General features: G+C 40.0%; 31 protein-coding genes. 9 read left to right on the forward strand and 22 right to left on the reverse strand.

The window, feature by feature from the left end; all coding sequences use genetic code 11:
• Window positions 1–238: 238 nt before the first annotated feature.
• The 8 genes from ATS71_RS01135 to ATS71_RS01170 form a co-directional block, all read right to left on the reverse strand.
• On the reverse strand, window positions 239–1,030 hold the full coding sequence (locus ATS71_RS01135; RefSeq protein ID WP_058403158.1) for a sterol desaturase family protein: 792 nt from the start codon (window positions 1,028–1,030) through the stop codon (window positions 239–241).
• Complete coding sequence (locus tag ATS71_RS01140) at window positions 1,023–1,667, reverse strand: CDP-alcohol phosphatidyltransferase family protein (RefSeq protein ID WP_058403159.1); 645 nt, start codon at window positions 1,665–1,667, stop codon at window positions 1,023–1,025. The genes ATS71_RS01135 and ATS71_RS01140 overlap by 8 nt, the downstream gene beginning before the upstream one ends.
• 27 nt (window positions 1,668–1,694) lie before the next feature.
• Window positions 1,695–2,333, reverse strand: a complete 639-nt coding sequence (locus tag ATS71_RS01145; RefSeq protein WP_058403160.1) for an ATP-binding cassette domain-containing protein — start codon at window positions 2,331–2,333, stop codon at window positions 1,695–1,697.
• Window positions 2,334–2,355: 22 nt separating this feature from the next.
• Complete coding sequence (locus ATS71_RS01150; RefSeq protein ID WP_058403161.1) at window positions 2,356–4,110, reverse strand: ABC transporter permease; 1,755 nt, start codon at window positions 4,108–4,110, stop codon at window positions 2,356–2,358.
• Window positions 4,107–5,384, reverse strand: a complete 1,278-nt coding sequence (locus ATS71_RS01155; protein WP_058403162.1) for an ABC transporter substrate-binding protein — start codon at window positions 5,382–5,384, stop codon at window positions 4,107–4,109. The genes ATS71_RS01150 and ATS71_RS01155 overlap by 4 nt, the downstream gene beginning before the upstream one ends.
• Window positions 5,374–6,177, reverse strand: a complete 804-nt coding sequence (locus ATS71_RS01160; protein WP_058403163.1) for a DUF547 domain-containing protein — start codon at window positions 6,175–6,177, stop codon at window positions 5,374–5,376. The genes ATS71_RS01155 and ATS71_RS01160 overlap by 11 nt, the downstream gene beginning before the upstream one ends.
• Before the next feature lies 1 nt (window position 6,178).
• Window positions 6,179–8,332, reverse strand: a complete 2,154-nt coding sequence (locus tag ATS71_RS01165) for an FAD-dependent oxidoreductase (RefSeq protein WP_058403164.1) — start codon at window positions 8,330–8,332, stop codon at window positions 6,179–6,181.
• Between the two features lie 190 nt (window positions 8,333–8,522).
• Complete coding sequence (locus ATS71_RS01170) at window positions 8,523–10,877, reverse strand: TonB-dependent receptor (RefSeq protein WP_058403165.1); 2,355 nt, start codon at window positions 10,875–10,877, stop codon at window positions 8,523–8,525.
• A 247-nt stretch (window positions 10,878–11,124) separates the two neighbouring features.
• Between ATS71_RS01170 and ATS71_RS01175 the strand changes: the two genes are divergently transcribed.
• Window positions 11,125–11,538: a hypothetical protein gene (locus tag ATS71_RS01175; RefSeq protein WP_058403166.1), complete on the forward strand. Its 414-nt coding sequence runs from the start codon at window positions 11,125–11,127 to the stop codon at window positions 11,536–11,538.
• An 87-nt stretch (window positions 11,539–11,625) separates the two neighbouring features.
• Here ATS71_RS01175 and ATS71_RS01180 read toward each other — a convergent pair whose 3' ends face one another.
• The 7 genes from ATS71_RS01180 to ATS71_RS01210 form a co-directional block, all read right to left on the reverse strand.
• Window positions 11,626–12,051: a hemerythrin domain-containing protein gene (locus tag ATS71_RS01180; protein ID WP_058403167.1), complete on the reverse strand. Its 426-nt coding sequence runs from the start codon at window positions 12,049–12,051 to the stop codon at window positions 11,626–11,628.
• Between the two features lie 194 nt (window positions 12,052–12,245).
• Window positions 12,246–14,165: a tetratricopeptide repeat-containing diguanylate cyclase gene (locus ATS71_RS01185; protein ID WP_058403168.1), complete on the reverse strand. Its 1,920-nt coding sequence runs from the start codon at window positions 14,163–14,165 to the stop codon at window positions 12,246–12,248.
• A gap of 230 nt (window positions 14,166–14,395) precedes the next feature.
• On the reverse strand, window positions 14,396–16,048 hold the full coding sequence (locus ATS71_RS01190) for an RluA family pseudouridine synthase (protein ID WP_058403169.1): 1,653 nt from the start codon (window positions 16,046–16,048) through the stop codon (window positions 14,396–14,398).
• A 139-nt stretch (window positions 16,049–16,187) separates the two neighbouring features.
• Window positions 16,188–18,236 (reverse strand): S9 family peptidase, encoded by a 2,049-nt coding sequence (locus ATS71_RS01195; protein ID WP_058403170.1) that lies wholly within the window; start codon window positions 18,234–18,236, stop codon window positions 16,188–16,190.
• 146 nt (window positions 18,237–18,382) lie between these two features.
• Window positions 18,383–19,609 carry a threonine/serine ThrE exporter family protein gene (locus tag ATS71_RS01200; RefSeq protein ID WP_082653575.1) on the reverse strand — a complete coding sequence of 409 codons (1,227 nt, stop codon included), beginning with the start codon at window positions 19,607–19,609 and terminating at the stop codon, window positions 18,383–18,385.
• A gap of 268 nt (window positions 19,610–19,877) precedes the next feature.
• Window positions 19,878–21,107, reverse strand: a complete 1,230-nt coding sequence (locus tag ATS71_RS01205; RefSeq protein WP_058403171.1) for a glycosyltransferase — start codon at window positions 21,105–21,107, stop codon at window positions 19,878–19,880.
• Complete coding sequence (locus ATS71_RS01210; protein WP_058403172.1) at window positions 21,104–22,108, reverse strand: LacI family DNA-binding transcriptional regulator; 1,005 nt, start codon at window positions 22,106–22,108, stop codon at window positions 21,104–21,106. Before ATS71_RS01210 ends, ATS71_RS01205 begins: the two co-directional genes overlap by 4 nt.
• Window positions 22,109–22,272: 164 nt before the next feature.
• On the opposite strand from ATS71_RS01210, the gene ATS71_RS01215 reads away from it, so the two are divergent.
• Complete coding sequence (locus ATS71_RS01215) at window positions 22,273–24,735, forward strand: alpha/beta hydrolase family protein (protein WP_058403173.1); 2,463 nt, start codon at window positions 22,273–22,275, stop codon at window positions 24,733–24,735.
• Window positions 24,736–24,806: 71 nt separating this feature from the next.
• Window positions 24,807–25,424: a LysE family translocator gene (locus tag ATS71_RS01220; RefSeq protein WP_058403174.1), complete on the forward strand. Its 618-nt coding sequence runs from the start codon at window positions 24,807–24,809 to the stop codon at window positions 25,422–25,424.
• Between the two features lie 52 nt (window positions 25,425–25,476).
• Here the strand turns inward: ATS71_RS01220 and uvrA are convergent, their stop codons facing one another.
• A complete protein-coding gene (gene uvrA / locus ATS71_RS01225; RefSeq protein WP_058403175.1) occupies window positions 25,477–28,059 on the reverse strand; it encodes an excinuclease ABC subunit UvrA in 2,583 nt (860 codons plus the stop codon).
• A gap of 197 nt (window positions 28,060–28,256) precedes the next feature.
• Here uvrA and ATS71_RS01230 point away from each other — a divergent pair, with 197 nt between their 5' ends.
• Window positions 28,257–28,661 carry a hypothetical protein gene (locus tag ATS71_RS01230; protein ID WP_058403176.1) on the forward strand — a complete coding sequence of 135 codons (405 nt, stop codon included), beginning with the start codon at window positions 28,257–28,259 and terminating at the stop codon, window positions 28,659–28,661.
• 16 nt (window positions 28,662–28,677) lie between these two features.
• Here the strand turns inward: ATS71_RS01230 and ATS71_RS01235 are convergent, their stop codons facing one another.
• The 3 genes from ATS71_RS01235 to ATS71_RS01245 are packed head-to-tail and all read right to left on the reverse strand — an operon-like array spanning window position 28,678 to window position 32,384.
• A complete protein-coding gene (locus tag ATS71_RS01235; protein WP_058403177.1) occupies window positions 28,678–29,466 on the reverse strand; it encodes a LytR/AlgR family response regulator transcription factor in 789 nt (262 codons plus the stop codon).
• A complete protein-coding gene (locus ATS71_RS01240) occupies window positions 29,463–30,503 on the reverse strand; it encodes a sensor histidine kinase (protein WP_058403178.1) in 1,041 nt (346 codons plus the stop codon). Before ATS71_RS01240 ends, ATS71_RS01235 begins: the two co-directional genes overlap by 4 nt.
• 27 nt (window positions 30,504–30,530) lie before the next feature.
• Window positions 30,531–32,384, reverse strand: coding sequence for a CIA30 family protein (locus tag ATS71_RS01245; RefSeq protein WP_058403179.1), 1,854 nt, complete (start codon window positions 32,382–32,384; stop codon window positions 30,531–30,533).
• 701 nt (window positions 32,385–33,085) lie between these two features.
• Here ATS71_RS01245 and ATS71_RS01250 point away from each other — a divergent pair.
• The 3 genes from ATS71_RS01250 (at window position 33,086) to ATS71_RS01260 (ending at window position 35,067) form a co-directional block, all read left to right on the forward strand.
• Window positions 33,086–33,487: a hypothetical protein gene (locus ATS71_RS01250; RefSeq protein WP_058403180.1), complete on the forward strand. Its 402-nt coding sequence runs from the start codon at window positions 33,086–33,088 to the stop codon at window positions 33,485–33,487.
• Between the two features lie 236 nt (window positions 33,488–33,723).
• The gene (locus ATS71_RS01255; RefSeq protein ID WP_058403181.1) at window positions 33,724–34,392 is read left to right on the forward strand and encodes a hypothetical protein; all 669 of its coding nucleotides are present in this window, start codon (window positions 33,724–33,726) and stop codon (window positions 34,390–34,392) included.
• A gap of 234 nt (window positions 34,393–34,626) precedes the next feature.
• Window positions 34,627–35,067: a hypothetical protein gene (locus ATS71_RS01260; RefSeq protein ID WP_058403182.1), complete on the forward strand. Its 441-nt coding sequence runs from the start codon at window positions 34,627–34,629 to the stop codon at window positions 35,065–35,067.
• Window positions 35,068–35,498: 431 nt separating this feature from the next.
• Here ATS71_RS01260 and ATS71_RS01265 read toward each other — a convergent pair whose 3' ends face one another.
• A complete protein-coding gene (locus ATS71_RS01265; protein WP_058403183.1) occupies window positions 35,499–36,536 on the reverse strand; it encodes an IS110 family transposase in 1,038 nt (345 codons plus the stop codon).
• A 540-nt stretch (window positions 36,537–37,076) separates the two neighbouring features.
• Here ATS71_RS01265 and ATS71_RS01270 point away from each other — a divergent pair.
• A complete protein-coding gene (locus ATS71_RS01270) occupies window positions 37,077–37,511 on the forward strand; it encodes a potassium channel family protein (protein ID WP_058403184.1) in 435 nt (144 codons plus the stop codon).
• Complete coding sequence (gene gltS, locus ATS71_RS01275; protein WP_058403185.1) at window positions 37,508–38,707, forward strand: sodium/glutamate symporter; 1,200 nt, start codon at window positions 37,508–37,510, stop codon at window positions 38,705–38,707. Before ATS71_RS01270 ends, gltS begins: the two co-directional genes overlap by 4 nt.
• 17 nt (window positions 38,708–38,724) lie before the next feature.
• On the opposite strand, the gene ATS71_RS01280 is transcribed toward gltS, so the two are convergent.
• The gene (locus tag ATS71_RS01280; RefSeq protein WP_058403186.1) at window positions 38,725–39,375 is read right to left on the reverse strand and encodes a DUF3313 family protein; all 651 of its coding nucleotides are present in this window, start codon (window positions 39,373–39,375) and stop codon (window positions 38,725–38,727) included.
• 44 nt (window positions 39,376–39,419) lie between these two features.
• A partial coding sequence (locus ATS71_RS01285; RefSeq protein WP_160327098.1) for an efflux RND transporter permease subunit occupies window positions 39,420–40,414 on the reverse strand: 995 nt, incomplete at its 5' end.

Genomic DNA, 40,414 nt, shown 5'->3' on the forward strand with positions numbered 1-40,414 from the left:
TTGTCAGAATATGTGTTTAAGTTTAGTTGATTTTATAGCTTTTATACTTTCTGTAAGCGCTTACATTTGTGTGTGCAATTGTAAGCGCTTACAAATAATATTGTGCAGTTGTGGTTTGGTCAACATATTTGTCTAAATTATTTACAATTAATTTACTGATTAACGTATTAACTGTAGTTCTAAAATAATCAAACTGCGTAATATTGTTTTAATATTTTATTTTTTAAGAGAATAGGTGTTACTTATTTTTAAATGGCATGATTAACAATGCCCAAAGTGACGCATTTTGTTTTTGGCTTGGGTATTCTTTTAAGCCTATATCTATCTCGTTATCGGCTTTTTGGGCTTCATTTTTGTAACTACCAAACAGTTTGTCCCACCATATAACGCTAAATCCGTAGTTCGAATTGGTTTCGCTCACACGTTGACTATGGTGAATACGATGCAGTATTTGAGTCATTAATATGAGCCGAAGGGGTTTCTCTATTGCTTGTGGCAAGCGAATATTCGCATGGTTAAACAGCGCTAAACCATTAAGTGCTATTTCAAAAATTAATACAGCAATAGCGGGTACCCCTAAAGCGGTAACGGCAATGAGCTTTATAAGTATGCTGAGTACAATTTCGATAGGGTGAAAACGCAAACCTGTACTGGTATCTACATGGGCATCGGCGTGGTGTACACGGTGCAAGCGCCACAAAATAGGCACCTGATGAAAAAGCCGGTGCTGCCAATAAATAAGTATATCAAGCAGTAACATGCTTAAAATAATAGCAACAATACTTGGTGTGGCTATTTGATTAAATAAACCAATACCGTGCTCTTGGTTATAAAGCGCTACTGCGGTTAAGCCTATGGGCACACTTAAACGAGCAATTAGTGATGAAGCAAACACCAGTCCAAAATTAGCAAACCATCGGGTGTTACTTTTTATAGGCGATTTACGTGCAGGCATACGCGATTCTAGCAGCATCATAATAACCAAAATGCTAAAAAAGAACCCTAAACGCCACCAAATTTCATTACTCATTGGCTTGTGTAACCTCATCAACTTCCTGGAGTTTAAGCGTGTTATAACCACCATGTATACGTGTAAAAATAGTAATAGCGCACGCAGTGGCAAAAATACTCGCCATTATGGCAAAGTGCTGCGGCCAAATACAAAAGGCAATAAATAGCGCTATGGTTTCTGTGCCTTCGGTTAAGCCATTTAAATAGTAAAAACTTTTGTATTTAAACTGGGGTTTTTCGAGCTTAAATTTTTCGGCGGCTATGGCAAAGGCTAAAAAGCTTGAGCCTGTGCCTATAAAGGTGGCCAGTAATATGCTACCTGCAATGGCGTTTTGCTCGGGGTTTGCCAAAATAAAGCCAAGCGGAATTGCCGCGTAAAATAAAAAGTCGAGGGTAATATCTAAAAAACCGCCAGCGCTTGAACTTAAATTTGCATGGCGTGCCAATGCGCCATCTAGCCCATCTAAAATACGATTTAAAGCAATAGCTGTTAACGCTGCGTACCACATTTCATACGCAATTAATGGCACAGCTAATAGCCCTATTAAAAAACCAACCACAGTGAGTTGGTCGGGCGTTATACCGCGCTTGTGCATTAACGCTACAACCGGAATTAACAGTGGCTTTATTACCGGGGTGATGTATTTGTCTAACATACTTAGTGCCTTGTGCTTTTTGTGCGTTTATTTGGCTAAATTTAAGGTGATCAGTTTGCCGTTTGCAGCCTCTGCATCGCTATGATCGTGGGTTACCATAATAGCGGGCAATTTATGCTCACGTATTTGGCTAAATACCAGTTCGCGGGTATCTACTCTTAATTGGGTATCGAGCTTGCTAAATGGCTCATCAAGCAAAATAGCTTTTGGCTCGCTTAATAGCATACGCAGTAAAGCAACGCGGGCTTGTTGCCCCCCAGAGAGATTGTCGGGGTGGCGATTAGCCATGCCTTTTAATCCTACTTGTTCAAGGGCGTGCTCTATTTTTTCAAGGCGCTGTTTTTTATTGCCTTTAGGCATAGCAAAGGCAATGTTACCGCTTACCGACAAATGCGAGAATAATAACGCATCTTGATAAAGCACACCTATGTGGCGTAAATGAGCAGGCAAGTTATTAATATTTTTACCGTTAAGCCACACTTCGCCACTTGCGTTAAAGCCGTTGGGTAATGTGCCGGTAAGCCAATTTAATAAACTTGATTTACCACTGCCTGATGGCCCCATAATAGTAAGTATTTCGCCGCCTTTTACCTGCTCGTTTAAGCTTAGTAATTGCTCATGTTGACGATAAAGCTCACAATTTTTAATCTCTAAAGATGACTGCATTAAAAACCTTTTAATTTATGGGTTAGCGATGTGCGCTTTTAAAAAAGTACTTAGGTAAAACCCACGCCAGGATAAAGCCAATGAGTGGCAATGCCATTTGCATAATGGCATACACAGCACTGGTACGCCTACTTGCGCCATTAGCAAGGGTAACCGCTTCGGTTGTTATGGTTGCTATGCGCCCGCCACCGGCTAAAAGTGTAGGTAAGTATTGGCCAAAGCTAATGGCTAAACCAAGTGCAGCCGCAATCAAAATAGGGGCAAACAACTGGGGTAGTTTTACCTGTAAAAACACTTTGCAGGGCGTGGCGCCAAGGCTTGCTGCTACATGAGCAAAGCGAGGGTCTAATCGCCTATAGCTGCTCGCAAGCGATAAAAACACATACGGTAGTACAAACAATAAATGGGTAAATACCACATTAAAAAACGCGGCTTGGTTATTTGCTAGTTGCTGCAGCCACACTAGGCCAAATAAAAACGCAATACTTGGTACAAGCAGCGGTAAATAAATAATTAAGCTGGTAAAGCGCGATAGGGGTTTTGCATTTAACTGCTCAGACTCTAAGCACAAAAGCGTAATAATAATGGCAAATAACGTAGTAACTAGCCCTATCGCAAGGGTATTACAAAGCGGGCCTTGCATTTGCATTAGTGCACTTTTAAAGTGAAATAGCGTGAGCTGCTCGGGCAGTGCCGCCGGAAAACGCCAAAATCCGGCAACCGACCACATAATTAAGCCAATTAATGAAAGCAAAATAAAGCCAATTACAAATACTGTTAATACGGTCGTTATTTTTTGCCAATAAACACCGCCATATTCTCGCTCTCCATTGGTGAGTAAATCGCTAAATAATACTTTTATGGTTTTTTCGCCGCCAAGCCAAAGAGCTAGTAAACCACCAGTAAGTACAAGCTGCAATAATGCCCCCGCAGAGGCTTTAATACGCAGGTTTAAATCTACATCGTTAAACCAGTGCATAATAGCGACAGCCAAGGTGGGTGGTGTATTTGGCCCCAAAATAAGTGGCATTTCTACACTTGCACTGGCATAAGCCAATACGGCTAAAATGGGTAGGCGCAGTAATGGATAAAGGCTTGGCAGAATCACTTTAAAAAAAGCAGTCATAGGGCAGTAGCCTAAATTAAGCGCTACTTTATGTTGGTGGCGCAGTTTTTTGCCAAGCTCAGGTTGGGCAAGCACACCTAGCGCCATTAACAGTAAAAAAGGCAGCTCTTTAAGGGTTAAGCCTAAAATTATACTAATGCCAAACGAATCATGCGGAAACATGCCGTTAGGCGCAAGTTCCCACCCACTAAACCAAGGCGATACTAAACGCGAGATCATACCCGAAGGAGCAATTAAAAAACCAACCGCTATAGCCGCTGCTGCGTGGGGTATTACCAGTATTGGGCTCAGTAAACGCTGAATACGGTTAAGCCAAGGACTATTAAAAAATGCCGCTAAAATCATTAACGTAATGATAAAGGCAAGTAAGGTACTTATTAATCCTGTGCCAACACTTAGCATAACCATGTGTGTAAGGCCGGGTGTTTGCATAAGCATAGTAAAGCCATGTAGGCCAAGTGTTGTATGTTCAAGTACCGGCGCATAGCCAAAAGCGGGTAATAGTACGCTAATTAATCCGCCTATTACGGGCAAAATAAGCAATGCCAGTAAAAAGCTTGGGCTTAATTTAACTAATTTACTGAACATATCGGCGCTTTTATGTGATTTAAGCGTTGGGCTTGCTGCTAACTTATTTGAAACAACACTCATTGGCTAACCCCAAAGCGCGCTTGCCAACCTTGCATAATAGCGTTTACCCAGCTTGGGTGTGGCTCACTTAGCGTGCGTTTAATGCTATTTAAGGGTAATGCGCTTGGATGCGGTTCCACCGTTTTAAACAAGGCTTGCTGCTCTTGGCTCAATGTAGATTGAATCAATACACTTTTATCCCCCCAAACTGAAGGTTTTTGCTTATGTGCTTGCGCCTCCGGGCTTAATAAAAAATTAGCCACCAATTGCGCACTTTGTGCATGGCTTGCATTATAAGGAATAGCGACGAAGTGAGTGTTACTTAAACTGCCATCTTGCATTGCATAACTGCGAATACTTTTTGGTAAATCATAACGTTTAACGGCGGCGGGTACTTCGGGCGCTGAAAACGTAAATGCTATGCTTAGCTCTGTGTCGCCTACTAAGCGGCGCATTTGTGCACCACTTTGCATAAAATGGCTGCCATCGCGCCAAAGTGTTGGGTGCAGTTTATTTAAAAAGTTCCATAATGGGTTTAATACTTGGGCTGTGTTTTGTGCAGTAGCTGGCTGATTTAACTGCGCTTTAAGTGTGTCATCACTTTGTTGATGTAGCATGACAAGCGCGTATTTTAAAAAGCTCATTCCTAAAAAATCAGGTGGCTTTGGGTAACTAAAGCGACCCGGGTTTTGTGCGCTCCAGCTAAGTAATTGGGTTAGGGTTGTTGGTAGTGTGTTATTTGCAGTGTCGTCAATTGCTAAACTGTCGTAATAAAAGGTGAGCGATGCTTGACCCCAAGGTGCTTCCATTCCATTGGTGGGTATTCCAAAATCAAAATTAACAGCGGGGTTATTGCTAGGGTCGGTGTAACTAAAATTAGGCAGCTTATTAGCCCATTGTTTTAATAATAAAGAGTGCTCGCTCATGGTGGCAAAGTTAGCACCGTTTATCCAAATTAAATCTACGCTGCCTTTATCGTTATTGTTTGCTGATTTTTCAGCAAGTACCCGGCTTACTGCTTCGCTGGTATCACTTAGCTTTACATGTACTAAGTTTATGTTGTGTTTGGTTTTTACTTGCTGTGCAGCCCATTGAATATACGCATTTATTTGCGCATCGCCACCCCACGCATAAAAATATACGCTTTGGTCTTTGCCTAAGCTTTCAACTTGCTGCCAGCGGCTTTGTAATTGTGTACTTGCTAGGCTTTTAAAACTAATAACAAGGCAAATGCAAAAAGCGACACAGCATAAGCTGTATCGCGATAATGTTTGCCAAAATTTATTAGCGAGCATTTAAATCCCAGTTGTAATCTAAAAACTTAATTTTCATGTCGTCATTTTCAAGCGCTTTTTGCTGAGCGGGTATCAGTTTTAGCTCGTCTGCGTATTGTGAGAAAAACTGTTGTAACGAATTAGCGCCTCTAAAACCGTGTTCAAAATCATCACCGTACCATTTAAATATTGAAGACACACTTAGCGTGTTATCTTGCGCCATATTACGTGTCATATCAGATAAAAAACGGTCAGTTTGATGGTGTAATTGTGATTCGAGTTTAGATTCTGTGTAGGCTTCTTCACGTAGTGCTGGGCAGCCAATACTGGCACAATTTACAGCAAAGTGAATACGAGGGTCGTTGTATTTACCACTGCCGCGTATTAAACCATGCTCAATATCATCAAGGCTACGAGTTTTACCAAGTAATGGCACAAACTCTTTGCTCCACGGCGAGCTAAAAAAGCTGCCTAAATCTTTAATCGATTTAAGACTTGGGTATTTAGTTAATATAAGCTCAAGAGTAAAGGCGTTATACGCATTGATTAAAAAAGCCAGCTGCTTATGTTTGCTCCATTCATCAAACTCATTTTGCGTAACCGCCGATAGTGAATCTAAATAGGTTTTAAGTTCACTGTACTTGGCTTTAATTGCTGAATAATCGACCTCTGTGCTGTGGCCATGATTAATAGCTACAACATGATTGTTTAATAATACGTTCCAGCTGTCGTGCATGTTTTGAGCATTGCTTGCAAACGATGTTGCAAGCAAAGCAGACCCTAACAATAGCGCTTTAAAAGGTGTTTTAAACATTTTAGCCTCTGCGCCATGTGTGGTATTTTTCAAGCATGTTAAGTACTTTCTCAGGTGCGTGAGCGCGTTTCCACTCGCCGGCTGCGTACTTGTTACCTTCAGCCCACGTAGGGTAGCTGTGAATAGTGCCTAGTATTTTGTTAAGGCCTAAACCGTGTTTCATTGCCAGTACAAACTCAGCTATTAAATCGCCAGCGTGCTCAGATACCACAGTAACACCAAGGATTTTGTCTTTGCCTTTTGGTGTAATTACTTTAATAAAGCCTTTGGTGGCGCTGTCGGTAATGGCACGGTCTAGCTCTTCAAATTCAAAGCGAGTGATTTCATAGTCTATGCCTTTTTCAATCGCTTCTTGCTCATTTATGCCCACTCTTGCTACTTCAGGGTCAATAAATGTGGTCCAAGGAATAACACGGTAATCTACTTTAAACTTTTTAAGATTACCAAATAAGCCATTTACTGCTGCGTACCACCCCTGATGAGCGGCTACGTGCGTAAACTGATACGGTCCTACTATATCGCCAGCGGCAAAAATATTAGGGTAAAGCGTTTCAAGGTATTCGTTAGTTACTACAGTACGATTAGTTTCTATACCAAGTTCTTCAAGGCCGTAACCTTTAAGACGAGCGCTTCGGCCCACAGCACATAGTAGCTCATCGTATTCAATATCGATTTCGGTATCGTTATGTTTTACCACAATGAACTTTTTGCCATCGCGCGCTTCACAGCGTAGTGCCTGATGCGAGGTTAAAATGTTTACGCCGCTTTGCGTTAGCGCTTCGTGAGCAAAGGTAGACACTTCTAGGTCTTCTTTGATCATAATACGTTCAGCCATTTCAATTTGCGTAACGCTTGAACCTAAGCGGGCAAAGCTTTGTGCAAGTTCGCACCCAATTGGACCACCGCCAAGTACAACAAGCTTTTTAGGGGCTTCTTCAAGCTCAGCAAATTTAGTCCATAAGGTGTCACTTGTTACATAGCCTGTTTCTTCAATACCCGGTAATGGCGGTACAAATGGGCGTGCGCCAGTGGCAATAACAATAGTACGGGCAGTGAGTGTTTGTGTGCCGCCATCGTTAAGCTTAATTTCTACCGTCCATGGGTCTAATAATTTACCGTAGCCTTTTACAACATCTACGCCTAGGTTTGTGTAGCGCTCAACGCTGTCGTGAGGTGCGATGTCGGCAATTACTTGGTGTACACGTGCCATTACTTTTTTAAACGAAAACTGCGGTGTGGTGTTTTCAAGCCCGTAATGCTCGCCATGACGAATTTGTTCTGCCACTTTTGCACTTTTAATTATGGCCTTACTTGGCACGCAGCCATAGTTTAAACAGTCTCCACCCATTTCGCCGGCTTCAATTAGGGTTACTTTGGCTTTAACTGCCGCTGCAATGTAGCTTGTCACTAAGCCGCCAGCTCCCGCGCCAATAACAATCATGTTTCGATCGAACTTTTTAGGCTTAGTGTAATTTTTGTATACACGACGTTTTTTAAATACGTTTAGAATACTCTTCGCTATTAATGGGAATACACCTAACAGGGCAAATGAAAGGATAAGATCGAGGGATAAAATACCAGACAAGCTCTCAATTTGCGCAAGCTGAGTACCGGCATTTACAAATACAAACGTACCCGCCAACATACCTACCTGGCTTACCCAGTAGAAGGTCCACGATTTAATAGCAGTAACACCCATTAGTAAATTAATTAAAAAGAACGGGAATACTGGCACCAAACGAAGTGTAAATAGGTAAAAGCCACCTTCTTTTTCAACGCCCGCATCAATAGCCGCTAAACGCTCAGGAAAACGTTGTTTTATAGAGTCGCGTAATAAATAACGCGACACTAAAAAGGCAAGTGTTGCCCCAATTGTAGATGCAAATGACGCAACCAATAAACCCTCAACTAATCCAAATAGCGCACCTGCTGCCAACGTTAAAATAGCCGCACCCGGTAAAGAGAGAGCTGTCACTACCACATAAAGTAAAAAGAAGCCGCCAATAACAAGTAGCGGCGACTGCGCCTTGTACTGGTCAAATTGGTCCATTGACCCTTTTAAGCCATCAAGTGTTAGTAACTGGTGTAAATTAAAATGAAAGAACGCGCCAATAGCAGCGGCTGCAATCACTATCAAAAATAATTTTTTTATCATGTTCTCTCTCTTAATTAGGGCCTATTGACCTTTCGTATTGCCCTAGGTAAACCCTTTGGGCTGCGCCTGTTTAGCACTCATTTTACTTTAAAGCCTATGTGAGATAATAACATCACATAGGCTTTGCCCTGCTAGGTATTTAAGCAGGTTGATGCAAATTTAACCTAGAAAAGCTAAGTATTCATAAATCTTAAAATTTATGGGTCAGCGTTAGCTTGGCATTTATTGGCAATTCAGGGAATGCCAAGGTTGCGCCAAAGTAACCGCCTTCAAATACAGGGCGCCAGTTTTTTTGGTTTGTGATGTTATTCACATCTAAACGCAACTTGGTGCTAGGCGTAAATGCATAGCTAGTATTAATGTTTAGCGTGTATTGATCACGAATTTTAACTGTTTGTAAAAGATCTAATGGGTAACTCTTTGTATATAGACCCGAAAAGCCAGTTTGCCATTTCGAATTAATTGAATAATTTCCATTAAAACTGAATGACTGCTCAGGAATACCTTGTACTTGGCTGTTCGACGGTGCAAATGGTGTAAAGCTAGGTGCGCCAACACCGGTACCTGCAATAATGTCTGGGCGTGAGTTGTCAAAGGCATCGGCCACTTGTGCTGAATCTTGACTACTTGCAGAATTATCGTATTGCGCATCAATATAGCTGTAACCTGCGCTTAACCAGTAAGGGTAAGCATCATAAAATACTTGGCTTTCAAAGCCGGTGGTACGAATACCTGTATTACTGCCATCACGGTTACGTAGGCTGCGTCGTTGGCTAAATAGCGCGCCATCAGCATACCAATCGCTGTTGGTTGGTGCATATTTTAAACCAAACTCTACAAGCGTGTTTTCGGTTGCAAAGTTTTGTGCGCTAATAACGTTGCCGCCACCCAGTACATTACCCCCAGCCATACTATTTGATGTGGCTTCGTTATAACTGGCAGCACCGTAGCCGGTGAAATCAACATTTAGTTTGTAATTAAAACTCACTTGGCCTGATTGTAGCGTGTCGTGAATGCTATCGCTGGCTGCAGTTTGGCCTTGTGGTGCAATTGGGTCGCGCGCTTCTACATCGTAATAATCAACACGGTAACCTACACTGGTATGAAATTTATCAGTCCAATCTGAGTCTTGTTGAATTGCAAATCCTGTTTGCCATGAACGTGAGTCAGTAGTGTCTGATAGGTTAAAGTCGCCGCTGCCATCGTTATTTATATCGTACTGCGCACCAGGTGATACGAACACACCAGGGCGAAGCTCAACTAAACGTGCTTTTTGTGCATCGGTTAAGGGAATGCGGCGGTTTGAAAGTGGACCAGTTAAATCAATTGGTAAATCGGCCTCGGTGGTAAATTGGCTGTAGCCAAGTACTTTGTTGTAGCGAACGTCGAAAGCAAAAATTGTTTGCTGGTCGCTATTCCATTGGTAGGTAAGCTCAGTGCGATTTTGCGCAGTGTCGGCACCGTCAATAATTTCAACAAAGCTATTTTGTGCTATTTCTTCACGTTGTAAATGTTGAAAGTAACTAATGTTTTTAATAGAAGCATTTGCGCTTAGCTCGCGTTTGTAAATACTGTGAATTAAATAGGTTGTAGCTTCGTTTTGGTTATCAGGGTCGGTAAGTACGGTGCTGCGATCAATGTTTACTAGCCCAGTAGGCGACACAATTGAACCCGCAGCTGGTACTGTACTGCCATTTGCTTGTACGCCTTGGCCGGTAATATAAAGGCCATGATCGATAAGTGCTTGAGTAGGGCGGTTAATACCGGCGTTGTCGGTAAATTCAACTTGGTATAGTTCAAAGTTAATATCCCAGCTACTTTTGTCATCTGGTAATATTCGTAATGCAGCAAATAAGCTGTCGCTTTTAGTGCCCGAATAATCATAGTAGCTACCATGATCAAGGTGCTCATAGCTTACTCTAAAGCCTACTTTGTCTTTGATTATTGGGGCTGTAAAGTCAATTTGCGCACTGTATTGATCCCAACGGCCTGCTGATAAGCTCGCTTTACCCTTACTTTCGTCAGTCGACGCTTGTTTAGAGTGTAAATTAACAAACCCACCATTACGCTGACTCGAACCGAATAAAACAGGTGGAGCGCCTTTAACAACATCTATCTGTTCTATAGAGTTGAACGATAAAGGAACACCAAAACCGTTGTTTCCTGCTTGACGACGTGTTCCATCTTGAAAAAGCTCACCTAATTGGCCGCGAATTGTAGGCAAACTTGGCGCACCAAATCCACTTGCAGAATAGGTGTTTGGGCTTACTGCTAATACGTCTTGTAAAGTAGTAATGTTTAGTTGCTCTATTAACTCGCTTGAAATAGGTGTTACTGAGCGTGCTATGTCTTGCAATGCTAAATTATCGCCAAAAGGGCCGTCAATTGTTTCATTTTTAACAGAAAGTCCTTGAGACTTTATAACTTGGCCTGCCACTTCAATATGCTCAATCGAATCTTGTGCTTGCGTTTTGTCAGCTGCAAAGGCTACAAGGGGAGTGTTTAATATAGTGGCTAAGGATAGTGCTAAGTATGCGTGTTTCAAGCGTTGTCTCTCTAGTGTAATTAGTTACTGGCGATAAAGACCGAAAGGAATAAAAATATCTTTCAATCAAAGTTTAACTTTTTTAATTTTTAGAATGGATGTCTGCAAATTATGCTTATTATAGTCTTTAAACGTTAACTATTGTTGATTACCAATTCGTATTAAATCTTAATAGTCTGAAATTAATCATAGCTTATACGGTCTTGTTCAATTCTTGGTTTATTTATATATTTTTAAAGGAAATTTTATGACAGGTTCTTTAAGTAGCGATGTTCAAAGCCGTTTACAGTGGTCACTTTTGTCGCTTCGTTTAGGTGTTTTTATAGTAATGATAATGTGGACTCTCGATAAGTTTGTGAATCCGGGTCACAGTGCACGTATATTCGAACACTTTTATGGGATTAATGGCTCTACTGACGTTGTTGCTTATGTATTGGGCGCGCTTCAGCTTATTTTAATGTTGGCATTTTTAGCAGGGATCAAAAAACGAATTACTTACGGTGTGGTTTTTATAATGCATGGTTTGTCTACGTTGTCATCGTATAACCAATACATAGATGGATTTAATAACTTATTATTTTTTGCAGCGTGGCCAATGTGGGCAGCGTGTTTTGCGCTGTATTTATTACGAGATCAAGACTCTAAATTCACAGTAAAGTAGAGCGCTTATACAAAAAAATGGTTATAAGCCAATTAGCTTATAACCAAAATTACACAGGGAGGTGTATGAATTTGTTACCTGCAATGGTTAGTGCATTGCGTCGTTGTATTTATCGCCTAGGCGCTCTTTTTGGCCTTCAGACAGCGCTTTACCCGCTAGCTGAAATACCTCATGTTCTTCTTCATCTAAATGATGATGCACTAAATGGTGTAATTTTTTAGCCTCGACCAACCATGCCGACGAGCTCATTTCGGTGTCTTCAAGTTGTTCAATTAATTCGTCTATTTCGTGGTGTTCGGCAACGCTATGACGGGCTTTTTCTTGTGTTAAGTCTTCACAAATTAATGGATTATAAAAGTAACGTTCTTCAAATTTGGCATGTTCTTCTAGCTGCGTTTTTAGCTCATCCATTAAGCTGTGGCGTTTTTGTGTATCGCCTTTTGTTTGAATAAGCGCATCAACTAATTCGCGTTGTTTATCATGGTCATTACGTAGTGCTTCAAAAATATTCATAAATCTTCCTAATTAATTACGTTGCTTGTAACGATTGAAGCAAACGTAGTGCCATAGTGTAACTTTATGAAATTACTTGGTTTTATATTTGGTGTGTTTGTTAGGCTGTTTTATCTATGTATTTTTTACAGACAAGAGGGTGAAATAATTTCTCACTTACCAAACGTGCTAAAATTTGCTAAACCCTAATGCGTCTAGGGCTGCTCTACATTAACTTGATTGCGGCCATTTTGTTTGGCTTTATAAAGAAGCTCATCGGCATGGATGATGAGTTTTTCAAGTGAGCGATTAGAAGAGGCACTAATTGCTGCGCCTGCGCTAAAAGTAATGGTTTCTGTGTTTTTTAAGCCTTCTATTTCACTACAATAATTAGTTAGCGCATTAGCAATAGAATCGAATGTTGCTTCAACACTTTTTTTATCTACTGTGTTTAAAACAAATAACCATTCTTCACCACCATAGCGGCCAAATTGGTCATCATCGTCGAGTACACTTTGTGCTGCACGCGCAAAGGTAACAAGTACTGCATCCCCTACATCATGGCCATAGGTATCGTTGATATGTTTAAATAAATCTAAATCAACAATAGCAATAGTTGCGTTGCTTTGTTTAAGTGTATTAGCGGCTTTTTTCATTATACCGCGTCGATTAAAACTTTTAGTTAAATAGTCTGTTAGCGCCATACTGTAGTATTTTTTACGCTGAAGTACCTGTTTATAAATGAGTAATAACGACACAAGAACTAAAATAAATGCAATTGTTGCGCTTAAACGCCAAATAATTTTTTGTTGATATTCTTCTTTAGCAAGTAGCTCATTTATGTTTTTGTCGTATTCTAATTGAAGTATTTTTTCTTCTTTTTCTTTCACTTCAAATTTTATTTGCAGTGTTTTAATGTTTGTTTCGCTGGTGGCTTCGTAATGCTTTTTCATAAATGTAAGCATTTGCTCCATAGCATCAAATGCATCGTCTGTTTTGTTTAGGTTTCGTTTTAATTGATATCGCTTTTGAAGAAATTCAGCTTTGTAAATGCTGCGACTAAAGTCGTCTAACATCGAAAATACTTGATCATTCATTTTATCGGCTTTTTCAGGTAAGCCTTGTTTTGAATAGATATCTAACATTAAGATCATTGTTGCTAGTTTCATATCGCCTATTTCAGCTGCACGGGCAACTTTAAGGTTTTTATTTGCTAGGGTTAAAGCGTCTTCGTAGTTTTCTTGTTTATACAAAATGTTAGCAATTGAATACTGTGCAAAAGAAAGTCCTTTTTGCATATCAACAGATTCAAAATAGGCGAGTGCTTTATCAAAATAAATAAGTGCTTCTTGTAGCTTGTTTATTTCAAGCAATACGTTACCTAAACTCCAATAGGCTTTTGCTGTATATAAGCCATCTTGTGTTTGCTGGTAAGCAACGAGTGCTTTTTTAGCGTAAATAATGCCTTTTTCTTTTTCGTCTAAGTAATTATAAGCGTCGGCTATTTTTCTATAGAAGTAACCTTGCGATGCAATATCATTTTTTTGAATTGCTAGCTCTAATCCGTCAAGTGCAACACTTAAGGTTTTTTTTAGGTCATCTGTTTCTGTATAATAAAACGCGAAGGCTTTTAATATGATAATTTTTTCGGCGGGTGTAGATTGCGCATAACGCGTTTCTAATTTTTTAATAACATCGCTTGCTTGTTTGAGCTTTTTTTTCAAGCTCAGTAATTTTAGTTGTGACTCTAAAAATAGCAGTAAAATGTCGGGCTGTTTAGGCAGTTGTTGATTTGCTAAATACTCATTAAGGTGGGCATTTAGCTCATCATACTTTTCTTGTCTAAAAAGAAGCTCGGCATAAATGGCAGCGGATTCTAAATGTAGTGAGTTACTATACTTTAATTTACTCAGTTCATACGCTTGAGTAATTTGTTTTTTGTTTTGCAGGTAATCAAGCTTATCGGTTCTTACATTTTTAATAAGTACGCTTACGGCTTTTTGGCTTAACTCAATGGAGGACGTATTTGCAGAGTTAGCAGTACTTTGAAAAGTGGCAAGTAAAAAAAAGATAACGACAACCGGCTTAATCACTGCCCTGAGGTAGCTCATTTGCGTTTGTATATTTATCATCATGTTAGTCCCTTACCAATTTAGTATACGTTACTTAATACTACGACAACGCTCAGTTATTTAACCTGTGTGCGTAAAATTACACCCAAAATGTGTAGCTAATAAAATACAAATAGATGTTTTCAAGGCGTTACTCATGTAATCACATTATCATAAAAGTTATTTTAAAAAATATCTACGTCCATAATCTTAGTATTAGCACGGTATGAAACGCGTAATTTAATGCTTAATTATTAAAAATCAGCGGCAACTTTAAACTCTAATCGTTCATGAGTAATCGGGTGTGTGAACGCCAAGTACTCAGCGTGCAGATGTAATCGGTCTGCTTTTTTACCATAGTGTGTATCACCAACAATAGGGGTATTTAAACCCAAAACATGTGCACAGTGCACTCGCAATTGGTGTGTGCGGCCTGTTTTAGGATATAGCTGCAAGCGTGTTGTGTTGTTTTTTCGCTCAAGCACTTGCCATGTTGTTAGTGAAGGCTTACCTTTTTGGTAACACACTTTTTGGCGCGGTTTATCATCAAAGTCTGGTGTAAGGGGTAACTCTATAGTCCCGCTTTCTTGCTCTATGTTGCCGTCGACTAAAGCAACGTAGCGTTTTTCTATTGTGCGCTCAATAAATTGTTTTTGAATGGCTTTATGTGCCCGTTTATTTAGGGCAATAATTAATAGCCCGGAAGTAGACATATCCAATCGGTGCACAATAAGTGGGCCTGTAGCCTCTGGAAATTGTGTTTTCATACGCAAAAATACAGAATCGTCTATGGTAATGCCGGGTACCGATAAAAACTCTGCCGGTTTATTCACTATGACCAAATCATCATCTTGATAAACAACAGCAAGCTCTTTATCTTGTGCCGGGTTATTGAGAAGCGGGCTCGGTTCTACGTTTAAACCTTTTAACATGTGGCCCAAAATAGGTTGGCATTTACTAAAGCAAGAAGGGTAGTAGTTTTTATGTTGCCTAACCGATGATTTTGGCGGCGCTCCCCACCAAAATTCACCCATAGCAATAGGCGTTAATTTATGTTTAAACGCATGCTGAAGTAACTTAGGCGCTGCGCAGTCACCAGCTCCCGATGCTGGCGTGTGCTCAGGTAATTTAGCAAAGATAGCATTAAGGTCTTCTGTTTCGCCCTCAATATTAAGAAATTGATACTGGGCAAATAGCATTTTTTGTAAGCTTTTAGAGAGTGTTTTACGGCGTTTTTTTAAATGCTCAAGCTCATCGTCTATTTTGCTATGCGCTTGTTCAAGCGTGACTAGCTGTGTTTGCCATTTTTGCTTTAATGCCTGAAGCTGTTTTTTTTCTTCAATACTTTGAGTTGCCAGCTTTTTTTTGAGTTGCTGAATTTTAGTCTTACTCGATTTTTTTTCAGCGTCGCTGCGTTGTTTTTTCCGCTTTTTTCTACTTTTTTGCATTAAAGCATGCTGCGCTTGCAGTTCTTTTTCAAAGCCTTCGTTGGCTGTTGCTAATAACTGGCTTATGCTTTTTAGCTGCTCACTGTGTTCAAGCTCGTTTATTTGCGCGTTTATGTCATTTATTATTTTACTTTTGGCTAAGTAGTTTTCATCGTTCAATTGCATACTTGAAATAGGGGGAACAAAGTCAATGCTGGCTTTGTCTGCATCAACTTGCCCTGAGTAGGCTGCTAAAAAACCAAGTTCGTTTTGCTCATTTTTAACCACTAATACGCCAAACATTTTACCCGCGTTTTCAGCTTTTAAATGTGGCAGTGTTTCGAGCTGCTGTTGCAATTGTTCGCTTGCTGCAATAGTCAGTGGGTGTGGCTCGTAAAAAAATGGGTAAGTAAACTGTTCCGGTAACGAAATAGTAGAAACAGGTTGAGCAAATGGAGTAAAACAAGGGCTGTTTGGCATAGCAGTCGAATTATGAGATTGAGACGAAGAATTGATTTAGATTTTACCACAGCATGAGCTTGGTGGGTGATATTGGTTATACAAATAATAAAAAAAGGCCAACAATAATGCTGGCCTCACTATTTTAACTTACCACAAATTATTTATTGGCATCTTTTACAGCTTTAAGCTTTGCTGCATGGTCTATTTCGTAATCAGGCATGTCTTTTTTACCTTCTATTAAATAGTTATCCATCCAACGCATTAAACGTAGACTGTAGTCATATTGTGCTGCCACTTTACGGTTACCATGGCCTTCACCTGGGTAATAAACAAGGCGAACATCTTTACCTTGTACTTTCATGTAGCGGTATAGCTCCATTGACTGTGCTGGATGAACACGCGGGTCGTCTTTACCGTGCATAATAAGTAATGGTGTTTCAGATTGGCCAGCCCAAAAAATAGGGCTGCGCTCTAAGTACCATTGCCATTTATCCCATGGGTATGAACGGGCATGTACCAAGTGCATTTCGTTAGAGATGTCAGTAGTACCAAACTTAGATAGCTGATTAGTTACACCCACAAACATAACGCTTGCTGCAAAATGCTCAGTTAGTTTTGTTGCACCCCAAGCAGAGGCGTAACCGCCGTATGAGCCACCCGTAATACCAACGCGTTTACTGTCAACTAAACCCATTTCTACTAAATGGTTTTTAAAGTCCACCAAGTCGTCAAACTCTTTACCCGCATAGTCGTTTTGCCCTAGTTTTGAGTAATCAACGCCTTTACCTGTAGAGCCGCGATAGTTCGGATAAAACACCGCGTAACCGCGTGCTGCACCCATTTGACCTGGGCGAGAGTAATTGGTGATCCACCCATCTTTGTCGTGACTTTCTGGGCCGCCATGTACTGACATAATAAGTGGGTAGCGTGTGCCTTTTTTGTAATCGAGCGGATAGACAAGTACGCCGTCTAACTCAACACCATCACGCGCTTTAAGCTTGATGGTTTCTTGTTTTGCAAAACGCTTATCGTTTAACCAGTTGTTAGAATCGGTTAAACGCTTTGCTTTTTTACTACGCACAATAAACACTTCGTTAGGATGTTTAGCGCTGTTACCACGAAGAGCTAATGTTTTATCTGAATGAGAAACACTAAGCTGCGTTGCAATGAATTGGCCTTCATCAACTAGCTTTTTGTACTTATTAGAGCCTGCTTTAATACTGGCAACAAAGCTTTGTGTACCTACATTGGCAATAAAGTTGAGTGTGCTGCGCTTATGCGACCATTCAAAATCAACTACGTGGCCCATAAAGTTAGGCAACCACTCAGTGATTTTTGCGGTTTCAGTGTCGGCAATAAATAAGCGTCCAGTAGCAGGATCATGCTGATCCTCTGCGCCCAAAATAGCCACATACTTACCATCATGCGATAACTCTGCGTCGCCTAGTTTACCTTGTGTTTTAAACGATAAAGTTACTTTTTCGTTAGCAATATCATAAAGGTGCCACATTGATTTGGTATAGCGATCGTCAATAAGTGCAGTAGGTTGGGTTTTAACGAGTAGTTTTTCACTGTCTGCAGACCAATTTACATCACTTACGTAGCTATCTATGTTTATGGCTGTTGGCGACAATGGTTTGTCAGCTTTAGCTAAATCAACAATAAAGAGTTGTTTGTTTTTTAAACCTAGTTCATATACTTCTGCTTTAAAACCAAGTTTTTTTAATTCTTTATCTGATTTGTCAGCAGCTGGCATGGCTAATAACGCAAGCTGTTTGTTATCAGGGCTTAGTTGATAGCTTGAAATAGAAGTCCCTTTTAACGACATAACAGCTTGTGCTTGTCCGCCATCAACTGGGATCTGGTATAGAGAAGTAAATTTGTCGTCTTTTAATTTCGCTAAAAAGTATATTGTTTTACTGTCGTTTGACCATTGAATGCTTTTTATATTAACCGAGCCGGTAATAAATGGGCGTTCAATACCTTCATCGTCTACAACATAAAGTTCGCTGTAATTACTGCCATTTTCGTCAACGTAAAGCGTGCGTGGTAACGAACGTGTAAATGCAACGCTTTCGCCATCAGGGCTTACACTTGTTTGTATTACCGATTTTACTTTTGGTATATCTTCAACTGTTATTGCTGATTGCGCAAATGCAAGTGAGCTTGAAAGCCCGATTGCCAGCGCTAAGCTAGTTTTTAGCATTGTTATATCCTTTATTTTTAAAATCCAGATTAGTATAACAAGCTAAGGTCAATAAACTAAAAAATGCGATTAATGCTCAAAAGAGGGCGTTAAATGAAGGTGATAAAATAAATGATGAGTAGCGCGGAATGACCCCGCGCTGTCTTTTATAAACTTTTTTTAGGTGGCAGAGCAACGTTTGCAAATATAAGCCCTGCTACAAGCGACATAAATATTAAAAACGTTTGCTGGCCTATGTGCTCTGCATATACAAAGTCTTGGCCTTCAATAAGCGAGTTTAAGCCAATGTAGGTTTTGCTACCTGGTACTAATACAATTAAGCCTTGCATCGCTACAATTGAAGCCGGCGCATTAGCAACACGGTTAAATAAGTTACTAAAAATACCAACCGATAACGCGCCTACAAAGGTACCCAACGTGTAGTCAAGGTACATGGCAGAACCAATACTGGTACCATAGGCTATAAAACCTGATGCAATAGACCAACCCGCATGTTTTAGCTTGGTTCTAAATATGACTATTAAGCTGCTACACAATAAAAATATAGCAAGCCAAGGCGTCCAGCTTGGTAAAGGCTCTGGTTGAACAAAGTCTGCTTGGCCAAATAGTGCAAAGCCAATGCCTATACCTATAAAACCACCAAAATACAGCTTAAACAGCAGCATAAATGAGTCCATAACGCGTGCTGTGCCCGACACTAAATGTCGCGCTGCAAGCTCAGCCAGTCCAAGTGCAAGCGCAAGGCCCGGTATAAATACAATAATGGCCGAAAGTACCACCAAGCGTATGTTTACTTCAGGGGTAATATAAACACTTACAGCGCATGCCAATATTGCTGAAACAATAGCAACAAGAGGCTCAAGCATGTGCGCTACACGTTTAGAGCGCATAGACCACAAAACAAATAAATACACTACAAGGGTGAGCAACGCCGACCAAATTACATCGGTCCAACTGGTTCCCATAAGCATTGCAAAAGCACCACCCGAGGTTGCAAACGCAATGCCTGTGGTCAGTTTATTATATGGGTTTGGTGCATCAAAAATGATGTCGAGCTGTTGGTCTACTTCTTGAAGTGTAAGATCACCGTTGAGCATTTTATTTACTAGGTCGTCGGTGTCGGCGAGTGAGCCTAAGTCATGATCGCCAGGATCTACTCGTGCCACATGTGTGTATTCATCTTCATGGCCGTCGGTCCAAATAACAAAAGTAACTGAAGTAGGCGACATAACAAATGACGATTTAAGGTCTAGGTATGTGGCTACTTCCATTAGGTGAGCTTCTAGGCGGTAAGCAGGCGTACCGTACTTGTGAAGCATTTTACCTAATTTAACGATAAATTTGCGTTTTTCTGTAAAGGTTGCAGTTTTCAAATCTTATTTAGGCCAGTGTGTAGAACCAATCCGCAATAATACTTAATCATTTTGCGGGGCTAAACGTGTCGCTACTTGCGTTAAAAAATTCTCATTTAGAACAACTAAACGACAAATTTTTTGCCTTGCTATCAACATGTTTTTCCACCCTCAAAATAGATCACTTAATTAAGCGAGTTGGTATAAAAATTAGCTAAGAGTATAGGCTAAAACGCCCATGTGTAATGGGCGCGATTTTAAAGACTAATTGGTGTGTGTCTAGTCATTTTTAATCTAATTTTTTATTTTTTTCTGCTATCCATTGCGCCATGTATTGTGTGCTGCGCATTGTATGATGTTTGAGCATTTGTCCGGTGAAGTTCTTTTCGCGATGCGCGCTTAAATCATTGCTTATTAAATCTATTTTATTAATGAGCGCCGCGCTTAATTTTACTTTGTCGTAAACACTATTTAGTAGCGCATTACCAGCTTGTTGAGCGTGTTTAAAATCGGTTTGACTGTTGTAAAGCTCAACGGCTGCATTTGCAAAGTCTTCGGTATTATTAGCAACTTTACCTGGCCAAGGTAAATCGTTATGCATGCCCTCTATGCCAATGCGGGTGGTAACGCTGGGTGTTTGCATAATCATGGCTTCAAGTAATTTACCTTTTATGCCCGCACCAAAACGAAGGGGCGCTAAACACACTCGCGCGCTTTGCATAACGTCATAGGCGTTATCGGCCCAGCCTTTAATTAAAAATCCCGTTTTAGGGTTATTAAGTGCGGTGGCTTTAGGTGGCGGGTATGAGCCGTAAATGTGTAGTTCGGCTTTTGGAAGTTGCTTACGAATTAATGGCCATATTTTTTGTAAGTAAAGGACAGCATCCCAGTTTGGGGCGTGTCTAAAGTTACCTATAGTCATAAAGTGCTGACGTTCATCAAAGCTTTTTGTGGTTTTGGGCAATGCGCTTAAATCAACCATAAACGGTAAATGATGCAATAAACTTGGCTCTACCTTAAATACGCTATTGAGTAATTCCATTTCGTAGCTTGAAATAATTAAGCTTAGGTCACAACGTAAAATGGCTGCAATTTCACGCTTTGCGATATCAGAATGTAAGTCACTGGTTGTAAATTCGCGCTCGCCTTTGTGGGCTTCATGGCGTGCGTTTCGTAAGCATTGTAAATCTTCGGTATCGAGAATTTTAATAGCATTAGGGCAATGCTTATCTACGCGCCAACCAAATTGTTCTTCCATCATAAAGCGGTCAAACATGACTATGTCTGGGCTGAACGCTTTAACGTATTCGTCAAAGCTTTCGCAGTTAAGGGCAATGCTTTGGCTCGTTATGCCAAAGTCATCAAGGTTTACCATATGATCTGTGCGTTGAGCAGGGGTGGCAAACTCTACTTGCCAGTTTTGTGCTTTAAATGCATTTAATAACGACATCATGTGCGTGCCCGCAGCAGACGAATTGGGTTCTGGCCATACGTAGCCAATTACCAGCACTTTTTTCATTGGCTAGACTCTTTAATTTGTAAGTTCACATTTACCAGTGTTTTAACCGGTGGGGCTGTATTTTGTAATAGTTCTTGAAGTACTAAAAGGCAACGCTTTGCAATTTCATGCGTGCTGATTGCAACACTCGTTAATGTATCGTCAAGTAAAGTGTTATTTTTTATTTGTTGGCAGCTCACCACTTTAATGCGTTGTTCAGCTCTTAAGGGCAATGTTTTAATGGCTGCTAGCACACCGTGGGCAATAATGTCATTTGCACATACAATGGCGTTAATAGCTGGGTTGTTTTTATAGGCCTGTGTAAACGCGTTTTTGGCACTATGTGCGGTGTTTTCATCACATTCGATTGCGTTTAGTGGCAAAATACTGTGTTGTGCACATGCGGTATTAAAGCCGTTTTGAAGTGTTAAGCAGCTACTTAATTGTAAATTGCTGCCTATAAACGCAATGTTTGTAACCCCTTGAGAAAGCAAGTGCATGCTAACTATATGGCTTGCTTTTTTGTAGTCGGGTAACACACAAGGGGCGTTACTAAATGCAAGCTCCTGCATTAACGTAACAACGCTATGCTGAGTATGTAATGTGTCTAACCATTGGGTGCATGTGTTAGGCACGGGGCAAATTATAAACCCGGCGGCGTTGTATTCTTTTAGTTTATTAATTGCCCGTGTTTGTTGCTCAACATTGTTATTACTGCTAACAATAACGGCCTGAAAACCCTCGCCATTTAATATTTTTTCAAGCTCGGTGGCCAATTGTGCCATAACAGGATTAGTTAAATCGTTTATCACTATAGCTATTAAATTAGAGCGCTTTGAGCGCATAGCGGCTGCATCGCGGTTATAAACATAGCCTAGCTCATCAATTGCTTTCAATACCTGCTGTTTGCTTTTATCACTTACTTTTTTACTTTGGGTAAGCACCAAGGACACGGTTGACTTGGAAACACCAGCAAGGTCGGCAACATCAAAAATTGTGACAGATTTAGCTTTATTACGCATAGTTGTGTTTGCCGCAGTGATAAATTAAAAACGCGTTAGTGTAGCTTAAACAGGGCTGTTAAGTCATCTTTTGCATTGGTTTAAGCCACCTTAATGCTTTATGAACAAAGCAAAACGTGTTTATATACACATAATTGTGTAAAAAATAACAAAAGGATAAAAACATGAACGCTTTTAGGCTGTTAGTTGCCTTTATTTGTTGTGTTGTATTACTGCCATTTAGTCATGCAGAGCAGGGCTACCAAACTCCATCACCTGATTTGGCGGCAGTGGTAGATGCTAAATTGGCGCCCACAAGTTACTTATCAAGTGATGGTCAGTGGCTTGCGTTATTTGAACGCAGGCGTGTTGTATCGCTTGATGAGCTTGCAATTGAAGAGTTAAAACTTGCGGGTATTAAACTAAACCCGGCTAACTTTTCACGCACACGCGTTCGCGCAAATTTTAGTGCAGTAGAACTTAAGCATGTGCAAAGTGGTACCGTTATTAATATTAATAACTTACCTAATGGTATTATTCGTTCGCCTAAGTGGTCTTCAAATAGCAAATACCTAGCGTTTATTGTTGAACAAACAAACGAAGCAAATTTGTGGCTTTATAGTGTTGAAAGCAAACAAGCAAAAATGCTTTCAAGTGCAGCGTTAAACTCGGTTTTAACGGCATCGCCATATCAATGGTTACCAGACAGCACGGCCATTATTGCAAACCTAGCTGTAAATGTGGGTAAACCACGGCTTGAAAACAATAGTCAAAATGTAGTGCCAGTTATTCAGCAAAGCACTGGCGAAAAAGCCCCGGCACGCACGTATCAAAATTTATTAACGAGCCCGTTTGACGAAGCACAATTTAAGTTTTTTGGCCAAGGCCAGTTGGCTTACATTACCCTTGATGGCAAAGCCCAAGCTATTGGTAGCCCAGCGTTATTTAAATCGTTTTCGGTATCGCCTGACTCAACCAATATTTTAGTGGCGGGAATAAATGAACCGTTTTCGTATCAAGTCCCTTACAGCCGTTTTGCAACAACATGGCAAATATGGGGTATGCGCGGTTTTGCATTAGCAGAGCTTGCTAAGCAATCACTTGCCGATAACATTCCACAAGGCTACGACAGCGTTCGTACAGGAAGACGTAATTTTGAATGGCGAGCAGATCAGGGTGCTGAAGTTATTTGGGCTGAAGCGCAAGATGGCGGCGACATGAAAACTGATGTACCGCACCACGATTACATTTACAGCTTACGTGCGCCATTTAAACGCGAGCCAAAGTTACTTGCAAAAGTAGAGCGTCGTTATGCGGGTATGGAGTGGGCTAACAACGACATTGCTATGCTAAGCGATTGGCGCTTTAGCGACCGTCAATTACGTACGTATGTTATTCAACCACGTAATGCCGATAGTAACCGTGTGCTGTTTTCAGAGCGTAGTTATAACGATGCTTATAAAGATCCCGGTAATGCTATTTACGAGCGTAACGATTTAGGCGCTAATGTAATTAAAGTCGTTGGTGGGCGTTATATTTATCTGCGCGGCAATGGCGCGTCAGAGCAAGGTAATATTCCTTTTTTAGACAGGTACGATGTAAAAACAAATAGCAGCAAGCGTTTATGGCAATCAGAAGCGCCTTATTACGAGCGCGTACGAGCTCTACTTGATGACGAAGGCGAGCGCTTTATTACTATCCGTGAGTCTAAAACTGAGCAGCCTAACTTTTTTATTCGTGATTTAGATAACGATTCGCTCACCCAACTAACGCAATTTGAACACCCATACCCTGCATTTAAAGGCGTAACTAAAGAGCAAGTGCGTTATAAGCGCGACGACGGTGTTGAGCTTTCGGGCACGTTATATTTACCACCAGGGTATGACAAAACACAAGGTACTTTACCTGTGCTTATGTGGGCTTACCCGCTTGAATACAAAGACAAAGCTGTAGCATCTCAGGTTCGCGAGTCGCCTTACGAGTTTACTTACATTGGCTACTGGGGCCCAATGCCGTACCTTGCCAAAGGTATTGCCGTGTTTGACGACCCTAAAATGCCCATTGTTGGTATTGATGGCAGCGAGCCAAACGATAACTTTAGAACACAACTTGTAGCAAGCGCGCAAGCTGCGGTAGATGTGTTAGTTAATAAAGGGATTGCTGATAAAAATAAAATAGCCATAGCAGGGCATTCATACGGTGCATTTATGGTTGCTAACTTATTAGCGCATAGTGATTTATTTAAAACCGGTATTGCCCGCAGTGGTGCTTACAACCGTACGTTAACGCCGTTTGGTTTTCAGGGCGAAGAACGTGATTTTTGGCAAGCGCAAAGTGTATACGCTAATATGTCGCCTTTTTTTCACGCTGAAAAAATCAATGAGCCAATGCTCATGATACACGGTAAAGAGGATCCTAATTCAGGCACTTTTCCAATGCAAAGTGAGCGCATGTACGCAGCGCTTAAAGGCTTAGGTAAAGACGCTCGTTTAGTTATGCTTCCTTACGAAGCGCATGGTTACCGCGCACGTAAAAGCTTATTACACGTACTGTGGGAGCAAGAGCAGTGGCTAGATAAATATTTGTTAAATGATACAGCAGAGCCAGTAGAAGTAATTACTGAACCAGTGGCAAGTACTGGGCAATAGTAATAAACATAAGTAAGCAACAACGCGGCTACTTATAGCCGCGTTTTTGTTTTTAATACGAGAGTAAATTAATGATTGATGTAGCAGCGCTTGCGGTTTTTATTCCAACGTTCTTTTTTGTGTCTATTACGCCTGGTATGTGTATGACGCTTGCCATGACACTCGGCATGAGCATAGGTGTGCGCCGAACCTTATGGATGATGATAGGTGAGCTATTAGGGGTGGCGAGTGTTGCCGTTGCTGCGGTACTCGGTGTTGCAAGTGTAATGCTAAATTACCCAGAGGCCTTTGCTATTTTAAAATGGGTAGGCGGCGGGTATTTAATTTATATTGGCGTAAATATGTGGCGCGCCAAAGGAAAAATGTCGGTTGATACTTCAAAACCAAGTGACGTAAGTCGCCAGTCGCTTTTTACGCAAGGGTTTATTACCGCTGTTGCTAACCCAAAAGGCTGGGCGTTTATGATCTCGTTACTCCCGCCGTTTATTAATGTTGACCAGGCCGTTGCGCCACAATTATTGATTTTACTTAGCGTAATTATGATAACCGAATTTGTTAGTATGTTAGCTTACGCAACAGGCGGTAAAAGCCTGCGCTTGTTTTTAGCACGAGGTGATAATATTAAATGGATGAACCGAATTGCAGGCAGTTTAATGATGCTTGTAGGTGTTTGGTTAGCCTTAGATTAATAATAAAGAGCACTTGGCTCTTTATTATTTTGCGCATAACGACTATTAGTTTTTAATTAGAACCTGCGTGATTTAACTGCGCTTTTAAAAATGGCGCCGTTTTACTTTTTTGTGACTCAGCGACCTTTTCAGGTTTACCTTGTGCAACTATTACCCCGCCTTCGTCCCCGGCTCCTGGGCCAATATCAATAACCCAATCACTGTTACTGGCTACTTGCATATCGTGCTCAACCATAATGACGGTGTTGCCCGCATCAACTAAGCCATTTAACTGCGCCATTAGCATGGCTACATCTTTGGGGTGCAGGCCTGTGGTTGGTTCATCTAAAATATAAAGCGTATCGCCGCGCTGAGTACGCTGTAGTTCAGTGGCAAGTTTAATGCGCTGGGCTTCACCGCCCGAAAGCTCAGTAGCAGGTTGGCCTAAACGTAAATAGCCAAGGCCCACTTGTAGCAGCGCATTTAGCGCACGTAAGATAGCGGGTTCATCGGCAAAAAATGTATGCGCAGACTCCACCGTTAAATTAAGTACGTCGGCAATGGTTTTATCTTTATAGGTAATGTCGAGTGTTTTTTGGTTATAGCGCTTGGCGTTACACACAGGGCAAGGCGAATACACGCTAGGTAAAAATAACAGCTCCACGCTTACAAAGCCTACGCCTTCGCAATTTTCACAGCGACCTTTTTTGACATTAAACGAAAAACGACCGGCATCGTACTTACGTGCTTTTGCCTCTTTGGTATTGGCAAACAGTTTACGTACGTGATCGAACAAACCAGTGTAAGTTGCAAGGTTTGAGCGAGGTGTGCGGCCAATGGCTTTTTGATCAACCGTTATTAGGCGTTTTATGTGCTCAATGCCCCCAGTTATTTGCCCGCCGGTGGTTATATCGAGCTCTTGCTCGAGTAGCTCGGCTTCATCTGTAGGTATTTGTGGCTGCAATTTTTGCCCTAGTGCATCATAAACCAAGTCAACAAGCGCTTGGCTTACTAAGCTTGATTTACCTGAGCCAGATACCCCTGTAACACTTGTAATAACCCCAAGCGGAAATTCTACATTAAGTTTTTGTAAGTTATTACGCTCAACATTTTTAATTGTAAGCCATGCTTTTGCAGGGCGTTGTTTACTTTGTATGTGAGCTTGCAAAGATTCGTTATTTTTAAATAAGTACTGGCTAGTGTGTGAGTTGCTAATTTGCTTTAAGCCCTCAACAGGGCCGCTGTAAACAATATTACCGCCACGGGAGCCCGCATTAGGCCCTACATCAACTACCCAATCGGCATGGCGAATAACACTTGTATCGTGCTCAACCACAAACACTGAGTTACCAGCGGCTATTAGCTCATTTAGTGCGGCTAATAAAGCTTGAGTATCGGCAGGGTGTAAACCTGCCGAAGGCTCATCTAACACATACACTACGCCAAATAATTTTGAACGAATTTGCGTTGCTAGTCGCAAACGTTGTAACTCCCCTGGCGATAACGATGGGGTGGTGCGTTCAAGCGATAAATACCCTAAACCAAGTTTGGTGAGTGCTTCAACGCGTTTAAGGATGTCGACTGCTATACGCTTTGCGACTATGGCTTTTTCGGGATTTGCAGCGTTACTTTTAGCGGAGTTATTAGCGGCAAACCTTAATTTATTTGCCAGCTCATTGAGTGTTAATTGCGAAATTTCGCCTATATCAAGGCCCGCTACTTTAACCGATAAAGACTCTTTTTTAAGCTTTTTACCTTCGCACTGCGGGCACTGTGATATTTGCATATACTGCGATACGCGCTTTTTAGTACGTGGGCTTTGAGTGCTCGCAAACGATTGTAAAACAAAGCGTTTAGCACTTATAAATGTACCCATGTAGCTAGGGCTTTCTTCATTCTTAATTGCCGCTTGTGTTTGCTCAAGTGTGTACTCAGGAAACACGGGCACTGTGGGTGTTTCGTCGGTAAATAAAATCCAATCACGGGCTTTTTTAGGCAGAGTACTCCAAGGTTTATCAATATCGTAACCTAACGAGGTCAGTATTCGGCTTAAGTTTTTACCTTGCCAAGCCGGCGGCCATGCTGCAATAGCGCGCTCTTTAATTGATTTAGTGGGATCGGGTACTAGCAGCTCTTCGGTTACGTTAAATACACGGCCAATACCGTGGCACTCTGGGCAGGCGCCTTGTGGCGTATTGGGCGAAAACGCATCGGCGTACAGTATACCTTGTCCTTTGGGGTATTCGCCTGCGCGTGAGTAAAGCATTCGCAGCGCGTTAGAAATAGTGGTTACACTGCCCACCGATGAGCGTACAGAGGGTGCACCACGCTGTTGTTGCATTGCTATTGCTGGTGGCAGTCCTTCAATAGAATCTACATCAGGTTCGTCTACCTGAACGATTAATCTGCGTGCATAAGGGGATACCGAATCAAGATAACGATGCTGCGATTCGGCAAATAATGTTCCAAAGGCGAGCGATGATTTACCCGAGCCCGATATACCGGTAAAAACAACAAGTGAATTACGGGGCAAGTTTACATCCACATTTTTTAAGTTATGAACCCGTGCGCCTTTTACCTGAATGCTGTGCTCTGGGTTTAATAAAGCCGATTGCGAATTTTCAATCGTGTCTGAACTGTTAAATGTGGTTGCCATGTAATTTACTCCGTTTAATTGCCATATTTGCTACGTGAAATTAAAACTTAGCTTACACAAGCTTCACTGAATGAGTGCTTAGTGATTTATTACTGCATTTTGCTATCTATGTTTACATAATAGGTAAATGCTGAGAGTATGTTTAACCATGTAGATTATACAAACGTCAATGAGAGCTCTCAAAGGAGGTTATAAATATGTTTAAAGTATGGATTTTAATGTTGGTTATGCTTTCGTTTTCGGCATTGGCAAATAGTGAAAAAGTAATAAACGTAGACAGAGCAATACCCAATAGCTTGCATTTAGCATTTCCAAACGATGCTAATATCACACCAAAAAAAGGCGACTTTGAGGTGTTAAATTACATATTAATGAGCAATAACGAAGGCGAACGTTGGGCTGTTATAACATTAACTAATGTATCATCGGGAAATAAAGAGCTTAACGAAGATCACTTACTCGCTTTATTTGCAGATGGTACGCGATTAGCTCCATTGGCGTTTACACTCAGTTTTAAAGGTAACGAAACGCAGTCAGTTACCGTTTCGTTTGCGGAACATAAGTTTCCTATTTTAAGTGTGTATTCAAGCAATGATCAGTAACACATTTTTAGATAAGTTAAATGTGTAGTAATTGTTTTAGTTTATCGGCACCGGCTCTGCTGGTGCTAAGCTCTGATTTTATATCGTCGTTTACAATCACCATCAATTTGCCGTTAAACCAGCGCTGTATTTCTTTTATGTGGTCAACGTTAACCAAATAACTTCGATGAATTCGTACAAAGTTTTTTGTTACTAAGGCATGTTCAAGCTGATCGAGTGTATCGCTTAAATGATGAAATGTGTCGCCATTCCACGCCAAACTATTACCTTGCTCTGATTTAATAAATTTAATGTCACCTGGGGAGAGTAAAAATATACGCTCACCGTTTTTACTAATTAGCTTATTTAATGTGTTTTCGGTTAATGCAAAGGTTTGCTCGTGTTCTGGGCTGTTAACTTGGCAGTGGGCACGCTGTTGCTCAAGTAGCTGCTGCGCTTTAGCGAGTGCTTTTTTTAATCGAGCAATAGGAAAAGGTTTAAGTAAGTAATCTGTTGAGGCGTTCTCGAATGCTTCAATCGCAAATTGGTCATACGCGGTTGTGTAAATAATAATGGGCTGGTAGTTAAGTAAATCAATAAGCTCTAAACCATTAATTTCAGGCATTTGTATATCAAGTAATACCACATCAGGAGTTAGCTCATTTATTAAGGTAATGGCCTCTTTGCCATTTGTGGCCATACCCACTACATCAACATGCTCCATTAAACTTAATTGATGGCTTAATTTTTCGCGAGCGGGAAGCTCATCATCGGCAAATAATACGCGCATTTTAGATACTGTATTTGGCTGGTTTTTACTGTTCATAGTGTAAGCTCCAACGTAACCACTGCACCATTATTGTTGCTGAGTAATACCTTACTTTTGCCAAGTTGTTTAACGCGTTTTAGTATGTTTTTCATCCCTATACCACTGCCATGCCCGTGTTTTATAATATCGCTCGAAAACCCTTTACCATTATCGCTAATTTGTATTTTAACGCCTTTAGGCAGCTCACTGAGTGTTATATTAAGTATTAACGACGTTTGTTTGGCGTTATGTTTAATGGCATTTTCAATTATGGGCTGAATAAGTAGCGGTGGTAGCGATATATTTTTAAGCGTATTAGGAATGTGGTAATTAACCTGAAGTTTATCGCCAAAGCGTGCTTTTTCAATATTTAGGTACTTTTCTATTATTGTAAGCTCTTGCTGTAAAGGTATTTGCTGTTGCTCGGCAGTATCAAGCGAGTACCTTAAAATATCAGCAAGTTCATGCAGTACTTCATCGGCTAAATCGGGGTTTGTATGAATATATGCCGAAATTGTGTTTAAGCTATTAAACATAAAATGTGGGTTTAACTGGTAGCGCAATGTAGCAAGTTGGGCTTGTTTAAGAGCGTGTTTTTCGGCTGTTGCGCGTTTTTTGTTTTCAATAAAAATACTGGTAAAGTAAATACACGAGCCCCAAAGTAAGCCGTTAAATACAACAAATACCCCCATGGATTTATGCCCATCAAAAAGCAGTGTGAGGACTATATCGGTAAGCACATTACCAAGTGCCATAAACACAACGGCAATTAACCATTCAAATGCTATTTTATGAATGTGTTTATTGCGCAGGTAAAAAATAACCGCGGCCGCACTCCATACCGGCACCCAGTAAAAAGTAACAAACCACACGGTGGCAGCAAGTGCACTTCCCGTAGTAAAGGGCGCAGAGTTAGCAATTATTAGCCCAAGGGCATAAGCAATATCTACAATAAGTAAAATAAAAAAGCTGTATTTATAAAAAGGATGTTTGAGCATAATAAGTGCTTCTTTTTGTAAGTGATTAAACCATAACAAAAAACAGTCAAAACCCAAATACTTTGTGTTTTGACTGTAACTTATTTAAAAGTAAGTTAGCTCCTTGATTTGTAGTGTATTTTTTAATGACTCATTGCTTGCGCCTGGCATTTTACGCCACATTAAATTAACCCCAGTTAATTCAGTGGCCGACCAGGTAACCGGGCTACCAAAGCCAAATTGTTTAAGTGTAGTGAAAGGAATATCAAGCGTTGTCCACTCATCGCGCGGCTTTAAAAGTACACTAAAGTGATCCCAATCTTTTACATCACTATGATAAACAGACATAGCAAAAGGCGTGCTTGAACCTTTATAGGTTAATCGAATACCTTTAAATGCTGAGGCATCAACCGGCGATGTAAATTTTATTTCAGCGCCTGCCCACGCGCCAAAGCTGGTAGGCTTTGTAATGGTTGTATCAATAGTTACGCTGTTTTTATTTGTGGTAAGCACTGCAACAGACTGCCCACCCATTACCGAGTCGCTTAAGGCTTGCCATGGTGTTTCACCGGTAAAATCATCAATAACATGCTGCGCTTGGCTACTTGTTATTATTTCATTACAAGCGGGGCCTTGTGGCTTTATGGCTTTGTTTTGAGCAATAAGCGCTGGGCGGTCTACTTTCGTACCTGATTTGTAAACATCTGAGATAGTGTGAATATGGCTTATATCATCAAGCGGGTTTTGCTTAAGCAGTACAAAGCTTGCCTCAAAGCCTTTAGTAAGCTTGCCAACGCTATTAGCTTTATTAATAGCCTTTGCACCGTTAACCGTTGCCGCATTAATTATTTCACCATTAGTAAGACCCGCTTTTTTAAGTGCATCTAACTCGTTGTGTAACCCAGTGCCGTGCAGCGTGTATGGGTTTCCGGCATCAGAGCCTGTGCCAATAGTGACATTAGCTTTATTTAGTTTTTGTATATTTGCATAAGCGGTTTTACGCTCATCCCACGCGTGCTCTTTCCATTTTGAAGGTGCAGGCACGTTTTCAAACAAACACCCTTGAAGCTTTTCGGGAATGGTTTTTAGCAACTCGCTTTGTGAGCTAATAGTATGGTTATGCTTTTCATCGCTATGGTTGTGGTACACCGCAAGAGTAGGAATGTAGGTTACGTTATGCTTTTTCATAAGCGTAATAAACTCATCGTCAACTGCTTCGCTATTAATACCGTGCGCTAAAGCAGTTGCACCGGCCTTAATAGCGCGCTTCCCGTCATTTAGTGTAGAAACATGCACAAAATACGGTAAATTAGCGGCTTTAGAGCGCTTACCTAACTCGCTTAATTGGCTATTAGTTAACGATTTACCCGCACCGCCAAACGTTTCTATAACCGCTTTAGTTACATGTGGATTAGTGCTTATATGTTTTTGCCATAGCGCTTCTATGTCTTCATCTTTTGCAATTTCATAAGCTTGGCCACCAAACTGCGTGCCATGTCCGCCAGGATTAGTAAACAATGTACCTGCATAGAAAAGGTTAGGGGTTAGTTGGACTGCTTTTAATTGCGCGGCCTCGTTTAGAGTTTGTTCAAACGAAAACAAATCAACAATGTTAGTTACACCTAAATACAAATTAGAATTAAAGTGCGATTTAACCGGCAAATACTGAAACTCAGAAAAGTTACTGCCCGATGAGCCCAAATGTACATGTAAATCAATTAAACCGGGTATTGCATATTGGTTGTTGGCATTAATAGTATTGTCGGCGTTTTGTAGTGGGTCGGTCGCTTTAGTAATGTTTACAATTTTACCGTCATCAATATAAAGCGAACTCGGCGCAGAAAAGCTTTGCGAATTACTTTGGTATAAACGAATGTTATCGACTCTCAAGTCAATGGCATGCGCGCTAAAGTGGCCTGCTAAACTTAGTGCTAAAACTGTCTTTGTAATAATGTTCATGACTGTATTCCTTATCAAAATAGGTATTTGGCGTTTTGTTGGTAAGAAATTTAGCGAGTTTTATAACCTGCATCATTAATAGCTATCTGAATCGACATTATTAGCAGTTGAACCGACATAAAAGTAAATAAGCGTTGTGGTGGGGCGGTTCAGGTTCACTAAATTAAGTGCTTTGAATAAGCGATAGGTTCCATCGACAGGGGGGCCTATTTTAAGGCAAAGCTTTAAAATTTGATCATGTTAGAATGGTTATCAAGGGCTGCTATGAGAGAAATAGTTAGTCAAAATTCTTAATGTCTGAAGTCAAGGTTTGACCCTCATTGGCTTTGTGATGAGCGAGAAATAGTTAGTCAAAAGTCTAAGTGTCTGAAGTCAAGACTTGACCCTCGACTTATTTAAAGTATTGAGCTGCAAATTACATGTAGCTATTAGTCAGCTTAGAGCGAGAAACTGCCGTTGAGATTGGCTAAATATCGTAGATAATTGATTGGTCAAACTGCGCTTTGCGCATCCATTCATGAAAATGAGCGACGCGCGCATATTGGTTAATTTAACTTTACCTAAAATAGTTAGAAAACTTAGTGATAGTAATACCTTAGGTAATTTGTTAAAACTATATAATGTAGAAAAATGAACGTAGCGTCGGCAGAAATATGCGCGATGAGCGCACTATTAAAATGTTAGTTTTCAATGGAGAGTAGATGAACACTTTAAGTAAATTAGTCACTGTCAGTATTGTATTACTCATTACTGGGTGCGCTGGTATTTTAGGTGTCACTGGTGCGGATACTGGAAAAAGAATTAGCGATGACTGGGTTGAATATAACGTCACTCATCCGGGGCTTACAATTAAAATTATCGAACCTTATGCTCCAGATTTAATGCCAATATCTACGGTTGGTAAATCATCACCGTCGCCGTTGAGACATACCATTATATTTGGAACCAAATCAAATCAGCATGAGCTTGAAGTTATAGGTAAGTACAAGAAAGAACTGTACTTTGATAATAGGTTTTATGGTTCAATTTGGTCAGGTGACGTTTTGATTCGAGACGGTAGCCTTTCAATAGACGGTAAGTTGGTATCAGTAATAGAAAACTAACAAAAGCAGCCACAGGACAAAAAAACGCTCCGCAATTTTTTGCCTGTGCTGGCAGGCGTTGAGGCTGTAGAATTACCCTTTTTAAAGAAAATCGGCCTGTTTTATGAGTTCCAAATGCATTACCTAATGCTTTAAAAGAGCTTAGAGTTAATTACAAGAGCTCGTTTTTTAATTGAATTTGGCTGTTGGAGTTATTCTACGGTCTCGTTATGTGGCATTTAGGCTAGGAGTATAATTTGGGGCCTCTTTTTCAATTAACCATAGTAGGGATTCTTTATTTCTTACTCGCAAGCATTATTGGGCTCGCACTGATGTTAATTGCTAGGTTAATTATGCTGTTAAAGAAAAAGACTGATATTTCAGTTAACCAACTTTTTTGGTTCCCATTAAAGTTAGCGCCTTACTTTTTGCTGGCATTTATTGCTAATGTTCTAGTTTGTGAGTTCGTTAGAGATGTAGATCCTCCTCTAACAGATTATTGGTCGCTTCCTATAAATGATGGACTCACTATGGGAGCCATAGATATTTCTGATAAATGGTATTTATGGCCTACTCGAGAAGGCGGTGAAGCAATCCTCAGTAATATTGTGTTGGTAGGTATTAGTAATAAGGCTCTATATGGTTCAACTGAGTCTGATGAGTATTTCATTTATCGTTTCGACTCAAAGAAAGCGGTGGTGAATTTATCTAAAGATGAATTGAAAACTGAGGCAAATAAAATAGAAGATTCTTTACCCACACTAAAGAATCCATCTGATCTTTACTACGATAATAGAGATTTTGGTGATTTAATTACTTTTTTATTGTTACTGCTATATCCTTTGTACCGTTTTTATAATGTTTGTAATACATTTTGGGCTTTAGTTAGTAAGCAGAATATTGAGCATTTAAGTACTGCCGCATAACAAGTGACCATGATTATGAGTGTCCGCAATTGGCACTTTAACGAAGTTCGGCTTGGAGCGAATAGCGGTCATTAGAAAATTATTTTTCAACACTGATTTTATATCCAGTTGCTATGTGTTTCTCCTATATTCAGGAAACGACCCATTTGGTCGTTTTTACCCTTTTCATAATTTCTATACTGATTAAAAGTTTATCTGTAGCAACAAGTTAGTTAGTGTGATAGAACTGGTATAATGATAAAAATGACCCGCGGCTCGGTAGAAAAACGACCCAATGGGTCGATATTAAATTGTTATATGCCAATGATGAAATCGCTAACTATTGCTCTATTTCTACTAGCTTTAATTACTAGCTGGAGTAGCTTTGCAAACATTGATATTGAATATCAGGTAACTGAAGTTGCTGGTAGTAATACAAGTTATGGTTTATCCGTAATAGCACCTGCCAGCGATCCTGAACAATTAGTTCCATATTGGCATCGTAAAGCTGTCAAAATTTGTGGTTCTAAAAAATATAAAGCATCTGCGTTAATTAAAAAAGAAACGCAATGTGGTGATGCTATTAAGGTTACGAGTACAGGTGAAAAGTGTGAGGTTATTCCTGCGTCAGTTTTCGGTACTTTAAGCTGTAATGGCATAAAAGTGAATGGAAAAGTGAATGGGGTCACCCATTAGAAAGTTCCGGTCAAGCAGGCAGCTGTGTTTTCTTGATTTTTTATTCAAAAATCAAGTGTTGTTATTTTTAAACTCAATTTAAATATGGCTACGCATCCAGTAATGACGTCGATTGGTGTGAATATGCACCAGTCACCCATATGAATTTAGGCAGTTTAATTAAGCATTATTGATGATTAATTAATGCCCTTGGCTTTCGCCTCAGTCATCGTTTAGTTCCAATATCAGTCCAGTTTCTGGCTGTGTTTACACACTGCGCTGTAACAATCCTGTGGTTTATGCTTGAACATAACCAACCCTTTGTGGCTCAAACATTGGGCATATCCAGTATTTAAAATATGAGCGGTTAACGTGCAGGCTCAATCAAATCTAGTGGTTTTACCAACCCCATTACTAGCTCAACACGTTAACCTAATTCCGTTTTATGGTTGTTAAGAAAAAGCCTTGTGTTCATCAAATGGGACATTATCTTTAAGCACGTGATAACAGGCTCTTGCGAGCTTATGCGCAACCGTTTTAATTGCGATAACCTGGTTCGTTTTAGCCAGTTTTCGTTGATAATATTTTTTGATTGTCGGGTTGTACCGAATGGCAAAATTAGCGGCCTCAGTAAACGCCCACGCTAAATAACGATTACCATTCTTCTGATTAGTAGCGCCTTTTTTCTTTCCATTACTGTACCTTGCTCCTTTAACACAGCGACAATAGGAGGAGAAATTACCTGGGCTATCAAAACGTTTAATCGTGCCTGTCTCTAACATAATGGTCAGTGCTAACGTATTCCCAATCCCATCAATACTGGTTAGGTTTATAAACTCAGGGGAGAGCGATGTTTGCTGTAATATAGCGCTCTCTATTGCATTGATTTGCTGTTGAGCACAGCGTATTAATGAGAGATTAGAAATGACTGACAGTGCTGTATTCATTGAGCTAAAGTCTGCGTGTACCTGCTCAGCATCAACCCCTTTTCTGATAGCGACCATTTGTTTTATTTTGTTGCTACTGAGCTTATATCCAAGATGTCGCATGTAACAACTTTGCACTGATAATAGGTTTTTAGTGGACTGTTGAACAATGTCCATTCGTTTACGCATTAAGTCGCGAACAGCCCTAAGCTCTCGAGGATAAATATAGCCTTCAGGCAGTATATCTAGACGTAGCATTTCAGCTAACCAGCGTGCATCACTATGGTCGTCTAAATATTTTAAGCCTGAATACTGTTGAATTGCCGCGGGGTTTGCTAAGTGAAGTTTAAACCCTTCATCCATTAAAGCATCGACTAACCAATACCAATTAAAGGTTGATTCAACAACAAGACCTTTTAAGTTGTCTTTATAAGGACTGAGAAAAGATAAAATGACAGACATGTCATTATTTAAACGCTTAGCGGTAAGCGTTTCACCGTGTTCATTAATGATAGCAATAACACTATTATTTGAATGCAAGTCAATTCCACCATATAGTTTCATACTAAGCTCCTCGTGATACTGTTTATGTTTTGAACAACACAACTGTATCGAAAAACTCGAGGAGCTTTCTATATGATTATCAAATCTTGACTTCAGACATTAAAAACCTCGATGTCTGCTTATGGCACTTTGCAGATTAAACCTAATCTATCGAGTTAAATGAAAATTTAACGAAATATGAGTCAGGTGAGTTAAAGTAAGTACAGGCATAACTGTCTGTAGTTTTCTTAAATCGATGATTTACGCCAAACATTTTTTATTATTGCTTTCCCGATGATTACTTAGCGGTTTTGTGATATTTGCGTGTACTGCATTCCTTTTGGTTTTAAGTGTTTATTTCTGTTTTTATTTAGCTAAATATTGTCTTGCTTAGGTTTTGGCTGAGTTTTAGTACGTTGTTAATAGCAGTAATTAGCAGTAATAAACGGTTAAATAACGGTATTGAAAATACTTTATTATAGTTATTACAGGTGCCTACCTTGTTGTTAATTTTATGTATAATGTTATTTAAAATATTAAGATTTATACAGTGGGATTAAAATGCTCATACAGCTAATTATAGGAACGTTTGTTATCTGTGGCACGGTGCTTATACAAGCAATGTTTATTGGTGTTTTATCTAAAGTGTTGGCCAATATTAGCGACTGGTTATTAAAGGACTCTAAAACCTTAAAAATGATTTTTGTGGTAACGGCGATGGTAATTTGGCTCGTTGGAGGCTTAACGGCAAGTGCGTGGTTATGGGCTGCTATATTTTTAATTTTTGAGGTGTTTAGTGAGTTAGAGCCAGCACTTTACTTTTCGGTTGTTACCTTTACAACGCTTGGTTACGGCGATGTTGTATTGGGAACTCAATGGCGACTGCTTGGCAGTTTAACAGCTGTAAATGGGTTAATAATAGTGGGCCTAAATACCGCATTTCTCATTGAAGCTATTTCCCAGATCAGAAAAGCACAATCAAAGGACTTAAAGTGAATATTGTTAATGTAGATAGTTTTTTAACTTACACTATTGCTATTTTAATCTTTTTTGTGGGTATATATTTAACAAAAAAAATTCCCTTTTTAAGGCATTTTAATATACCTGAGCCGGTGACTGGTGGTTTGATCGCTGCGATAGCCATTACTTTTGCGTATTTTTTCTTAGAAAGTGAAATAAACTTTGATTTATCAACCCGCGATAGGTTGTTAGTTTACTTCTTTACAGCCATAGGCTTAAATGCTCGGGTGTCTGACTTAGTTAAAGGGGGTAAACCCTTATTTATATTACTTACCCTCACCTTAACATTTATTGTATTACAAAATGTAGTAGGTGTTGCTGGTGCTTATAGCCTTAATATATCAAAAGAAATAGGTATATTAGCAGGGTCGTCGTCTCTTATTGGAGGACATGGAACAGCTATAGCTTGGTCGCCCGTAATTGCAGAAAGAGGGATCGAAAGTGCGCTTGAGATTGGTATAGCATCAGCCACATTAGGTTTAGTTATTGCTAGTTTAATTGGCGGACCTATTGCTAAATATCTGATAAATAAATATAAATTATCCAGTGAGTCATCGTCTTTATCGGTAGGAATTGAATACACTAAATCTGATTCTGAAAATTTTTCTCACTTAAATTTTATGGCCGTTATTTTAGTTATTCATATCTGCATTATTGCAGGTTATATAATTAATGAATATTTGGTCAGCTTTGGAGTTAAGTTACCTTTATTTGTTTCTTGCTTAATAGTTGGGATGTTTTTATCGAATACGGTTCCTTATTTATTACCAAAGCTAAAGTGGCCTGCAAGAACAAAATCTTTGGCTATTGTGTCTGATTTTTCTCTTAGCCTGTTTTTAACTATGTCGTTAATGAGTATGCAATTATGGGTAATTGCAGATTTAGCGAGTGATTTACTGCTTATTTTAGTATTTCAAACGTTAACTGCGGTGATATTTATTTTGTTTATTGTTTTTCCTTTAATGGGAAAAAATTATGAATCAGCAGTTTTAAGTGCAGGTTTTGGTGGGTTTGTACTGGGAGCGACACCAACGGCAATCGCAAACATGACGGCAGTGACAAAATCTCATGGGCCTGCACCAGTTGCGTTTATAATATTACCATTGGTTGCGGCATTTTTTGTAGATATTAGTAATTCGTTTATTATTAAATTTGCGCTGACTTTGTTTTAAGTCAGCGCATTATCGTGTTACTTAGCGTTATGGGCTGAATTAACTGCTTTAGTAAAGCCAATAGCCCAGCGGTCAAACGCTGCCTCTATGTCACTAAATGTACTCCATGGTTTATCTTTAAATAGGTAACTTCCTTGGCTACCTTCGTACACGACGGCGTTAACTTTTCTGCTTATAGAGTCTCTAAAAACTCCCTCAATAGATACTTCACCGACACTGAGTGTTACGCCTGGTACTACTAACAGTGTCGCATTCATTAGCGATGACGGCGCTTTTAAGTTAGATAAAGTAAACGAAATTCTTAAAACGTTTTTGTCTGGTTGTGTCACAACTTGATAGCCTGAATTATTCAGTTCAGTGGTCATCGCTGATAAAAAATAACTTTGCAAAGATTGGATATCCTCGGTAGATATATTTTTTATATCTGGATCTGAATAATCGATTTTGATTGGATCAAACATAAACTTTTTATAATCTGCGAGTGTGGGCGCATCAGGCCTGATGTAAACTAACGCAGGTTTCATTGACTCATCTTGAATTAAGCCCGCTAAGTCAGCATTTATATCTTCTTTTACTACATTCTTACTTATTCCTGTACAAGCACTTATAAACAGAGTGGTAGATATAATAGATCCAGAAATTAACTTTTTAATTTGTGATTGTTTCACTGAGAAAAACCTTAATTAATTCGGGGCTCAAAGAGCCCTGAGATTTATAGTTGCGAACTATTTGCTGTTTCGTATGATGAAACTTGCAAAAATGTTGCATAAAGCACCGGTACAACAAGTAATGTGAGTAGTGTGGCAAAACTGAGACCAAATACTATAACCACAGCCATTGACTGAAAAAATGCATCAAAAAATAGCGGGATAACACCTAGCGCAGTAGTGAAAGATCCTAATAATACTGGTCTTACACGGCTAGACGCCGAGTCAACAATTGCATCAAAGCGAGGTTTGCCTTCTTTTATTTCAGTGTCCATTCTGTCGACTAAAATTATACCGTTTTGGATTAACAATCCTGAAAGCGAAAGCAACCCTAAAATACCCATAAACTCTAGTGGTACACCGGTCACAACTAAACCAAACACAACACCAATTAAAGCCAATGGTACAACAGACCATATGACTAACGGCTGCTTAATTTTGCCAAACGATACAATTACAACAAGCACCATAGCTAAAAAGCCAAGGGGTATTGTTGACATTAAATCACCATTTGATTCGCTCGAATCGCCAAACTCACCACCCCAGGTTAAATTATATCCAGAGGGCAATGCAATATTTTCGATTTGTGGTTTTATTCTGGCAAGTAATTCACTCGAAAGTTCGCCAGCTATAGGATCAGACTGCGCCTTGATCATAAATATACGGTCTTCCGCTTTTATTTTACTGTCGCGCCATTTGGTCTCAAACCCATCAGTTACTTGTAAAATAGGAACAGATTTACCCGTTACCGAGCTTATAACCTGTATACTTTTTAAGTTGTCTAGCGTGGCTGAACGAGTTGTTGGTGTTTGAGATATTATAGGTATTAAATCGTTACCTTCTCTGAAAGTACCAATTTTTTCGCCGTTGTAAAAGTGAGCGATTGCTTGGGATAAATCTTTACGAGATACGCCCGAAAGCCTTGCTTTATCTTCTGAATAAATAGGCTCAATAACGGCTACTTTTTGTCGCCAGTCGTCTTTAACAGATACAGACTTAC

The sequence above is a fragment of the Pseudoalteromonas sp. H71 genome (genome assembly GCF_001468485.1).
In the GTDB taxonomy this organism is placed as follows: domain Bacteria; phylum Pseudomonadota; class Gammaproteobacteria; order Enterobacterales; family Alteromonadaceae; genus Pseudoalteromonas.

Bases quoted from the DNA above. Each gene is read 5' to 3' on its own strand.
- ATS71_RS01270 (WP_058403184.1), top strand. From the start codon at position 37,077: ATGCTCATACAGCTAATTATAGGAACGTTTGTTATCTGTGGCACGGTG.
- uvrA (WP_058403175.1), bottom strand. From the start codon at position 28,059: ATGGCAACCACATTTAACAGTTCAGACACGATTGAAAATTCGCAATCG.
- ATS71_RS01190 (WP_058403169.1), bottom strand. From the start codon at position 16,048: ATGCCAAACAGCCCTTGTTTTACTCCATTTGCTCAACCTGTTTCTACT.
- ATS71_RS01230 (WP_058403176.1), top strand. From the start codon at position 28,257: ATGTTTAAAGTATGGATTTTAATGTTGGTTATGCTTTCGTTTTCGGCA.
- ATS71_RS01140 (WP_058403159.1), bottom strand. From the start codon at position 1,667: ATGTTAGACAAATACATCACCCCGGTAATAAAGCCACTGTTAATTCCG.
- ATS71_RS01165 (WP_058403164.1), bottom strand. From the start codon at position 8,332: ATGATAAAAAAATTATTTTTGATAGTGATTGCAGCCGCTGCTATTGGC.
- ATS71_RS01205 (WP_058403171.1), bottom strand. From the start codon at position 21,107: ATGAAAAAAGTGCTGGTAATTGGCTACGTATGGCCAGAACCCAATTCG.
- ATS71_RS01145 (WP_058403160.1), bottom strand. From the start codon at position 2,333: ATGCAGTCATCTTTAGAGATTAAAAATTGTGAGCTTTATCGTCAACAT.
- ATS71_RS01250 (WP_058403180.1), top strand. From the start codon at position 33,086: ATGAACACTTTAAGTAAATTAGTCACTGTCAGTATTGTATTACTCATT.
- ATS71_RS01185 (WP_058403168.1), bottom strand. From the start codon at position 14,165: ATGATGATAAATATACAAACGCAAATGAGCTACCTCAGGGCAGTGATT.
- ATS71_RS01160 (WP_058403163.1), bottom strand. From the start codon at position 6,177: ATGTTTAAAACACCTTTTAAAGCGCTATTGTTAGGGTCTGCTTTGCTT.
- ATS71_RS01210 (WP_058403172.1), bottom strand. From the start codon at position 22,108: ATGCGTAATAAAGCTAAATCTGTCACAATTTTTGATGTTGCCGACCTT.
- ATS71_RS01215 (WP_058403173.1), top strand. From the start codon at position 22,273: ATGAACGCTTTTAGGCTGTTAGTTGCCTTTATTTGTTGTGTTGTATTA.
- ATS71_RS01220 (WP_058403174.1), top strand. From the start codon at position 24,807: ATGATTGATGTAGCAGCGCTTGCGGTTTTTATTCCAACGTTCTTTTTT.
- ATS71_RS01245 (WP_058403179.1), bottom strand. From the start codon at position 32,384: ATGAACATTATTACAAAGACAGTTTTAGCACTAAGTTTAGCAGGCCAC.
- ATS71_RS01195 (WP_058403170.1), bottom strand. From the start codon at position 18,236: ATGCTAAAAACTAGCTTAGCGCTGGCAATCGGGCTTTCAAGCTCACTT.
- ATS71_RS01180 (WP_058403167.1), bottom strand. From the start codon at position 12,051: ATGAATATTTTTGAAGCACTACGTAATGACCATGATAAACAACGCGAA.
- ATS71_RS01175 (WP_058403166.1), top strand. From the start codon at position 11,125: ATGACAGGTTCTTTAAGTAGCGATGTTCAAAGCCGTTTACAGTGGTCA.
- ATS71_RS01235 (WP_058403177.1), bottom strand. From the start codon at position 29,466: ATGAACAGTAAAAACCAGCCAAATACAGTATCTAAAATGCGCGTATTA.
- ATS71_RS01150 (WP_058403161.1), bottom strand. From the start codon at position 4,110: ATGAGTGTTGTTTCAAATAAGTTAGCAGCAAGCCCAACGCTTAAATCA.
- ATS71_RS01155 (WP_058403162.1), bottom strand. From the start codon at position 5,384: ATGCTCGCTAATAAATTTTGGCAAACATTATCGCGATACAGCTTATGC.
- ATS71_RS01260 (WP_058403182.1), top strand. From the start codon at position 34,627: ATGATAAAAATGACCCGCGGCTCGGTAGAAAAACGACCCAATGGGTCG.
- ATS71_RS01135 (WP_058403158.1), bottom strand. From the start codon at position 1,030: ATGAGTAATGAAATTTGGTGGCGTTTAGGGTTCTTTTTTAGCATTTTG.
- ATS71_RS01265 (WP_058403183.1), bottom strand. From the start codon at position 36,536: ATGAAACTATATGGTGGAATTGACTTGCATTCAAATAATAGTGTTATT.